General features: G+C 56.1%; 50 protein-coding genes and 1 pseudogene (1 of these 51 cut by a window edge). 40 read left to right on the top strand and 11 right to left on the bottom strand.

Annotated features, from left to right (window positions below):
- Positions 1-94 precede the first annotated feature (94 nt).
- Positions 95-907 (top strand): ABC transporter ATP-binding protein, encoded by an 813-nt coding sequence (locus tag JWF83_RS26265; protein ID WP_413653453.1) that lies wholly within the window; start codon positions 95-97, stop codon positions 905-907.
- Positions 904-1,959 (top strand): PLP-dependent cysteine synthase family protein, encoded by a 1,056-nt coding sequence (locus JWF83_RS26270; protein WP_413653454.1) that lies wholly within the window; start codon positions 904-906, stop codon positions 1,957-1,959. The genes JWF83_RS26265 and JWF83_RS26270 overlap by 4 nt, the downstream gene beginning before the upstream one ends.
- Before the next feature lie 47 nt (positions 1,960-2,006).
- Here the strand turns inward: JWF83_RS26270 and JWF83_RS26275 are convergent, their stop codons facing one another.
- Positions 2,007-3,980, bottom strand: coding sequence for a methyl-accepting chemotaxis protein (locus JWF83_RS26275; RefSeq protein ID WP_413653455.1), 1,974 nt, complete (start codon positions 3,978-3,980; stop codon positions 2,007-2,009).
- Positions 3,981-4,442: 462 nt separating this feature from the next.
- Here JWF83_RS26275 and JWF83_RS26280 point away from each other — a divergent pair, with 462 nt between their 5' ends.
- Genes JWF83_RS26280 through JWF83_RS26300 form a run of 5 tightly spaced genes read left to right on the top strand, consistent with a single transcriptional unit; the run spans position 4,443 to position 10,819 of the window.
- Positions 4,443-5,789 carry an LLM class flavin-dependent oxidoreductase gene (locus tag JWF83_RS26280; protein ID WP_413653456.1) on the top strand — a complete coding sequence of 449 codons (1,347 nt, stop codon included), beginning with the start codon at positions 4,443-4,445 and terminating at the stop codon, positions 5,787-5,789.
- 12 nt (positions 5,790-5,801) lie between these two features.
- Complete coding sequence (locus JWF83_RS26285; protein ID WP_413653457.1) at positions 5,802-7,409, top strand: ABC transporter substrate-binding protein; 1,608 nt, start codon at positions 5,802-5,804, stop codon at positions 7,407-7,409.
- Between the two features lie 4 nt (positions 7,410-7,413).
- Positions 7,414-8,382, top strand: coding sequence for an ABC transporter permease (locus JWF83_RS26290; RefSeq protein WP_413653458.1), 969 nt, complete (start codon positions 7,414-7,416; stop codon positions 8,380-8,382).
- Complete coding sequence (locus JWF83_RS26295; RefSeq protein ID WP_413653459.1) at positions 8,379-9,212, top strand: ABC transporter permease; 834 nt, start codon at positions 8,379-8,381, stop codon at positions 9,210-9,212. Before JWF83_RS26290 ends, JWF83_RS26295 begins: the two co-directional genes overlap by 4 nt.
- Positions 9,209-10,819 carry a dipeptide ABC transporter ATP-binding protein gene (locus tag JWF83_RS26300; RefSeq protein ID WP_413653460.1) on the top strand — a complete coding sequence of 537 codons (1,611 nt, stop codon included), beginning with the start codon at positions 9,209-9,211 and terminating at the stop codon, positions 10,817-10,819. Before JWF83_RS26295 ends, JWF83_RS26300 begins: the two co-directional genes overlap by 4 nt.
- 83 nt (positions 10,820-10,902) lie before the next feature.
- On the opposite strand, the gene JWF83_RS26305 is transcribed toward JWF83_RS26300, so the two are convergent.
- The gene (locus tag JWF83_RS26305) at positions 10,903-11,826 is read right to left on the bottom strand and encodes a sulfonate ABC transporter substrate-binding protein (protein ID WP_413653550.1); all 924 of its coding nucleotides are present in this window, start codon (positions 11,824-11,826) and stop codon (positions 10,903-10,905) included.
- 118 nt (positions 11,827-11,944) lie between these two features.
- Positions 11,945-13,834 carry an aliphatic sulfonate ABC transporter substrate-binding protein gene (locus tag JWF83_RS26310; RefSeq protein ID WP_413653461.1) on the bottom strand — a complete coding sequence of 630 codons (1,890 nt, stop codon included), beginning with the start codon at positions 13,832-13,834 and terminating at the stop codon, positions 11,945-11,947.
- Positions 13,835-14,110: 276 nt separating this feature from the next.
- Here JWF83_RS26310 and ssuD point away from each other — a divergent pair, with 276 nt between their 5' ends.
- From ssuD to JWF83_RS26405, 19 genes are all read left to right on the top strand, one after another.
- Entirely contained in the window at positions 14,111-15,283 is a 1,173-nt protein-coding gene (ssuD, locus tag JWF83_RS26315; protein ID WP_413653462.1) for an FMNH2-dependent alkanesulfonate monooxygenase, read from the top strand.
- 37 nt (positions 15,284-15,320) lie between these two features.
- Positions 15,321-16,724 carry an FAD/NAD(P)-binding protein gene (locus tag JWF83_RS26320; protein WP_413653463.1) on the top strand — a complete coding sequence of 468 codons (1,404 nt, stop codon included), beginning with the start codon at positions 15,321-15,323 and terminating at the stop codon, positions 16,722-16,724.
- Positions 16,725-16,808: 84 nt separating this feature from the next.
- The gene (locus JWF83_RS26325; RefSeq protein ID WP_413653464.1) at positions 16,809-18,218 is read left to right on the top strand and encodes an LLM class flavin-dependent oxidoreductase; all 1,410 of its coding nucleotides are present in this window, start codon (positions 16,809-16,811) and stop codon (positions 18,216-18,218) included.
- Positions 18,215-19,231 (top strand): methionine ABC transporter ATP-binding protein, encoded by a 1,017-nt coding sequence (locus JWF83_RS26330; protein ID WP_413653465.1) that lies wholly within the window; start codon positions 18,215-18,217, stop codon positions 19,229-19,231. Before JWF83_RS26325 ends, JWF83_RS26330 begins: the two co-directional genes overlap by 4 nt.
- Positions 19,228-19,932 carry a methionine ABC transporter permease gene (locus tag JWF83_RS26335; RefSeq protein ID WP_413653466.1) on the top strand — a complete coding sequence of 235 codons (705 nt, stop codon included), beginning with the start codon at positions 19,228-19,230 and terminating at the stop codon, positions 19,930-19,932. The genes JWF83_RS26330 and JWF83_RS26335 overlap by 4 nt, the downstream gene beginning before the upstream one ends.
- Positions 19,929-20,804, top strand: coding sequence for a MetQ/NlpA family ABC transporter substrate-binding protein (locus JWF83_RS26340; RefSeq protein WP_413653467.1), 876 nt, complete (start codon positions 19,929-19,931; stop codon positions 20,802-20,804). The genes JWF83_RS26335 and JWF83_RS26340 overlap by 4 nt, the downstream gene beginning before the upstream one ends.
- A gap of 183 nt (positions 20,805-20,987) precedes the next feature.
- Positions 20,988-22,451 carry an MFS transporter gene (locus JWF83_RS26345; protein WP_413653468.1) on the top strand — a complete coding sequence of 488 codons (1,464 nt, stop codon included), beginning with the start codon at positions 20,988-20,990 and terminating at the stop codon, positions 22,449-22,451.
- Positions 22,444-23,655 (top strand): acyl-CoA dehydrogenase family protein, encoded by a 1,212-nt coding sequence (locus JWF83_RS26350; RefSeq protein WP_413653469.1) that lies wholly within the window; start codon positions 22,444-22,446, stop codon positions 23,653-23,655. The genes JWF83_RS26345 and JWF83_RS26350 overlap by 8 nt, the downstream gene beginning before the upstream one ends.
- Before the next feature lie 276 nt (positions 23,656-23,931).
- Complete coding sequence (locus tag JWF83_RS26355; RefSeq protein WP_413653470.1) at positions 23,932-25,158, top strand: SfnB family sulfur acquisition oxidoreductase; 1,227 nt, start codon at positions 23,932-23,934, stop codon at positions 25,156-25,158.
- The gene (locus JWF83_RS26360) at positions 25,145-26,377 is read left to right on the top strand and encodes an SfnB family sulfur acquisition oxidoreductase (protein WP_413653471.1); all 1,233 of its coding nucleotides are present in this window, start codon (positions 25,145-25,147) and stop codon (positions 26,375-26,377) included. The genes JWF83_RS26355 and JWF83_RS26360 overlap by 14 nt, the downstream gene beginning before the upstream one ends.
- Positions 26,374-27,729 (top strand): LLM class flavin-dependent oxidoreductase, encoded by a 1,356-nt coding sequence (locus JWF83_RS26365; RefSeq protein WP_413653472.1) that lies wholly within the window; start codon positions 26,374-26,376, stop codon positions 27,727-27,729. Before JWF83_RS26360 ends, JWF83_RS26365 begins: the two co-directional genes overlap by 4 nt.
- 40 nt (positions 27,730-27,769) lie before the next feature.
- Positions 27,770-28,579, top strand: coding sequence for a MetQ/NlpA family ABC transporter substrate-binding protein (locus JWF83_RS26370; RefSeq protein WP_413653473.1), 810 nt, complete (start codon positions 27,770-27,772; stop codon positions 28,577-28,579).
- 2 nt (positions 28,580-28,581) lie between these two features.
- Positions 28,582-29,682 carry a methionine ABC transporter ATP-binding protein gene (locus JWF83_RS26375; RefSeq protein WP_413653474.1) on the top strand — a complete coding sequence of 367 codons (1,101 nt, stop codon included), beginning with the start codon at positions 28,582-28,584 and terminating at the stop codon, positions 29,680-29,682.
- Positions 29,666-30,316, top strand: coding sequence for a methionine ABC transporter permease (locus tag JWF83_RS26380; RefSeq protein WP_413653475.1), 651 nt, complete (start codon positions 29,666-29,668; stop codon positions 30,314-30,316). The genes JWF83_RS26375 and JWF83_RS26380 overlap by 17 nt, the downstream gene beginning before the upstream one ends.
- A 111-nt stretch (positions 30,317-30,427) precedes the next feature.
- Positions 30,428-31,444 (top strand): sugar ABC transporter substrate-binding protein, encoded by a 1,017-nt coding sequence (locus JWF83_RS26385; RefSeq protein ID WP_413653476.1) that lies wholly within the window; start codon positions 30,428-30,430, stop codon positions 31,442-31,444.
- On the top strand, positions 31,434-32,954 hold the full coding sequence (locus JWF83_RS26390) for a sugar ABC transporter ATP-binding protein (protein WP_413653477.1): 1,521 nt from the start codon (positions 31,434-31,436) through the stop codon (positions 32,952-32,954). Before JWF83_RS26385 ends, JWF83_RS26390 begins: the two co-directional genes overlap by 11 nt.
- The gene (locus JWF83_RS26395; protein WP_413653478.1) at positions 32,951-33,982 is read left to right on the top strand and encodes an ABC transporter permease; all 1,032 of its coding nucleotides are present in this window, start codon (positions 32,951-32,953) and stop codon (positions 33,980-33,982) included. The genes JWF83_RS26390 and JWF83_RS26395 overlap by 4 nt, the downstream gene beginning before the upstream one ends.
- Positions 33,975-34,967, top strand: a complete 993-nt coding sequence (locus tag JWF83_RS26400) for an ABC transporter permease (protein WP_413653479.1) — start codon at positions 33,975-33,977, stop codon at positions 34,965-34,967. The genes JWF83_RS26395 and JWF83_RS26400 overlap by 8 nt, the downstream gene beginning before the upstream one ends.
- Complete coding sequence (locus JWF83_RS26405; RefSeq protein WP_413653480.1) at positions 34,957-36,342, top strand: LLM class flavin-dependent oxidoreductase; 1,386 nt, start codon at positions 34,957-34,959, stop codon at positions 36,340-36,342. The genes JWF83_RS26400 and JWF83_RS26405 overlap by 11 nt, the downstream gene beginning before the upstream one ends.
- 38 nt (positions 36,343-36,380) lie before the next feature.
- Here JWF83_RS26405 and JWF83_RS26410 read toward each other — a convergent pair whose 3' ends face one another.
- The 3 genes from JWF83_RS26410 to JWF83_RS26420 all read right to left on the bottom strand — a co-directional run bounded on the left by JWF83_RS26410 (position 36,381) and on the right by JWF83_RS26420 (position 39,866).
- Positions 36,381-37,646 (bottom strand): SfnB family sulfur acquisition oxidoreductase, encoded by a 1,266-nt coding sequence (locus JWF83_RS26410; RefSeq protein ID WP_413653481.1) that lies wholly within the window; start codon positions 37,644-37,646, stop codon positions 36,381-36,383.
- Positions 37,647-37,841: 195 nt separating this feature from the next.
- Entirely contained in the window at positions 37,842-38,555 is a 714-nt protein-coding gene (locus JWF83_RS26415) for an SDR family oxidoreductase (protein WP_413653482.1), read from the bottom strand.
- Positions 38,556-38,684: 129 nt separating this feature from the next.
- The gene (locus tag JWF83_RS26420) at positions 38,685-39,866 is read right to left on the bottom strand and encodes an aminotransferase class I/II-fold pyridoxal phosphate-dependent enzyme (RefSeq protein WP_413653483.1); all 1,182 of its coding nucleotides are present in this window, start codon (positions 39,864-39,866) and stop codon (positions 38,685-38,687) included.
- A 266-nt stretch (positions 39,867-40,132) separates the two neighbouring features.
- Between JWF83_RS26420 and JWF83_RS26425 the strand changes: the two genes are divergently transcribed.
- From JWF83_RS26425 to JWF83_RS26465, 9 genes are all read left to right on the top strand, one after another.
- Positions 40,133-40,948 carry a MetQ/NlpA family ABC transporter substrate-binding protein gene (locus JWF83_RS26425; protein WP_413653484.1) on the top strand — a complete coding sequence of 272 codons (816 nt, stop codon included), beginning with the start codon at positions 40,133-40,135 and terminating at the stop codon, positions 40,946-40,948.
- An 8-nt stretch (positions 40,949-40,956) separates the two neighbouring features.
- Complete coding sequence (locus JWF83_RS26430; protein WP_413653485.1) at positions 40,957-41,970, top strand: methionine ABC transporter ATP-binding protein; 1,014 nt, start codon at positions 40,957-40,959, stop codon at positions 41,968-41,970.
- Positions 41,963-42,631 carry a methionine ABC transporter permease gene (locus JWF83_RS26435; protein ID WP_413653486.1) on the top strand — a complete coding sequence of 223 codons (669 nt, stop codon included), beginning with the start codon at positions 41,963-41,965 and terminating at the stop codon, positions 42,629-42,631. Before JWF83_RS26430 ends, JWF83_RS26435 begins: the two co-directional genes overlap by 8 nt.
- A 46-nt stretch (positions 42,632-42,677) precedes the next feature.
- On the top strand, positions 42,678-43,136 hold the full coding sequence (locus JWF83_RS26440) for an S-ribosylhomocysteine lyase (RefSeq protein WP_413653487.1): 459 nt from the start codon (positions 42,678-42,680) through the stop codon (positions 43,134-43,136).
- A gap of 3 nt (positions 43,137-43,139) precedes the next feature.
- A complete protein-coding gene (locus JWF83_RS26445) occupies positions 43,140-43,901 on the top strand; it encodes an SDR family oxidoreductase (protein ID WP_413653488.1) in 762 nt (253 codons plus the stop codon).
- A 241-nt stretch (positions 43,902-44,142) separates the two neighbouring features.
- The gene (locus JWF83_RS26450; RefSeq protein ID WP_413653489.1) at positions 44,143-45,162 is read left to right on the top strand and encodes an isopenicillin N synthase family dioxygenase; all 1,020 of its coding nucleotides are present in this window, start codon (positions 44,143-44,145) and stop codon (positions 45,160-45,162) included.
- A 32-nt stretch (positions 45,163-45,194) separates the two neighbouring features.
- Complete coding sequence (locus tag JWF83_RS26455; protein WP_413653551.1) at positions 45,195-45,995, top strand: MetQ/NlpA family ABC transporter substrate-binding protein; 801 nt, start codon at positions 45,195-45,197, stop codon at positions 45,993-45,995.
- Entirely contained in the window at positions 45,988-46,776 is a 789-nt protein-coding gene (locus JWF83_RS26460; protein ID WP_413653490.1) for a methionine ABC transporter ATP-binding protein, read from the top strand. The genes JWF83_RS26455 and JWF83_RS26460 overlap by 8 nt, the downstream gene beginning before the upstream one ends.
- Positions 46,764-47,432, top strand: coding sequence for a methionine ABC transporter permease (locus JWF83_RS26465; RefSeq protein ID WP_413653491.1), 669 nt, complete (start codon positions 46,764-46,766; stop codon positions 47,430-47,432). The genes JWF83_RS26460 and JWF83_RS26465 overlap by 13 nt, the downstream gene beginning before the upstream one ends.
- Before the next feature lie 52 nt (positions 47,433-47,484).
- On the opposite strand, the gene JWF83_RS26470 is transcribed toward JWF83_RS26465, so the two are convergent.
- Positions 47,485-48,501, bottom strand: a complete 1,017-nt coding sequence (locus JWF83_RS26470) for a lipoate--protein ligase A (protein ID WP_413653552.1) — start codon at positions 48,499-48,501, stop codon at positions 47,485-47,487.
- A gap of 237 nt (positions 48,502-48,738) precedes the next feature.
- Between JWF83_RS26470 and JWF83_RS26475 the strand changes: the two genes are divergently transcribed.
- Together JWF83_RS26475 and JWF83_RS26480 are read left to right on the top strand one after the other, a co-directional pair.
- Positions 48,739-49,425: a hypothetical protein gene (locus JWF83_RS26475; protein ID WP_413653492.1), complete on the top strand. Its 687-nt coding sequence runs from the start codon at positions 48,739-48,741 to the stop codon at positions 49,423-49,425.
- Positions 49,426-49,789: 364 nt separating this feature from the next.
- Positions 49,790-50,443, top strand: coding sequence for a transaldolase family protein (locus JWF83_RS26480; protein WP_413653493.1), 654 nt, complete (start codon positions 49,790-49,792; stop codon positions 50,441-50,443).
- On the opposite strand, the gene JWF83_RS26485 is transcribed toward JWF83_RS26480, so the two are convergent.
- Positions 50,440-50,604, bottom strand: a complete 165-nt coding sequence (locus tag JWF83_RS26485) for a hypothetical protein (RefSeq protein WP_413653494.1) — start codon at positions 50,602-50,604, stop codon at positions 50,440-50,442. The genes JWF83_RS26480 and JWF83_RS26485 overlap by 4 nt on opposite strands.
- 251 nt (positions 50,605-50,855) lie before the next feature.
- Between JWF83_RS26485 and JWF83_RS26490 the strand changes: the two genes are divergently transcribed.
- Positions 50,856-53,354 (top strand): EAL domain-containing protein, encoded by a 2,499-nt coding sequence (locus JWF83_RS26490; RefSeq protein WP_413653495.1) that lies wholly within the window; start codon positions 50,856-50,858, stop codon positions 53,352-53,354.
- 73 nt (positions 53,355-53,427) lie between these two features.
- On the opposite strand, the gene JWF83_RS26495 is transcribed toward JWF83_RS26490, so the two are convergent.
- The 3 genes and pseudogenes from JWF83_RS26495 to JWF83_RS26505 all read right to left on the bottom strand — a co-directional run.
- Entirely contained in the window at positions 53,428-54,900 is a 1,473-nt protein-coding gene (locus JWF83_RS26495; protein WP_413653496.1) for a pyridoxal phosphate-dependent decarboxylase family protein, read from the bottom strand.
- An 18-nt stretch (positions 54,901-54,918) separates the two neighbouring features.
- A complete protein-coding gene (locus JWF83_RS26500) occupies positions 54,919-56,301 on the bottom strand; it encodes a diaminobutyrate--2-oxoglutarate transaminase (protein ID WP_413653553.1) in 1,383 nt (460 codons plus the stop codon).
- Between the two features lie 481 nt (positions 56,302-56,782).
- Positions 56,783-57,199 (bottom strand): annotated as a pseudogene (locus tag JWF83_RS26505) (dicarboxylate transporter/tellurite-resistance protein TehA); the annotation flags it as partial.
- Positions 57,200-57,317: 118 nt separating this feature from the next.
- On the opposite strand from JWF83_RS26505, the gene JWF83_RS26510 reads away from it, so the two are divergent.
- Entirely contained in the window at positions 57,318-57,557 is a 240-nt protein-coding gene (locus JWF83_RS26510) for a helix-turn-helix domain-containing protein (RefSeq protein WP_413653554.1), read from the top strand.
- Positions 57,547-57,671: the start of a type II toxin-antitoxin system HipA family toxin gene (locus JWF83_RS26515; protein ID WP_413653497.1), read on the top strand. 1,111 nt of this gene lie beyond the right edge of the window; only the first 125 of its 1,236 coding nucleotides appear in the window; the start codon lies at positions 57,547-57,549; the stop codon falls past the right edge of the window. Before JWF83_RS26510 ends, JWF83_RS26515 begins: the two co-directional genes overlap by 11 nt.

The raw sequence follows: 57,671 nt of genomic DNA on the forward strand, positions 1-57,671 counted from the left end.
GTTTTCTGGATTAACTTTGCCGCAATTGTTTATTTACCTTTTGCGCTTAACGCGGAATATTTGAACAACAATGTCTGACAGATCAAGGTGAAATATGTCACTGGCCGAAACTCTGAATCCCGCTGCCGGACTGGCGCTAAACATTAATAACGTCAGCCATGCCTTTTATCTGCAGGGGAAAATCCTGCAGGTACTGGATAATGTCTCTCTGACGGTGCAGCCCGGTGAGTTTGTGGCGCTGCTTGGACCGTCGGGCTGTGGTAAATCGACACTTCTCCGGCTGGTTGCCGGTCTGGACCAGCCCAGCGCCGGGCAAATTAGCGAAGACGGACAGACGCTAAACGGGCCTGACCCCAGTCGGGTGGTGGTGTTTCAGGATCCGACCCTTTATCCGTGGCGCAGCGTCTGGCGCAACGTCGCTATCGGGCTGGAAACCCGCGGCAAACTGACGGCGGAAGGGTGCAAGCGCATTGACGCGATCCTGGACAAAGTGGGACTCAGCCAGTTTGCCAGTGCCTGGCCGCACCAGCTGTCGGGGGGCATGGCGCAGCGCGCTGCGCTGGCGCGGGCGCTGGTTAATCATCCACGACTGCTGATCCTTGATGAGCCGTTGGGCAAACTCGACTCACTGACGCGCATTCGCATGCAGCAGGAGCTGGTGGCGCTGTGGCGTGAACAGCAGTTCAGTACGCTGATGGTGACGCATGATGTGGAAGAGGCGCTATTGATGGCCAGCCGGGTGGTGATTTTCAGCCCGCGCCCGGCACGTATCATTGAGAATATTGCGGTGCCGCTGCCGTGGCCGCGACGCCGTGACGATCCCCGGCTGATTCAGTTGCGTACCAGAGCACTGCATCTGCTCGGGGCCGAAACCCCCACCACCGATGGACTGCGGAGCGACCTATGACCATCCACCATGGCATTACCGAGCTGGTTGGCCACACGCCGTTGCTGCGCCTGAGCCGCTTCAGCCAGCAGTTTCAGCTATCGGCCGAACTGGTTGCGAAGCTGGAATATTTTAATCCCAATCACAGTATTAAGGATCGCATTGCCCTGGCGATGATTGAAGAGGCCGAGCGCAGCGGGAAATTAACCCCCGGTATGACGCTGGTCGATACCACCAGCGGTAATACCGGCATCGGACTGGCGGCGATTGCCGCCGCCAAAGGCTATAAGTTTCGCGTCTATCTGCATGACAAACTGAGTGCGGAACGCTTCGCCATCCTGAATGCCTTTGGCGCGGAAATTATTCCCTTCAGCGCGGTGCCGGGGTTTGACGAGGTACTGGCAGCGAGTGATGGCGACTTTGTCGCCGCCGCCCGCTGGCTGGCAGAAAATGTGATCCTGAAAGAGCCGAATATCTGCTTTACCTGCCAGCTGGAAAACCCGGCGAATCCCGCCGCGCATTTTCACACCACCGGCCCGGAGATTTGGCAGCAAACTGACGGTCAGCTGGATCTGGTCATCGCCTCTGTCGGCACCGGCGGCACGCTGTCGGGCATCGGGCGCTATCTGAAACAGCGTAACCCGGCAATTCAGCTAATTGGCGTTGAGCCGGGCGAATATTCGATTGCCGACAGCGAAAATCCTGAAACCCGTGAAATTACCGGCGTCCATGCTTTTAGCCGCGTACTGCCCGAACGGGTGCCGCTGACGCTGGATCGTCAATTATGCGATGAGGCTTTTGCCGTTGAAAGCTGGCAGGCGGTTCAGACCGCAAGAGAAGTGGCGGCGTCCGAGGGAATTCTGGTGGGCGAATCTTCAGGGGCGGTGCTGTATGCCGCGCGCGAAATTGCCCGGCGCAGGGAGAATGCCGGCAAACGCATCGTGGCGATCCTGGCCGATAGCGGCCTGACCTATCTTTCCACCGGGTTGTTTGACCCGCAACAAACCATTGGCCAGCTGAAAGCCGCGGCGCTGCTACGTCAGTCGTCATCAGAGCGGGTTATTGCCGGCTGATGAGCCGATGGCCCCTTGCCGCGCCGGCGGCAAGGGGGCTCAGCGTTTTAGTGATGATGATGTCCGGTGGAGAGTTTCTGCAATACCGTCAGCTGTACCACCGCTTCCTGCATGGCATCCATACCGGAGGTCAGAGCGTGCAGGCTGCTAAGGTGTTTGGCAATATTCTCACGTTCACTGGTGGTTTTATTACTCATGGCGGCAATCGCATCGGCCGCAGAAATACTGTGCTGCGCCATATTGCTCGCGGTTTCCACCGTATTGTTGGCGACGGCGCGAATACGCGAAATGGTACTCACTGCCTGGTTAATATTGCCGGCAGTCGCATCCGCCTGCTCTTTGGAAGAGTGCGCCAGTCGCCGGACTTCACCCGCCACGACCGCAAAACCACGTCCGGCTTCACCGGCGCGCGCGGCTTCAACGGCTGCGTTAAGTGACAGCAGGTTGGTCTGAAACGCGATATTACTGATGCCGCTGGTAATTTCATTGATACCGGCGGAAATTTTCTCCAGGTCGTCCAGTCCTTCCACTAAGCGGTTCTGTGCCTGCTGGCTCTTCATGGCAATATCGCTGATGGAGCGGATACTGTTTTCCGCCATTCCCAGCGTTTCGTTCTGGTTTTGCGTTGCTGCTTCCAGCATCGGCAGCGCCGCCATCAGTGGCGCCAGTTTCTGCTGGTAGGCGACGACGCGGTTAATCACGCTGGTCTGGAAACCATTAAGCGCTTCCCAGCGGCGCAGCGCACGCTGCGCGTAATGTCCGGCATAGCTGGCATATTCCACCGGGAAATGCGCCATTGCCTTGACATCGTGATTAAAAAACACCAGAGCCGATAAGGTCTGATTAATCGGCACCCCGAGGATTTCACCAAAGCTGGAGAAACCTGCCGCCGGCAGACCTTTAAAGAAGTGCGCGTCATGCAGCTGATCTTCGCTACCCAGTCGGCGCAGGATACAGTCATTCATGATAATCGCGGCCGGTTTGCCACGGTTAACGATGAAGTCCTTCCAGTCATGCAGGGTGGCCTGTTTAAAATCGGTCTCTTCCAGCAGATGCAGGCGATCGCCAAACTCAAGGTCACAGAAGAAATGCACGCTGCGGCCATCAATTTTGGCAATCGATCGGATAAAGTACTCATCTCCGACTTTGACGCCAAAGGTTAATCCTTTCAGCCCGTCCGTCAGCTGCTGTTCACTGCAGCCGAGATGTTCCGCCAGTGCCACGGTGAAATGCTGTTGCTGACCCTGTTCATTAAACACTGAGGTAACGGTGCGGGTGACCGGATCGGCCTGGGCAATCAGCCAGCTTTTCTTCAGTGGCTTAAAGTTCTGGCTCTTAAATGGCGCAAAGGATTTCCCGGCGGCCATCTTACAGAACACAATCACCGCTTTCCCCTGCAACACTTTCCCGCCGACACTGATCCAGGTACCGTCAAACTCAAGTTTACCGCCGGCAGCCCCCCCGATCGCCAGGCACGGGAAACGGCCGCTGTTATACCAGGCCTGCATCAGAAAACCCTCTGAGGCAGAAAGGCCATCACAATAAATCATGGCGAAAGTATGGTCGGAAGAGAGCGGCATGCGCAGCTGCAGGGTTTCCAGTTCGCGCTGAATGGCTTTGATGCGATCCGCCGCGGTATGGGTGTCTTTAACATGCAGATCGACAACATGGACTTCATGCTGCGCAATCAGGCTGTCAGGCAGCATCAGCCAGCTGCCTTGCTGCCCGGCGCCGTCACAATAGGTGGTATCCCGGCCGCTGCTGCTTAATGCGCCGCTGGACGAGAGGGTGAGAACCGTTAACCTGGAGGAAGAGAAACGCTGCCAGGCCTGACTGACGTTCTGGTAGTCGGCATTAGGCGGCACAAATGTCATCAAAATTCCGGACGCTTTATTGCTTAAGCCCGCCGCCGATAATGAAGCTGGCATATTCTGACAATCATAAGTGCCATTAGCGGGGTGGCGTCGGCTGCGAAGAAGCGGGGCGGTTAAAAATTTCTTTATCGCCATTAATGAAGACATGATTTCACCTTTTTTTTATAGAGTTAATCAACAAATTGTAGGGTGGTGCATCCTGGTGAATTTATGGGGGTTATTACAACCCGATCCCTGCGCTAGCACTTATCACTGCGGATGGCAAAAGCCGGCATAAACTTTTGTCATTCGATATTCGATTGTTATCGCCCGGCTGACGGAAAACTTTAATAATTCCTCTGCGGGATAATGTCGCCGCTTTATTAACATTATCGATATTCCACCGCCCCGGCGGCGGCGGCGACAGCCAGAGTCAGGTAAAAGAATAAAAAAAACTAAACAAAGTGATAAATAACAAATAGTCGCGGAAATTACCCCCTGACTTATTTCCGACGGCGGTTGTTAATTTTATGACAATACTAAGTCAAATTTAATATTTAGCGACCGCCGGTTTATATGGAATTCTCGTGACTACACCCGCCATTCGCTGCCAGGCAGTAAGGAGACCCGATGAGCAAAGCTATTCACAATATTAAATTTGGATTAATGTTGCATGGTGCAGGTGGCCATATGAATTCATGGCGTCACCAGAAAGCCCCCGCCGATGCCAGCGTTAACTTCCGCTATTTCACAGAACTGGCACAGCGTGCCGAAGCGGCGCAATTTGATTTTCTGTTTGTCGCCGACGGCCTGCATATTAATGAAAAATCGCTACCCCATTTCCTCAATCGCTTTGAACCGATTGCACTGCTCTCCGCGCTGGCGGCAGTAACCGATAATATCGGCCTGGCCGGGACCATCTCCACCTCCTACAGCGATCCTTTTACCGTTGCCCGTCAGCTGGCGTCACTGGATAACATCAGCCAGGGGCGCGCCGGCTGGAATGTGGTCACCTCGCCGCTGGCTGGCTCATCGCGCAATTTTGGCCGGGAACATCCGGAGCACGCGTTGCGTTATCAAATCGCGGCGGAATATATCAGTGTGGTGCAGGGGCTGTGGGACTCGTGGGAAGACGACGCTTTTATCCGTGACCGTGACAGCGGGGTGTTTTTTGACGCCTCGAAACTGCATACGCTGAATCATCAGGGGGAATTTTTCTCGGTGGAAGGTCCGCTAAATATTCAGCGTTCGCCGCAGGGACAGCCGGTGATCTTCCAGGCCGGTGCGTCTGATACCGGGATTGCCCTGGCCGGAAAATCGGCTGATGCGGTGTTTACCAATGCGCGCACGCTGGCAGAAGCGCGCAGCTATGCCGAAAAATTGCAGGCGGAAGTGGCGAATAATGGCCGCGCCGCAGTGGGGATCTTTCCCGGCATCAGCCCAATCGTGGGTAAAACGCCGGAAGAGGCGGAAGCGAAGTACCAGCATCTGCTGTCGCTGCTGTCAGTGGACGACGCGCTGGCTTATCTGGGGCGTTTCTTTGACCATCATGATTTCAGCCAGTACCCGCTGGATGGCCCGTTCCCGGACCTGGGCGATTTAGGGCAAAACACCTTCCGTTCCACCACTGACAGCATCAAACGTCGGGCAAAAGAGCAGCAGCTGACGCTGCGTCAGGTGGCGTTTGAAACCACGCTGCCGCGCGGCGAATTTTTCGGCACCCCAGAGCAGGTAGCCGACACCCTGATCCGCTGGGTTGAACAGGGCGGCGCCAGCGGTTTTATCATCAGCGGACCGGTACTGGTGGAGGCACTGGCAGATATTACTGAACATGTGTTACCGATCCTCGCCGCCCGCGGCTGGTGGCAACCGTCAGCCGCAACCACCCTGCGCGCACGTCTGAACCTGCCGTTTAAAACGAATCGTTATGTGGCCGCGCGCCAGCAACGCCGCACTGAAGCGCTGGCCGGCAAATAAAAAGGAAGCAATGTGTCTCAGGAGAAAAATGTGCGCCGCACGCTGCTGGCATTTATGCTGGCTGCAATAGTGACGGGTTGTGATCAACCCGCGACCCGCGGAACCCCATCCACTCAGACAAAGGCCACCCCACAGCAGGGTGGCAACCTGTTAATCGCCATTGACACCGATCCAAACTGTCTCGATCCGCAGCAGGCCGGTAATAACAACTCGCTGAATATTGGCCGCCAGATGACCGACTCGCTAACCGATCAGGACCCGAAAACCGGCGAGATTGTGCCCTGGCTGGCCAGCAAATGGCAGGTTAGCGACGGTAATCGCCGCTTTAGTTTTACCCTGCGCGATGGCGTCAGTTTCAGTGACGGGACGCCTTTTAATGCCCAGGCGGTAAAAGACAATTTTGCGGCGATTGTGCAACTGGGCGCGCGTGCCTCGCTGGCCTCAACCTATCTGAAGGGGCTGCGGCAGATAGACACGCCGGATGAACATACGGTAGTGGTGAGCTTCAGTCAGCCTAACGCGCAATTTTTGCAGGCGACATCGACGATGAGTCTCGGCTTTTTTGCCGCAAAAACGGTAAATGCCAGCGCCGAAGCCCGCTGCCAGGGGCAGCTGATCGGCACCGGTCCGTTTGTGCTGAAAACCTTTGTACATAACCAGAAGGTTGAACTGGTCCGACGCCATGGTTACCAGTGGCCTTCATCGCTGGCTGCTCATCAGGGAGAAAGTTATCTGCAGAGCGTGGAGTATCGGGTGATCCCGGAAAGCGGCGTGCGTTTTGGCAGCCTGATTTCCGGCCAGCTGGATGTCAATGTCGGCGTCACCCCGCAGGATGAGTCCCTGCTGCTGGCGAAGAACCTACAGCTGATTGCCCGCACCAATCCGGGGCTGGTCTATAGCCTGTTCCCCAATCAGTCGGTGCCATTGCTGGCTTCATTACCGGTGCGTCAGGCGCTGAATCTGGCTATCGATCGTCCGGCGCTCAAGCCGGTGCTGTCGCGCTATCAGTCGCCCGCCACCTCGGTGCTGGCAACCACCACGCCGCTGTGGCAGGACCGCAGCAGCGAGCTGAAGTATGACCCGCAGGCGGCTGAAAAACTGCTGGAAGATAATGGCTGGCACAAGGGCGCCGATGGCATTCGCAGTAAACAGGGGCAGCGCCTGAGTCTGCAAATCAGCTACTGGCAGTCCGCACCCTTTATTGAAGTGGTGCAGCAACAGTTGAAAAAAGTCGGCATCGACCTGCAACTGGAGAAAGCGCCGATCAGCCAGGTGGCGGCGCGGCAGGCCAGCGGCAGTCTGCAACTGGAGTTTTATAACCTGACGCGTTCCGATCCGGATGTATTACGCACGGTGTTTGATGCCAGCGGGCGCAATGTTAACCACCGCCAGCCGGAAGAGGTCGACAGGCTGTTGTTGCAGTCCAGTGAAACGCTGAATAGCGGCGAGCGGCAGCAATATATCAACCAGGCGGCGGATCTGCTGATTAGTCGTGGCCATGCAATCCCGCTGGTTGAGCTGGCGACGGTGATTGCCGCCGGGCAGCAGGTGCACGGTTTCCGTTTCGATGCTTCGTCACGATTCCAGCTGTATGACACCTGGCTGGCGGCGAAGGAGTAATACGATGAGCGATATCAGCCTGCTGCGCCGGCGCTTATCCGTACTGCTGCGCCGCCTGCTGCAAGGCATCGGGGTGCTGTGGGCGGCCTGGAGCCTGACGTTTGTCATTCTCTATATTTTACCTGCGGATCCGGTCAGCATTATGCTGAATCAGGGCGAACAGAGCATGGTGGATGCGGCACAGGTGGCGGCGTTAAAGGCGCAGTATCATCTCGATCTGCCGGTTTATCAGCAATATGGGCTGGCGCTACGGGATCTGCTGCAGCTGAATCTCGGCCGGTCGATTATTAGTGGTGACAATGTCACTTCTTTGCTGTGGCAGGCGTTGCCGTCAACGCTGTTACTGGCGTTCTCCGCGCTGCTTAGCGCATTGCTGATCGGCGGTGGACTGGCCGCCGCGATCAGCGTGCTGGCGCCGGGCCGGGTTAAGTCGGCTTTGCTGGCGCTGCCTTCGCTCGGTGCGGCGTTACCGACCTTCTGGCTGGGATTGCTGCTGTTGCAGGCGTTCTCCTTCAACCTGCCGTGGTTTCCGGCCATGGGCAACCACGGCTGGCGATCGCTGGTGTTGCCGACGCTGGCACTGGCGGTACCGACGGCGGCGATGATTGCTCAGGTGATGAACCGTTCGTTATCTGAAGTATGGCGCCGCCCGTTTATTGATGCTTTGCGCCTGAAGGGCGCCGGCACCGCGCATCTGCTGTGGCGTCATGTATTGCCGAATGCGGCAATCCCGCTGCTGACCCTGTCCGGGATGATTTTCGGACATTTGCTGGCGGGGTCGGTGATTACCGAGACCATCTTTTCCCGCGAGGGCATTGGAAGACTGGCTGAAGGGGCGGTCTCTGCGCAGGATATCCCGGTGGTGCAGGGGGTGGTACTGACGGCGGCGGTGATCTTTGTGCTGGTCAATTTTATAACTGATGCCCTCTATCCATTACTTGATCCGAGGATTCGCGCGGGAAAAACATCATGAGTCTGCTGCTACTGGATAATTCTCCGCGTCGTCCGCTGGCCATCACCCTGTGGCTGAGTATTGCGCTGTTGCTGATGATTGCGCTCTGGGCGCTGGTTCCTGGCTGGTTCAGCCATCAGGATCCGCTGGCCGGCGATCCGTTGCAGGCCCTGCAATCCCCTTCGGCAGCGCACTGGTTTGGCACCGATCATCTCGGGCGTGATATCTGGAGCCGCTGCGTATTTGGCACCGCACTGACGCTACAGGCAACGATCTTTTCCGTGGCGATCGCCTTTTTGGTTGGCGCGCTGACCGGCGTCCTGGCCGGTTATCTCGGCGGTAAAGTGGACAGCCTGTTTATGCGTATCATTGATATTTTAATGGCGGTGCCCAACCTGTTGCTGGCAATGGCAATTATCACGGTACTGGGTTTTGGCACGCTGCATATTGCCGTAGCCGTCGGCCTCTCCTCGGTGGCGACCTTTGCGCGCCTCTCCCGTGGCGAGGTGTTGCGCAGCCGCAGCCATCTGTTTGTCGAGGCGGCACGCGCCAGCGGCGTCGGGGATCTGGCGATTATTCGCCAGCATATTTTACCGCATGCGCTGGCGCCGGTACTGTCGCTGGCGGCGCTGGAATTAGGCTTTGCCCTGTTATCGGTGTCGGCGCTCAGCTTTCTTGGTTTCGGCGCGCCACCGCCGCAGCCCGAATGGGGACTGTTGATTTCTGAAGGGCGTAATTATATTGCGGCGGCCTGGTGGTACACCACGCTGCCGGGAATGATGATCGTGCTGGCAGTGCTGGCGACCAACCGGCTGGCCGGATTTATTCAGGATTATACGGAGGATCTATGAGCAAAGCCTTGCTAAGCGTTGAGCAGCTGACTGTCGATTATCGCCATCCCAGGGGTGGGCTGCTGCAGGCGGTGAAATCCCTCAGTTTTAGTCTCAGCCCGGGAGAAGTGGTGGCGCTGGTCGGCGGATCCGGATCGGGTAAATCGACCAGCGCCGCCGCGCTGGTGGGGCTGCTCAGTCGCCAGGCAATACTGCGGGCGGGCACGATCCAGTTTAATGGTCAGGCGCTGGCAAACGCCAGCCAGCGGCAGTGGCGCCAGCTGCGCGGACTGGAGATAGGTTTTGTTCCCCAGGATCCTGCCCAGGCGCTTAACCCGATACAAACGATTGCCCGGCAGATGCTGGAAGCCTTTACGCTGCATGGCGTGAGCAAAGCCGATGCCGCCGCGCGTCTGCCGGCGCTGCTGGCGGAGGTGGGGTTAAACGACAACCAGCGGGTGCTGGCCAGCTATCCGCACCAGTTGTCCGGCGGTATGCGCCAGCGGGTATTGCTGGCGATGGCGATGTGCCATCAGCCGAAATTAATTATTGCCGATGAGCCGACCAGCGCTCTGGATGTCAGCGTGCAGAAACAGGTACTGGATGCGCTGGATGCGGTAGTCGCCAGCCACGGTATTGCGCTGTTGCTGATCACCCACGATCTGAACGTCGCCCTTGAGCGCGCCGACCGGGTGCTGGTGATGCATGAAGGCCAGCTGGTTGACAGTGGCACGCCTGCCAGCCTGCTACGCCAGACGCGACATCCTTATACCCGCCAATTGCTGGCCGCGTCGCCAGCCTTTTTGCGCGTGCCTTATCGTAAACCGCTGGCCGCCGCGCCGCCGCTGATGCAGGCAAAGGGGCTGACGAAACGATTTGCCGTAGCGGGCGGCGGTATGTTCAGCGCGGTGGATCAGATCTCTTTCCCGGTGCTGCGCGGCGGCACCACCTGTCTGGTGGGGGAGTCGGGATCGGGTAAATCCACCACCATACGGATGTTATCCGGGCTGGAATCGCCGGATAGCGGCCAGATCCTGTTTGATGGCGTGCCACTCGGCGGCGCGCGCAGCGCAGAGTTTCGGCGCCGGGTCCAGATGGTGTATCAAAATCCCTATGCCTCGCTAAACCCGAAAATGACTCTTGAAGCGATCATTACCGAGCCGCTGCGCGCATTTCGGCTGGGCAATAAACAGAGCCAGCGCGATCGCGCAGCGGAATTGCTGGCGGCCGTTGAGTTGCCGGTAAGCCTGCTGTCCGGCCGGCCTTCAGCACTCTCTGGCGGGCAGCGGCAGCGGGTAGCGATCGCCAGGGCGTTAGCCATCGCACCGGAACTGCTGATCCTTGATGAACCGGTTTCGGCGTTAGATATGACGGTGCAGGCGCAGATTCTGACATTGCTGGAACGCTTACAGCGCGAGAATGGTCTGACCTATCTGTTTATCTCCCATGATCTGGCAGTGGTGCGGCAGATAGCGGATTACGTGGTGATTATGCAGCAGGGTAAAGTGGTTGAGCAGGGGGCGGTAAAAACTATCTTTAGCGCGCCGGGTGCGGCTTATACCCGTCAGTTGCTGGCGCATATTCCGGGTTTAGCCGGACAGGAGACGGCGATCTGGCGCAGCGCCTGATTATTGCCTGCCGGCATTGCCATCAATAACATTTTCAACACCGCTACGGGCGCTATTAACGACGCCCGCAGCGGTGCGGTCGGTTACTTTTTATCCAGCGACCAGCTGGCGCTGCTGACATCGACTTTAACCGGCAGCAGCCCAATTTGCGTAAACTTATCCGCCAGCGCCTGCTGCTGCTTAAACACTTCCGGGGTCATACGCTGTGCGCCATAGGGCATGCGCGCCAGCGCCCGCTGCCAGATCGGCTGCGGCAGGCCGGTGGAAGTTGCCAGTATTTTGGCGGCCTCTTGCGGATGGTTATTCGCCCAGTCGCTCAGCGATCCCAGCTCATCCACCACCTGTTTTGCCGTTTGCGGATAGCTGTCGGCAAACTTACGGCTGGCAAGATAGAAGGTGTAATGGGGGACCAGTCCTTCGGCATTTTTTATCAGCCGGGCTTTGGCATTGGTTTCCACTTCGGCGTAATAGGGATCCCAGATAACCCAGGCATCCACCGCGCCACGCTGGAAGGCGGCCCGGGCATCCGCCGGCGGCAGATAGACCGGGGTGATATCCTGATAACTGAGTCCGGCCGCTTCCAGCGCGCTGACCAGCAGATAGTTAACGTCCGATCCCTTATTCAGCGCGACGCGTTTGCCTTTCAGATCGGCGACGGTTTTTATCGCTGAGTTTTCCGGCACCACTATCGCTTCGGTTTTCGGGTTAGCCGGGGAGTGGGCCAGATAGACCAGATCGGCCTGCGCAGCCTGGGCGAAAGTCGGCGGTGCGTCACCGGTAGCCGCCAGATCGATACTGCCGACGTTTAATCCTTCCAGCATCTGCGGACCCGCCGGGAATTCCACCCAGCGCACCGCGATCCCCTGTTGTTTAAATTGCTCATCGAGCGTGCCACGGTACTTCAGCAGGGCGAAGATATTGGCTTTCTGATAACCAATATTCACCGTTTTCGGCACGCTTTCCGCCTGAGCGTACGGCAGTGAGCCGAATATCACGGCGGCAACCATGCCGCTGAGCAGTAATTTTTTCATGCTAATTCCCTGAGTCAATGGTGGTATCAGCGCAACATAGCAAACCCGCTGACAACGGCTTAACGAATAAAAATCATATCGTTAGCTGAAAAAATCATTCCAGCCATAACGCATCGCGCACTTTAATCGCCCGCGGTAACAACCCAAGGGCGTAGAAACGGTCGGCAATCGCCTGCTGCTGGCGGATAATGGTCAGATCCATCCGCCGGGTCTGATGGCTGCGGCGCGCCAGCGCATGGGACAGTGACGCGGTGGCCAGCCCCAGTTCCGCTGACAGCAGGCTGGCGGCCTCGCTGCGGTTGGCATCGATATAGCGCCCGGTTTGCTCCAGCGCCGCCATCAGCGCATGCAGCAGGTCGCCGGAGTGGGCGGCAAATTCGCGGTGGGCAAGATAGAACTGATGATTGTTAACCCGTCCGACGCCATTGGCGATCACCCGGAGCTGACCGCCATGCTCGGCATCACTGAGCAACGGATCCCACATCATCCACGCATCCACCGCATGGTGATCGCTTGGGGTGAGTGGATATTTCGGTGGGGCATAGACCACGCGTACATCATCGAGCGTCATACCGACTTCATCGAGAATTTGCACCAGCAGATAGTGCACGTTGGAACCTTTATTTACCGCAATACGTTTACCGCGCAGGTCGGCAATGGTTTTTACCGGGCTGTGATTCGCTACCAGCAGCGCCACGCTTTGCGGCGCCGCCGGTTCCCAGGCGACATACAGCAACATGCTCTTATCCGCCTGCGAAAAGATCGGCGGCACCTCGCCGGTGGTGCCGAAATCAATCTCACGGTTGGCCAGCGCATGCAGCAACTGCGGGCCGGCGGGGAATTCACTCCACAACACGCTGATGCCGCGGTCGGCGAACTGTGCTTCAAGCGACTGCCGGGCTTTCAGAATGCCGAGATTGCCGAACTTCTGATAGCCGATGCGCAGTTCCCGTTCATGCGGCAGCGTATCGGCCACCGCGCGCTGCGCGCCGCCTGCCAGGCTACGCCGCGGCTTAATCAGCCCCTGATGACCAAGATGCGTGCGCAGGGTATTACGGCTGATACCGAGCAGCGTGGCGGCCTGTAGCTGATTGCCGTTACTCAGTTCAAACGCATTGCGGACCAGCGCGTCAGTCACCCGCTGCCAGCTCTGGCCCTCATTGCTCTGTAGTTGCTGGCGGATAAAGCTATCCAGCGCGCCATCACCTTCCGCCAGCAGCTCATTACTGACCGGCGTCAGGCGCAGCTGACGTGGGGTGATCAGCGGCTCTTTGCTGAGCAAAACCGCATTATGCAGGGTGTTTTCCAGTTCGCGGATATTCCCCGGCCAGGGATAGTCCATCAGCGTGGCAAGGGTATCGTCGCTCAGACGCAACTGCGGACGCCCGAGACGGCGCGCATACAGTGTCAGGAAGTGATCGGCCAGCAGTGGAATATCTTCCCGGCGCTGGCGTAATGGCGGCAGGGTAACCGCCGCCACATTCAGCCGGTAATAGAGGTCTTCACGGAAACGGCGTTCGCGAATGGCATACGCCAGATCGACATGGGTGGCGGCAATCACCCGGACATTCACTTTTACCGGACGGCGCGATCCGACGCGCGTCACCTCGCGTTCCTGTAATACCCGCAACAGTTTCACCTGCAATGGCAGGCTCAGCTCGCCAATCTCATCCAGCAGCAGCGTGCCGCCTTCGGCGGCTTCAAACCAGCCCTGATGACGTTCCGCCGCACCGGTGAACGCCCCTTTTTCATGACCAAACAGCTCCGACTCGGCAAGGCTTTCGGTCAGCGCGCCGCAGTTTACCGCCAGAAACGGCTGCTGGCGCCGCGGGCTGTGATGATGCAGGTAACGCGCCACCACTTCTTTACCGGTGCCGGTTTCACCGACGATCAGCACGGTGGCATCGGTCGGCGCCAGACGATCCAGTACGCTCTGAAAGGCGATCGACGCCGGGTCGATCAGGGTCGGGCCATGATTCTGCATTTCTGATTCCTGAAGGAAAAAAACCTGTCGCCACCATACCGCCAGATGAAGCCAGCGACGAGAGGGGTTCAGGCCGGGTTTGCTGCAAATGCAGCAGCTGACGCACAGTGGTTGCTGCATTTGCAGCAAATAATTGCGCGGTTAATTTTTATAGTTCACTGATATTTAACAATAAAATAGAAAATGCAACCTGGCACGCTTCCTGCTCATAGTTTTATAACCAAACTCTAACTTTCTATCCAATAAATTCAGATATCGTTATATAGGAAAATGATAATGAGTGAAGCTGCACAGGAAAACATTAACCTCTTCTGGTTCTTACCCACCCATGGCGACGGTCGCTATCTCGGTACCACCGAAGGTGGCCGCGCGGTCGATCTGCCGTATCTGCAGCAGGTGGCGCTGGCAGCCGATAATCTTGGCTACTACGGTGTCCTGATCCCCACCGGTAAAAGCTGTGAAGATTCCTGGCTGGTGGCTTCCGCGCTGGCGCCGATTACCAAAAAATTGCGCTACCTGGTGGCGGTTCGCCCCGGGCTGCAACCGCCAAGCCTTGCCGCGCGCATGGCGGCGACGCTGGATCGGCTTTCCGAAGGGCGGCTGTTAATCAATGTCGTGACCGGTGGCGATCCGGTAGAGAATAAAGGTGATGGCATCTTCCTGAGCCACGCCGGGCGTTATCAGGTGACGCGTGAATTTCTTGAGGTCTATTCCCGGCTGCTGAAGGGCGAGAAAGTCGATTTTCACGGTGAGCATATTCGCGTGGAAGGCGCGGAAGTGCTGTTCCCGCCGGTACAGGAGAATGGTCCGCCGCTCTACTTTGGCGGCTCATCTGATGAGGCGATCGACGTCGCCGCCAGTCAGATCGATACTTATCTGACCTGGGGAGAGCCGCTGGAACAGGTAGCGGAAAAACTTGCGCTGGTGCGCGAGCGTGCCAAAGCCCGTGGCCGCAGACTAAACTATGGTATCCGCCTGCATGTGATTGTACGTGAGACCGAAGAAGAAGCCTGGGCCGCCGCCGACCGCCTGATTGCCCATCTGGATGACGACACTATTGCGGCGGCGCAGAAAATCTTTTCGCGTATGGACTCTACCGGTCAGGCGCGGATGAGCGCGCTGCATGGCGGCTCGCGCGACGGGCTGCGTATCGCGCCTAATCTGTGGGCTGGCGTCGGGCTGGTACGCGGCGGTGCCGGAACCGCGCTGGTAGGTAACCCACAACAGGTGGCGCAACGCATCCGTGAATATCAGGCGCTGGGGATTGAGAACTTTATTTTTTCCGGTTATCCGCACCTGGAAGAGGCGCATCGCTTCGCCGAACTGGTGATGCCGCTGCTACCGCTGGCCGCCAACGCGGAGAAACGCCAGCGTACGGTGAATACCGGTCCGTTTGGCGAAACCATCGGCGGCGATCGTCGTCCGGTTAAACATGCCAGTGCCAGCTGAGGAGAGAAGATCATGCGCCATCAACCGGAGCACTGTCATGGCTGAAAGGCACATTGTGATTATCGGCGGTGGATTTACCGGCACCGCACTGGCGATCCATCTTGCCCGTCTGGGGCAGGCCGGATTAAGCGTGACGGTGATTGAGCCGCGCGCCCGGCTGGCTGAAGGCGTGGCCTACGGCACCCGCGATCCGGCGCACCGTATTAATGTGCCGGCCAGCCGTATGCAGCTTTCCGCTGCCGAAGAGGGGGATTTTGATCGCTGGTTCCGTGCTTCTGATGGCTTGCTGCGCGATCCGCAGGCGCGCTGGCATGACGGCAGGCTGTACCCGCAACGCGGACAGTTTGCCGCTTATGTCGCCGAACAGTTTGAGCGTGCCGCGGCGCATTCGCCGGTAAAACTCAGCCATCAGCGCGATCGGGCGCTGGCTTTGCAGCATGGCAGAGTGCTGACCGCCTCCGGCGCCAGTTATCAGGCGGATGAAGTGGTGCTGGCGATCAGCCATCCGCCTCCGGCATTACCGCCGCTGCTGGCGCGCTCACTCGCTGACCATCCGGGGCTGATTGCCAACCCCTGGCAGCATGATGCGCTGGCGACGGTGGCGGCGGACGATCGGATTGCGATTATCGGCAGCGGACTGACCATGTCCGACGTGGTGGCATCGTTACACCGTAACGGACACCGTGGGCCGGTGGTGGCCTTTTCCCGCCGCGGGCAGCTGCCGCGTGAAAACCTCAGCGGCGATTATCCGCTTCGTCCGCTCGATTACCAGCGACCACAGGCGATGACCGCCCGCGCCTGGCTGCGTCGTATCCGTCAGGAAGTGGCGCAGGCGGCGGAAGAGAACCTGCCGTGGCAGCTGGTACTGGATGATATTCGTCTGCATGGCCAGCAGCTGTGGCAGCAACTGGCGCTGCACGAGCAACGTCGTTTTCTGCGCCATTTGCGGCCATGGTGGGATGTGCATCGTTACCGCATCGCACCGCAGGTCAGTGCGGTACTGGCGCAGCAACAGGCCAGTGGACAGCTGCAGGTGCGTGCCGCCCGCCTGCACACTATCACCACCCGGGGCGAGGCGATCGTGTTAACCCTGCAACCGCGAGGCGCGGAAGCCGAAAGCCTGACGGTGGATAAAATCATTGTCACCACCGGTCCGGCGCACGGCGCGCTGCTGGAGAGTGATGCTCTGCTGCATCAGCTGGCCAGGGAAGGCATTCTCCAGCCCGACCCGCTGGCGCTGGGGATCCTGGTTAATTCACAGTCACAACCCCTGAATGCGCAAGGCGCGGCCAGCCGCCATCTGTACGTGGCCGGTCCGGCAGCCCGCGGGCGTTTTGGCGAGCTGATGGGGTTGCCGCAGGTGGCGGAACATGCCGAATCGCTGGCGCGGCAACTGCTGGGCGTGCCGCCGCCGCCATTAGCCGGGCGATGTCCGGATTAGCTGAATACCCACTGATTTAAACCCCCTTATAAACACAATTACCGACAGGTACGGGCTGCTTGCGTCCTGTCTATGGAGTGCGCTATGTCATCGCAACGTGAAATTCGTCTGAATGCTTTTGATATGAACTGTGTCGGACACCAGTCACCAGGGTTATGGGCGCATCCGCGCGACCGCTCCTGGCAGTATAAAGACCTCGAATACTGGACGGATCTGGCGCGGCTGCTGGAGCGCGGTAAATTTGACGGTCTGTTTATCGCCGATGTACTGGGAGTTTATGATGTCCTCAACGGCAATAACGATGCCGCGATCCGTAATGCCACTCAGGTGCCGGTTAACGATCCGCTGGCGCTGATTACGCCGATGGCGCTGGTCACCGAACACCTTGGTTTTGGCCTGACCGCCTCGCTGTCGTTTGAGCATCCGTATCCTTTTGCCCGCCGTATGTCGACGCTGGATCATCTGACCAAAGGGCGTATCGGCTGGAATATCGTCACCTCCTATCTGGAGAGCGGCGCGCGCAATATCGGTTATCAGGCGCAGACCGACCACGACGCGCGTTATGACTATGCCGATGAATATCTGCAGGTGATCTATAAGCTGCTGGAAGGCAGCTGGGAAGAGGGCGCCATCCTGCGCGATCGGCAGCGAGGTATTTTCAGTGACCCGAGTAAAATCCATCCGATTAATCATCAGGGCACTTTCTTCCAGGTACCGGGTATCCACCTGAGCGAACCTTCTCCGCAACGTACCCCGGTGCTGTATCAGGCTGGCGCCTCCAGCCGCGGCAAACAGTTTGCCGCTGAACATGCCGAATGCGTGTTTGTCGCCGTGCCATCAAAAGTGCTACTGAAGAAAACCGTCGCCGATATTCGTCGTCGCGCCGCTGAAGCCGGGCGCGATCCGCGCAGTATTCTGATCTTTAACCTGCAAACGGTGATCGTCGGTGAAACTGACCAGGCCGCGCAGGCTAAGTGGCAGGAATATAAGAGTTATGTCAGCTATGAAGGAGCGCTGGCGCTGATCTCCGGCTGGACCGGCATTGATTTTGGCCAGTATCAGCCGGATCAGGTACTGAAGCACCTGCATACCAACGCCATTCAGTCGGCGGTAGAAACCTTCTCCACCGCCGATCCGGACCGGCAGTGGACGGTACAGGGACTGGCGGACTGGGTCGGTATTGGCGGCTTTGGCCCGCTGCTGGTCGGCAGTGCCGAAACCGTGGCGGATGAGTTGCAGAGCTGGGTTGCGGAGACCGATGTCGATGGTTTCAATCTGGCGTATGCCGTCACCCATGAAACCTTCACCGATGTGGTCGATCTGCTGGTTCCCGAGCTGCAAAAGCGCGGCGCGTATAAGCAGGATTACCGGCCGGGAACGCTGCGCGAGAAGCTGTTTAACCAGGGGCCGCGGCTTGAAGCGCCGCATCCGGGCGCCGGCTACCGGCGGAGTGCCCACAGTGACATCCTCACCCGGCAAGAGACAATATCATGATTGAAATTGACCAGCTGCGTAAGCAGTATCGCGCGCCGGACGGCAAAGTGGTGGAGGTACTGAAGGGGATATCTCTGACGGTGCCGCCCGCCTCAATCACCGCGGTAGTTGGCCCCAGCGGCGCGGGAAAATCAACGCTGGCGAAATGCATCAGCCTGCTGGAGCAACCCTCTTCTGGCAGCATTCGCGTTAACGGCGAAGATCTGTCGCGCCTGTCCGGGGAAGCGCTACGCCGTGAGCGGCGGGCCATCGGTACCGTATTTCAGTCTTCGGCGTTACTGCAACGTAAGACCGCCTGGGAAAATGTGGCGCTGCCGCTGGAGTGGCTGGGGGTGGTGCCGGCAGAAATCAAACGTCATGTCGGGCAACTGCTGGAGAGCGTCGGACTGAATGACAAGGCGGACTATTATCCGGCGCAGCTGTCGGGTGGACAACGTCAGCGGGTGGGCATTGCCCGTGCGCTGGCGCTAAAACCGTCGGTATTGCTGGCGGATGAAGCGACGTCGGGACTGGATCCGCAGGCAACCAGTTCAATTCTGACCCTGCTGAAACAGCTGCGCGACCAGTTTGGTCTGTCCATTATCCTGATCACGCATGAAATGGATGTGGTACGCCGGGCCGCCGATGCGCTGGCGGAGATCCGCGACGGGCAACTGTTGCAGCAGGGATCGCTGAGTGAACTGCTGGCGCAACCGGATTCGCGCCTCGGCCAGCAGCTGTTTCCGCTGCAGCCGCTGGACGCCGCCGGGGACATTCTGCTGCAGCTGACCTATGGCGATCGCCCGCTTGCCACCGACTGGATCAGCCAGATCAGCCAGCACTATCAGCTGCAAATCGATCTGCTGGCCGCCCATGTGGAACAGGTGGGCGAGCGGCTGGCGGGCCGGATGCGCATCGCGGTGCGCTTTACCCGGCGACCGGTCAGCCAGCCGGCGCTGATCCAGCATCTGTATCAGCTGGGCATCAACGCGCAGGCGATTGAAGTCCGCGCGGCGCTACAGGAGGCAGGATGAAACCGGCAGAGGTGATCAGTCAGGATACCCCCTGGAGCCAGATCCATACGCTTATGCTGCCGGCTTACGGCGAAACCTGGCTAATGGTCGGTATTGTGATGCTGTTTGTGGTGACGCTCGGCGGCCTGCTCGGGGTGGTGCTGTTTAATACCTCGCGTCGCGGGCTGTTTCCGCAGCCGTCGATCAACCGCACGCTGAGCTGGCTGGTGAATATCGGGCGTTCGCTGCCGTTTCTGGTGCTGATGGCGGCAATTATCCCTTTCACCTTCTGGCTGACCGGTACCACCATCGGCATTCCGGCGGCGGTGATCCCGATGATTGTCGCCGGTACGCCATTTTTTGCCCGTCTGGTGGAAAACGCGCTGCGGGAACTTCCGGCCGGGGTGACGGCGGTGGGACTGGTTTGCGGTGGCTCCACCTGGCAGATCATCTCACGAGCCCAGATTAGCGAAGCGCTGCCGGCGATTGTGGCGGCCATCGTGCTGAATCTGATCTCGATGATCGAATACTCGGCGATTGCCGGCACCATCGGTGCTGGCGGCATCGGCTATCTGGCGGTGGTCTACGGTTATCAGCGTTTTGATAACCACATCATGATTGCCACCATCGTGGTGCTGATTGCCACTATTCAACTGATTCAGTTTCTTGGCGACCGGCTGGTTGCCGTACTTCAACATTCACAGGGTAGCCATAGATTATGACGCAGCAGGATTTTACCATCAGAAAGAAAAACAACTGGCCGTGGCTGGTGGCGTTGGTGGCGGTGATTATCATTGCCGGGCTGGGGTGGCATTTTATTGCGCAACAGCGCCAGACGGTGACGTTCAGCACGACGCTGAAAGTGCACTTTGAACCGGCGATGGCCGGTGAACAGCGCCTGATCGAGTATGTCGGCGAGCATATTGCGCCAGATTACGGCATCAAACTTGAAGCGGTGGGACTACAGGATCCGGTACAGGCGGATCGCGCGGTGGCCGCAGGGGAGTATGCCGCCACCGTCTATCAGCATCAGTGGTGGCTGAAGCAGGTGGTGGATGCCAATAAGTTTGAGCTGACGCCGGCCATTCCGTTATTCCAGTGGGCCTTCGGGATTTATTCCGATCGTTATGGCGCCATTGATCAGCTACCGCAGGGGGCGGAAATCGTGGTGCCCAACGACGGCGCCAATCAGGGACAGGCATTATGGCTGCTGCAACGTATTGGTCTGATTGGCCTTGATCCGGCGGTGGAGCCGCGTACCGCGAAATTAAAAGATATTAACAGCAATCCGCATAATTTTAATTTCAAAGAACTGGATTTATTAACCATGCCGCGGGCCTTAAATTCAGTTGATGCGGCGATTGGTTATGTCTCTCAGTTTGATGCCGGAAAAGTGCCGCGTGAAAAAGGCATATTATTCCCGCCGGCGCCAAAAACCTTTGCTTCGCAATTAGTGATTGGGACGCCTTATTTAGCGGACGAGAATATTGAGAAATTACGCCAAGCCTTTGCCGACCCGCGCCTGCAACAATGGTTAAAGGAAACCAGCGATCCGTTAGTGAAGGGGGTTCTGGTGCCGGTTTCCGCCGACTAACTCCCTGTAGCACTCGCTGATAACCGGATTAGCCCGCGGCTAATCCGGTTTTGGCGCTGGTAAAAAATAATCAATTTAACTTATTGAATTTATTGTATTTTATAGCATATTTTGTTGTTTGTTTTTTTCGGCGATTCTTATTATAACCTCACCGTCACCTGCTAATAAAAATATGAGGATACTATGAGTACAATAAATATTGAGGGCGGCATTGTATCGCCTCCGTCGCATTCAACACCGGTTCGTTCCGTCAGTGATGTGGCGAAATTAATTAACAGCAGTACCAGCAAAAATAGCTATGCGCGCTGGATTGTGTTTCTCGCGCTCGGCGGGGTATTTCTTGATGCCTATGACCTGACGACCCTCTCTTACGGCATCGATGATGTGGTGAAAGAGTTTAATTTAACCCCGACGCTGACCGGACTGGTGACCTCATCGATTATGATCGGCACCATTATCGGCAACCTGGTCGGCGGCTGGCTGACCGATAAATATGGTCGCTATTCGGTGTTTATGGCCGATATGCTGTTTTTTGTGGTCTCGGCGATTGCCGCCGGGCTGGCGCCGAATGTCTGGGTGCTGATTGGCGCGCGCTTTTTGATGGGCGTCGGGGTCGGCATCGATCTGCCAGTCGCGATGGCTTATCTCGCCGAGTTCTCGAAATTTACCGGGAAAGGCAATAAAGCGGCGCGGCTGGCGGCCTGGTGCCCGATGTGGTACGCGGCGTCGTCGGCCTGTTTCTTTATTATTTTCGCGCTCTATTTCCTGCTGCCGGCCGAACACATCGACTGGCTGTGGCGCGCATCGCTGCTGTTTGGGGCGGTACCGGCGCTACTGATTATTGCCGTGCGCAGTAAGTTTATGAATGAATCTCCGCTGTGGGCCGCTAATCAGGGCGATCTCAGCGGCGCGGTGCGTATTCTGCGCGACTCCTACGGCATTATTGCTCATGAAGAGAAACCGCAGCATCCGGTCGCAGTGAAACAAGCGCCGCCGAAAGTCAGCTTCCGCGTACTGTTCCAGAAACCATACCGCGAGCGCACCATCGTCACCGCCGTAATGAATATCTGTATCTCATTTGAATACACCGCCATCGCCTTTTTCCTGCCGTCGATTCTCGCCCAGTTCCTCGGCGCCGGCGTGTTCGAAACCATCTCGGCCTCGCTGGGGCTTAATGCGCTGTTCGCCTTTACCGGCGGGCTGCTGGGTATGCGTCTGGCGTGGAAATTCCCGTCGCGCCATGTGGCTATCGCCGGCTTTGCCCTGCAGTTTATCGCCCTGATCTCACTGGCGCTGATTGGTCACCCGCAAGCCGCCGCCGGCGTGGTGTTCGCCATTCTGATGCTCGGTTTGTGGCTGTTTGCCGAAGGTTTTGGTCCTGGCGCACAGATGATGATCTATCCGGCACTCTCTTACCCGACACATATCCGCGCCACCGGCGTCGGCTTTGGCCGCTCGCTGTCTGGCATTGGTAGCGCGCTGGCACTGTTTATCCTGCCGATCCTGCAGGCTTCCTTCGGCACCAATATGTTCTGGATCGTCTCACTGGCGGCGATTATTCCCATCTTCTTCCTGCTGATTATTCGCTTTGAACCGACGCAACAGGATATTGATGACCAACACGATAACGGAGAACAGCATGTCTGAGTTACTCACCCCGGATTACCCTGAACTGGCGGCACGTTTCCGCCCGGTTTTTGCCCGCATCGCCGCAGGGGCTGTCGATCGTGAACGCAACCGAACGCTGGCGCAGGAGCCGATCCGCTGGCTGAAAGAAGCGGGGTTCGGCACCCTGCGTATCCCGGTCAGGCAGGGCGGCTTTGGCGCCACGCTGCCCCAGCTGTTTCAGCTGTTAACCGAACTGGCTGAAGCGGACTCCAACCTGCCGCAGGCGCTGCGTGCGCACTTTGCTTTTGTCGAAGACCGCCTGAATCAGCCGGACAGTGAACAGCGGCAGCGCTGGTTCCGGCGTTTTATCGACGGAGAGCTGGTCGGCAGCGGCTGGAGCGAGATTGGTAATCTGCAGCTGGGAGAGGTGCTAACCAAAGTATCGCCCGGCGACCATGGCTGGACGCTGGATGGCGAGAAGTTTTACAGCACCGGTACCCTGTATGCCGACTGGATTGATGTCTATGCGCAGCGCAGCGATAACGGCCGTGATGTGATTGCGCTGGTTAACACCGCCCAGCCCGGGGTGGAACGTGATGATGACTGGGATGGTTTTGGTCAGCGCTTAACCGGCAGCGGCACCACCCGCTTTAAGCAGGCACAGGTGGAGCAGGCGCATGTCTATGACTTCAGCGAGCGCTTCCGTTATCAGACCGCCTTCTATCAGCATGTGTTGCTGGCGACGCTGGCCGGTATTGGCCGCGCGGTGAGCCGTGATGCGTCGCAGGGAGTGGCCCAACGGAAACGAATCTACAGCCACGGTAACGCCGGGCTGGTGAAACAGGATGTGCAGGTGTTACAGGTAGTCGGACAAATTGCCAGCTGGGCGTGGGCGGTCGAGGCGACGGTACAGCGGGCGACGCATTCGCTGCAGCAGGCGTTTGAGGTACAACAACAGGGCGCTTCTGAAGCGCAGATCAAACAGGCCAATATTCTGGCGGAGCTGGAATCGGCAAAGGCCCAGGTGATTGCCAGCGATCTGGTTACCCGCGCCGCCAGCGAACTGTTTAATGCGCTGGGCGCTTCCGATACCCGTGTCAGCAAAGCACTGGATCGTCACTGGCGTAATGCCCGTACGGTGGCATCGCATAATCCGGTGATTTATAAAACGCGCAATGTCGGCGACTGGGAAGTTAATGGCAATGAACCTACCTTTATCTGGCAGATAGGAAACGGCGCCTGAGGTAAATATGCCCCGCCAGGGTGCGGGTGTTAATTAATTGCACCCGTACCCGGCAGTGGTTAGTTCGCGCTATTGTGCAGACACCATTTATCCTGATGATAATGTGGGGTTTTTCTCTGTGCGCATCATTCTGTTCTTTAGCAAAATATGGCTTATACAATGCCATATATGTCATAAGCCAGGCGCTTTACTTATTATTCTTGCTCTGATTATCATCAGCTGAATATTAATTAAATAAATGCGGGCGCTATTAATATCGCCTCATGGATCATATCGATGAATAATCATGCCAGTATTAATGCCGACCTCTGGCGGCCGCCGGAAGCTGCACAGGTTATTTTTAGCGATGAGCAGGCCATCAGCGCCGCCAGTGCGGTGGCCGCACTGGCGCTAACCGATGCGGCCACCCGCGATCGCGATCGTATCTATCCGCTGGAAGCGCTGTCGTTATTTAGCCGTTCCGGGCTGGGCAGTATTTCGGTGCCGCGCGCTTTTGGCGGCGGTGGCCTGAGTTATCGCACCGTGGCGGAAGTGTTCCGCATTATCTCTGCTGCTGACCCGTCACTGGGACAGATCCCGCAGAATCATTTCGGTCTTATTCAGTTTATCCGCGATGAAGGTTCGCCTGAGCAGCAAAAAACGCTGTTTAAGGCGGTAGTCGAAGGTCAGCGACTGGGTAACGGTGGACCGGAGAAGAACACCCGCCATACCCGCGAAGTGCATGCACGCCTGCGCCAGCACGCCGACGGTTTGCGCCTGACCGGGGAGAAGTTCTACTCCACCGGCGCGCTATTTGCCCACATTGTGGTTACCACCGCCATCAATGACGAGGGCGTCGCGGTGATGGCATTTGTGCCGCGACTGGCTGCCGGGCTGGAAATCATTGATGACTGGTCCGCTATCGGCCAGCGCACCACCGCCAGCGGCACCGTGCGCTTGCAGGAGGTGGCCGTCGATGCCGCACGGGTTATCCCGCTACCGGCAACCGATCGGCCGTCACTGCGCGGGCCGGTTTCGCAATTAATTCAGGCTGCGATTGACGCGGGTATCGCCCGCGGCGCCTTTGACGAAGCCGGCGAATTTATCCGTCATCATTCGCGTCCGTGGGTGGATGCCGGTGTGGAGCGCAATGCCGACGATCCCCATCTGCAGGCCGATGTCGGCCGTGTTTACGTGGAGCTGACTGCGGCCGAGGCGCTGCTGCGACGCGCGGCAAAAACGCTCGATGATATCGACCCCGCCAGCCTGAATGCGGAAACCGCTGCCCGCGCTTCCATCGCGGTCGCGGAAGCCAAGGTGCTGACCACCGAGGTAGCGCTGAAAGCCAGTGAAAAGCTTCTGGAGTGGGGCGGTAGCCGGGCGACGCTCAGTGAGCACGGCCTGGACCGCCACTGGCGTAATGCCCGTACCCACACGTTACACGACCCGGTGCGCTGGAAATATCACGCGATCGGTAACTACTACCTCAACGGAATCTTCCCGGTGCGCCATGCCTGGATTTAAGGATGCCGATATGCCCTACAGCCAGGTTAAACCTGCTATCCGCGCCAGTATTATCACCACCCCGGAGCAGGCGCTGAACGTTGCCCGCGAGCTGGCGCAGGCTTTCCGCGTCGAGTCCGCGCAGCGCGACCGCCAGCGGCAACTGCCGCTAAAACAGCTGGAAGCGCTGTTCTCCTCCGGGCTGGGCGCGATTACCGTTCCGGCCGCGTTTGGCGGCGCGGCGGTATCAACCGCGCTACTGGCCCAGATCATCGCGATCTTAAGTGAGGCGGATGCGGCGATCGGACAGATCCCGCAAAACCATTTTTATGCGCTGGAAGTGCTGCGCGTCAACGGCAGCGATGCCCAGCAGCGGCGCTTTTATCAGGAAGTGATTGAGGGAGTGCATCTGGGTAATGCGCTGGCGGAGTTCGGCTCAGCAGCGGCTCATTATCGCAGCACCTCGGTATTACCTGATGGCGACAGCTATCTGCTGAGTGGCCGCAAGTTTTATGCCACCGGCGCGCTGTTTGCCGACCGTATTCCCACCGCCGCCCGGGATGCTGAAGGTCGCGAACAGCTGGTATTTGTGCCGCGCCATCAGGCAAACCTCAGCGTGATTGATGACTGGTCCGGCTTTGGTCAGCGTACCACCGGCAGCGGAACGGTAATTTTTAACGCTGTGCGCGTCGATGGCGCAGATATCGTGCCGTTCCAGAGTGCATTTGAGCGTCCCAGCACCGTTGGTCCGTTTGCGCAGATTATGCATGCCGCCATTGACCAGGGGATTGCCCGCGCCGCTTTCAGCGACATGCTTAACTTTATCAATACCCGCGCGCGGCCATGGCCCGATTCAGGGGTTGAGCGCGCCAGCGAGGATCCGCTGACCATCGATCGGGTTGGGCAACTGGCCGCCCGTCTGCAGGCCGGTGATGCGCTGCTGGAAGAGGCGGGTCACGCGGTGGACCGCGCCCAGCGCCATCCCGATGCCGCCCATGTGGCGACAGCATCGGTGCAGGTTGCCAGCGCGCGCGCATGGACCACCGAACTTTCACTGGCAGCGGCTAATCTGCTGTTTGAACTCTCCGGCAGCCGTTCCGCGTTGCAGGAGCATAATCTTGACCGCCACTGGCGCAACGCCCGCACCCATACCCTGCACGATCCGGTGCGCTGGAAGTATCCGGTGATTGGCAACTATGTGCTGAACGCGGTGCTGCCGCCGCGCAGGGGGACAATATGAGCCAGCCAGCGCGACAGATGCTGCTTAATGCCTTCAATATGAACTGCGTCGGGCATATTCACCATGGTATGTGGACCCATCCGCTCGATCGCTCAACCGAGTTTAACGATTTGAGTTACTGGCTGGATCTGGCGCGGACGCTGGAACGCGGCTTATTTGATGGGCTGTTTATCGCCGATATTCTTGGGGTGTACGACGTTTATCAGCAGGGAATTGGCTTAACCGCCAGCGAGGCGATTCAACTGCCGGTTAACGATCCGCTAATGCTGGTTTCCGCGATGGCCAGCGTTACCGAACATCTCGGTTTTGCTCTGACAGCCAACCTCAGCTATGAAGCGCCTTATGCTTTTGCCCGCCGCTTTTCCACTCTCGACCATCTGACAAAAGGGCGGGTGGGCTGGAATATCGTTACCGGCTATCTGGATAGCGCCGCGCGCGCCATGGGGCAGACGCAGCTGTCGGGTCACGATCGGCGCTATGACCAGGCCGATGAGTTTCTCGATGTCAGCTATCAGCTATGGGAAGGGAGCTGGCAGGATGACGCGGTGCCAGCCGACCGCCAGCAGCGACGCTATGCCGATGCCAGCAAAATCCATCAGATACGCCACCATGGCGAATTTTATCAGGTTGAGGGCTATCACCTCTCGGCACCCTCTCCGCAGCGCACACCGTTATTGTTCCAGGCGGGCAGTTCGGAACGCGGCACCCGTTTTGCCGCCCGGCATGCGGAATGTACTTTTGTTAATGGCGCCACCCCGCAGGCGATGCGCAGCCAGGTGGATAAACTGCGTCAGGCGGCGCGGGATGCCGGACGACAGCCCGAAGATCTGAAGATTTTTATGGGGATCTCGGTGATCGTTGCGCCAGGCGAAACAGAAGCGCGGGAGAAGCAGCGTGAATATCTGCGCTATGCCAGTCCGGAAGCCGGTATCGCCCATTTTTCCAGTTCCACCGGTATCGATCTGTCGCAGTTCGCACTGGATGAGCCCATCCGCAGCGGCGCCACCCGCGCCATTGAGTCGGTAAGCAAAACCTATAGCGGCTGGACCCGCCGTCAGCTGCTGGAACAACACGCCTTAGGGGGACGCTATGCGCTAATTGTCGGCGACCCGGGGCAGGTGGCGGAGTCACTAATCAACTGGCTGGATGAAACCGGCATTGATGGTTTCAATCTGACGCGCATTGTGAATCCACAGAGCTATATCGACTTTATCGATTTGGTGGTGCCGGAATTACAACAGCGCGGACGCTACAAAACCGCTTATCAGCCGGGCAGCTTACGTCACAAATTATTTAACCACGACCGGCTACCGTCGCGTCATCCGGCGGCACGCTGGCGCCGGCCAGCCTGACTTCTGCGGACTTTAAGCGCTAATAATCTGAGGAACTACGATGTTTTTTAAGCACAAAATCAAACATGCATTGCTGGTCGGGCTGCTGAGCGCTGCGGCGCTGGCCAGCGCGGCGGACTATTCCGGCCCGTTAAAAGTTGGCACGACTGCGGCTTTCGCTCCGCCACTGGAAACCGCCGTGGCGGAGGCGAAAAAGCAGGGGCTGAACGTGGAGCTGATTGAGTTCACCGACTGGACGGCGCCGAATGTCAGCCTCGAAAATGGCGATATTGACGTTAATCTGTTTCAGCATCAGCCGTTTCTCGATAATGCCAATCAGCAGGGGGGATTCCACCTGGTGAAATATGCCCCGGCGATCATCAATAACGTCGGGCTTTACTCGAAGAAGCACACCAGTCTCGATCAGATCCCAGCGGGCGGGACGGTGGCGATTGCCAATGACCCGATTAATGGCGGGCGTGGCCTGCTGTTACTGCAAAAGGCCGGGCTGATTACACTGAAACCGGGCGCCGGGCTGAAATCCACGGTCGATGACATTACGCAGAATCCGAAACAGCTGAAGATTATTGAGGTGGAAGCGGTGCAGCTTTCGCGCTCGCTGCAGGAGGTCGATCTGGCGCAGGGTTACCCGCACTATCTGCGCGCCTCAGGGATTATCGATCCCAATAACGCTTTGCTGTTCGATGGTCTGGAACACCCGGAATATGTGATTCAGTTTGTGATCCGTGACGGGCATCAGGATGATCCGCGGCTGAAAAAATTTGTTGATATCTATCAGCACTCGCCGGTAGTGCGCGCCAGCCTCGATAAATTCTACGGCAAGCTGTATCAGCCGGGCTGGAGTCAGTAATTATGGTGAGCCTGCCTTATCCCGGCCTGCAGGAACAGACCCGTGAACGTACCCGGATCAATCCCGGGTCGGTGCATGTGGCGATCGAAGGGTTGTGCAAACGCTATCCCGGTCAGCAGACCGATGCGCTGCATAATGTCGATCTGAAGATTTCCCGGGGCGAAATCTTCGGTATTATCGGCCGCAGCGGCGCGGGTAAGTCTTCGTTGATCCGCTGTCTTAACCGGCTGGAAAGCCCGACCGGCGGCAGCGTGGTGGTCGATGGGGTGGATATTGGCCGCCTGTCAGCCGCTGAGCTGGTGGCGTGGCGGCGCAGTACCGGCATGATCTTCCAGCACTTTAATTTACTGTCGGCGAAAACCGTGCGGGAGAATATCGATTTGCCGCTGCGGGTGGCGGGTATTGCGCCGGCGCAACGGCAGCGCAAGGTGGATGAGCTGCTGGCGCTGGTGGGGCTGGAAGATCGTCAGCATGCCTGGCCTGCCCAGCTTTCCGGCGGACAGCAGCAGCGGGTGGGCATCGCCCGTGCGCTGGTACATGATCCGCAACTGTTACTTTGTGATGAAGCCACCTCGGCGCTGGACCCGGAAACGACGCGCTCAATTCTCAGCCTGTTGCGCGATATCAATCGCCAGCAAGGGATCACCATGGTTCTGATCACCCATGAAATGAATGTGATTCACGATTTGTGTCATCAGGTGGCGGTACTGGAACAGGGAAGGGTGATAGAGCGCGGACCGGTATGGCAGGTGTATGGCGATCCGCAACAGCAAACCACGCAACTGCTGCTCAATCCTCAGCATGGCAGGCTGCCCGAACCACTGCAACAGCGGCTCACTCCGCAGCCGGTTTCCGCCAGCGCCAGAGCGTTGCTGTGCCTGAGCTATAACGGACAGGGGGCGGCGCCACAGCTTGCGCAACTGACGGCGCTGCTGGGGGACGAGATCACCCTGATACAGAGTGCGCTGGAATGGGTGCAGGAGCGGCAAATTGGCCAGCTGTTACTGCTGGCGGCACGTAGTCCGCAGCCGTTCAGCCCGATGAGCGTTCCGGCAAATTTAGCCGATCGGGTGGAGGTAGTAGGCTATGTCACTGCAGATTGACCGTTTATGGCAGGGATTACTGGATACGCTGATGATGGTCGGCGTGTCGTCGCTGGCAGCATTATTACTCGGACTGCCGCTGGCGGTGATTCTGGTCATTACCGACCGTGAAAACCTGTTTGCTAATCCACTGCTCAACCGCCTGCTCGGCTGGCTGGTAAACCTGTTTCGTTCGATCCCGTTTCTGATCCTGATGGTGGCGCTGATCCCTTTTACGCGCATGGTTGTCGGCACCACCTATGGCGTCCAGGCCGCGATTGTGCCGCTGACGCTGGCGGCCACGCCGTTTTTTGCCCGCATTGCCGAGGTAAGCCTGCGTGAAGTGGATAAAGGATTGGTGGAAGCGGCCCAGGCGATGGGTTTTCACCGGCGGCATATTATCTGGCATGTGCTGCTGCCGGAAGCGCGCCCCGGGATTGTCAGTGGTTATACCATCACCCTGGTGACGATGATTAATGCTTCCGCCATGGCCGGTGCGATTGGCGCCGGGGGGCTTGGCGATCTCGCCTATCGTTACGGTTACCAGCGGTTTGATACCCAGGTGATGATTACCGTCATCGTGGTGCTGGTGGCGCTGGTTACCCTGTTACAGTTAGCTGGCGATCGTCTGTCACGGCGGCTTAATCATCGCTAATTATTAATCGCGCTTATTAAACAAACTTGCTTAACGCTTAGCTGAAATCGGCATGAACGGCGGAATGGCTTTGTGCTATTTTGGCGTTAAATAACCCATCGCAGGAATAAAATGATGACAGTAAAAAACACAATAAAAAATGTTTCATTAATAAAAACATCGCTGGCTCTGTTGCTCAGTATCACTATTTTATCGGCGCTCCCTGCCCAGGCGGAAAATAGTGATACTGATGTACCTTCATTAAAAGGGAAACGTATTGGCATTACGGTGGCCGGCACTGACCATTACTGGGATCTGAAAGCCTGGCAGGGGCAGATTGATGAGGTGAAACGGCTCGGAGGCACGCCGATAGCGCTGGATGGCGGCCGTAAAGAAGCTCAGCAAATACCGCAAATTCAGACGCTTATTGCACAAAAACCCGATGCGATTATTGAAACCCTTGGCACCGCCTCGGTGCTGGAACCCTGGTTGAAGAAAATTCGCGCGGCGGATATCCCGCTATTTACTGTGGATACCGCCAGTCCCTCCAGTATTAACGTGACTACCTCGGATAACTTTTATATTGGCGAACAGCTGGCTTTAAAACTGGTTAATGATTTGCGCGGTGAAGGGAATATTCTGGTATTTAACGGATTTTATGGCGTGCCGGTAGTGGCAATGCGTTACGACCAGTTAAAAGCGGTATTAAAATGGTATCCGAAAATTAAAATTATTGAACCTGAACTGCGCGATGTTATTCCAAATACCGTGCAGGATGCGTATGCGCAAATAAGCCAGCTGCTGAATAAATATCCGAAAGGCAGTGTGCAGGCGATCTGGGCCGCATGGGATGTGCCGCAAATCGGCGCGACACAGGCGGTGGATGCGGCCGGACGCAGTGAAATCAAAACCTACGCCGTTGATGGCAGCCCGGATGTGGTTTCGCTGGTAAAAGATCCCAAATCCAGCGCCGCCGCAGTAGTGGCGCAGCAGCCGTATCTGATCGGTAAAACGGCAGTCCAAAACGTGGCCCGCTATCTGGCAGGCGATCGTAATCTGCCGCCGGCCACTTATGTCCCGGCGCTGGTGGTGACCAAGGAAAATGCGGCGGAAGTACAGAAAACCCTGGGCCAGAGCGATGCAAAATAATGCGCCGCTGCTGACGCTGGATCGGATCAGTAAAGCCTTTGATGGCATCCCGGCTCTGCGTCAGGTCTCCCTGACGCTGGCGCGCGGTGAAATTCATGGCCTGATTGGCCATAACGGCGCGGGCAAATCGACGCTAATTAAGATCCTTGGCGGTTTGCAGCAGGCGGATGGCGGGCAGATTTTGCTCGACGGTCAGCCGACGCCGATTGATTCGCCGGCGCGGGCCCAGGCGCTGGGGATTGAGATTGTCCATCAGGAGCGACTACTGGCTCCCAGCCTGACGGTGGCGGAAACGCTGCTGCTGGGGGAGGAGCCGGTTTATTCCGGCTTACGGCTACTGAACCGGCGCCGCCTGCGGCGTATTGCGCAGCAGGCGATTTATGACCATTTCGGTCTGCAGATTAATCCGGACAGTCTGATTGCCGACCTCAGCGTCGCCGAGCAACAAGTGGTGCAGATCACCCGGGCGCTGCGGCATGCGCCGCGTATCCTGGTATTTGATGAGCCGACGGCCGCGCTGGCGCGTCATGAAGTGGCTTCGCTGTTTCGCGCTATCCGCGCGTTGCGTCAGCGCGGACTGGCGATCCTGTATGTTTCGCATTATCTCGATGAGATTACCGACCTCTGCCAGCAGGTTAGCGTACTGCGCGATGGCGAAGATGTGGCGCGACATCAGACCGGTAACGTCAGTAGCCAACAGTTGATTGCCGATATGCTCGGCGCCGCCGGGAAATCACTGGTGCAACGTCAAAGTTATCGCCGGGAAGAGGTCGTGCTACGGGTGGAAAACCTGTCGGCGCCAGGCCGTTTTGCGGAGGTGAACTTTAACGCGCACCGTGGCGAGATCCTTGGCGTCACCGGATTGCTCGGCTCGGGCGGTAAGGCGCTGGTGCGCGCGCTTTTCGGCCTCGAAAGTGATATCGCCGGCGGCATTACGCTGGATAACAGCGTTTTTTTGCCGCGCTCGCCTTATGACGCGGTCCGGCATGGGCTGGCCTTTGTGCCGGAAGACCGCCGGGCAAATGGCATCGCACCGGCACTGAGCGTGCGCGAAAATATCGCCTTAACCAGCCTGCCCGCGCTGGTGAAACGGCTGTTTATCGATCGGCGCCGTGAACACCAGCTGGTTGCCGGCAATCTTCACCAACTGGGGATCCGGGCGCCCGGCGTCGATGCGCCACTGCGCGCGCTGTCTGGCGGCAATCAGCAGAAAGTGGTACTGGCGAAGTGGCTGAACACCGCGGCTAAAGTCTATCTGCTGGATGAACCTACGGTGGGCGTGGATATCGGCGCTAAGGCGGAGATCTACCAGGCGCTACAGCGTCTGGTGGCCGACGGGGCGCTGGTGATTATCTTCTCCACCGATTTGCCGGAGCTGCAATCTCTGAGCGACCGCATTCTGGTGATGGCGCGCGGCAGAGTGGTGAAAACATTGCAGGGCGCTGAAACCGATCATCATGAAATTCTTGCCTGGGCGGCGGGCGCTGCTGCCGGAGGATCTGCGATATGACCGATTTTTCTTCTGCCGGCAGCGGCGCGGGCCGGCCGGATAGCGCCGGAACGCGCCGCGAACGCAGCGGGCACTGGTTACAGGGAAGTGCGCTGCTGATCATTATCGCCGTGCTGGCGATATTTGCCGTACTGTCGCCGATTTTTCTCACCGTCGGGAATCTGGGCAACGTATTACAACAAACCGCCGTTACCGGCACGCTGGCCTTTGGCCTGACGCTGGTGATGATCGCCGGTGGCAACAACTCCCTTACCGGTGGTATCGATCTGTCGCTGGCCGCCAATCTCGGACTGAGCGCCGCAGTCTTCGCCACGCAACTCAGCCAGGGCGCCAGTGTTGCCATGGCGATAGTTTACGCACTGCTCAGCGGCGCGGCGCTCGGGCTGTTTAACGCCTTTGCCGTGGTCTGGCTGCGCATTCTGCCGCTGCTGGCGACGCTGACCAGCATGAATATCGCCATTGGCCTTGAGATGGTGGTGACACAAAACTCCACGGTGCCGGTTAGCGGTCCGCTATTTGACCTGTTGCTGGGTGCCGGTCCGCTGACGCTTCCCTGGCTGGCATGGGGTTTTATGCTGCTGGCGCTGGTATTTATCGTGCTGGCGCATTTTACGCCGTTTGGCCTGCGCCTGCAGGCGGTGGGCAGCCACCGGCTTGCCGCCCGGGCTAACGGACTGGCGGTGTCGCGCTATATTGCCGCCAGTTACCTGCTGTGCGGTCTGGCGTCCGGTATTGCCGCACTCGGATCGGTGACGGTGCTTAGCGGTAGCTCACCCGGCGCCAACGATAACCTGCTGATGGTTATCGCTTCGGTACTGCTGGGAGTGGTGTTTTCGCGTCGGCTGGTGCCGACCATCGGCGGCACCCTGATTAGCGCCCTGTTTCTTAGCCTGATAGCCAATGGCTTTCAGTTAATTAACGTCTCAAGCTACTGGATCAATGGGGTAGAAGGGGTACTGATCCTGTTGGTGGTGTCGCTGGCTTCGCTGCTACGCCAGCGTCAACAGAGGAGAAAAGTCCGTGTCTGAGCTCATTACAACCGCACTGCGCCGCAACAGTCAGGGGAGCGTGCTGCGCCTGGCGATGGTGCTGATTTTTGCCGTATTGCTGATATTTTTTAGCCTGTCGGCGCCCGGCTTTTTAACCCTGCGCAATATCGAAAGTGTACTGCTGAATAATGTCGCTCCGCTGGCGATTGCCGCCCTTGCCATGACGGTAGTGGCTGCGATGGGCGCCATTGATCTGTCGATTGGCACCGCCATCGACTTCGCCTGTCTGGTTCTGGTCACGCTGGTGCTGCATCAGGCAGGCCTGCCGCTGGCGATCGGCGCGGCACTGCTGGCCGCGCTCGCTGTCGGCCTGTTTAATGCTTTTCTGGTGGCGGTGCTGGGTGTCGAACCCTTTCTCGCTACTCTCGGCAGCTTATTTATCGGCCAGAGCGTACAACAGCTCTCGTCCAATGGCGGTCAGCCTATCTACCTGCTTAGCCAGGTGCTACCGGCGAACTTTTCCGCCATTAGCCACGGCGCGCTGCTCGGTATGCCGTTGCCACTGTGGTACGTACTGATACTGGCGCTGGCGCTGCATTTATTACTGCAAAGTACCCGTTACGGGCGGGTATTAACCTTTCTCGGCAGCCAGCTGAGCGTGGCGCGTTACTCCGGTATCGCCGTCGGTCGCGCCGTCGCCATCGGCTTTGTCCTCAGCGCGCTGGTTGCCGGGGTGGTGGGACTGATACTGGCTTCCAATGTCAAAGCCTGGGTGCCGCTGTCGGGTAATGCTTATCTGCTGAATGCCATCGGCGCCGCGTTTATCGGCAGCACTTTCTCCCGCTCGCGCCGGCCCAATGTGCCCGGCACTCTGCTGGGCGTGGTGCTGCTTAGTTTTGTCGCCAATGGCTTGTTGCTGATTGGCTGGAATTTTTACTGGCAGCAGGTGGCAACCGGCGTGTTGATTTTTGTGGTGCTGGCCGCCGGCGCGTTGCAGGTTAACCGGAGCAGCCATGAGCATTGAGAACAGTAAGCCACAGCCGTTTATCCTGTTTGGTTTTATGATGAATGTGGTCGGGCATATTTCCGCCGGACTGTGGCGTCATCCGGAAGATAAGGGGCAGCGCTATACCGATATCCGCTACTGGGTCGGCATCGCTCAGTTGCTGGATGAGGCCGGTTTTGATGCCTTGTTTCTCGCTGATGCGCTGGGCCAGCTGGATGTTTATCAGCATCAGCCCAACGCCGCGCTGCGTAATGCCGCGCAGATGCCGGTAAATGACCCGCTGCTGCTGGTGTCGGCGCTGGCGGCGGCCACGCGCCATCTCAGTTTTGGCGTCACCGTTTCCACCACCTACGAGCACCCTTATCTGCTGGCACGCAAATTCACCACCCTGGATCACCTGACTAACGGCCGCGTGGCATGGAATATTGTCACATCAATGCTGGATTCCGCGGCGAGAAACCTCGGCTTAACGCAACAGCTGCCTCATGATGAGCGCTACGATCGCGCGCAGGAGTTTCTGGATGTCACCTGCAAATTATGGGAAGGCTCATGGCAGGAGGATGCGGTACAGCGTAATAAGCAGACCGGCGTCTACAGCGATCCGGCGAAAGTGCATCCGATTGCCCATCACGGGCGTTACTACCAGGTGCCAGACGCACATTTAAGTGAGCCCAGTCCGCAGCGCACGCCGGTGTTGTTTCAGGCCGGGACCTCCGCACGCGGCAGCCAGTTTGCCGCCGCCAATGCCGAAGTGATTTTTATGGCCGGACTGACGCCGGAAGCAATCCGTAATGATATCGCCGTTATCCGTCGGCAGGCGGCTGAGTATGGCCGCGATCCGGCATCGTTGCGCTTTATTACCGCGATTACCGTGGTGACCGGCGCAAACGAGGCTGAGGCACAATCGCGCTATCAGGAGTTTCAACGCTATATCAGTGAAGAGGGGGCGCTGGCGCTGTTTTCTGCCTGGACCGGCGTGGACTGGGCGGAGTATGAGCTGGACCGCCCGTTGCAGTATATCGAAACCGATGCCTGCCGTTCCGCGCTGGCCAGCCTGACGCGCATTGACGCCGGGCGTCAGTGGACGTTGCGCGAGGCGGCGCACTATATTGGCATTGGCGGGCTGCATCCGACGCTGGTTGGTGGCCCGGCATCGATTGCCGATCGGCTTGAGCGTTTTGCGCAGGCGTCGGGAGTGGATGGCTTCAATATCGGTTACGCGATTACGCCGGGCAGTTTTGAAGATTTTGTGCACTATGTGGTACCGGAACTGACCGCCAGAGGCCGGCTGGCGCCACGACCGGCCAGTCCGCTGACCCTGCGTGAAAGATTACTCGGCGCAGGGCAACGTCATCTGCCCGAGGATCATCCGGCGCGTCGTTTTCGCCGCTAAGCGGCAACACCGCCGAAACGGACGGTGTTGCCTGAAGCTTAATTCCACGCGTGGCGGGGTGGATTCACGCCATTCAGATAGTAATTACCCACGTGGTAATATTTCCAGCGTACCGGATCGTGCAGCGTGTGGGTGCGCGCGTTACGCCAGTGACGGTCAAGATTGTATTCCGCCAGCGTCGAGCGGGTTCCTGCCAGTTCAAACAGTTTATTGCCCGCAAGGATCGCGATCTCTGTCGAAAGCACTTTTGCTTCCGCCGTGGCGACCGTCGCGGCGGCTACCGTCTCCTCACTGGCGTTCTGCAGGGCGATATCGATTAGCTGACCGGCACGCCATAGCAGTGCCTCCGCCGCATGCAGGCGGATTTGCAAATCACCCACCGCTGCAATGGTAAACACATCCTCTGCCGCTTTCTGCTGGCCGCTGTCTATCCACGGACGCGATCTTTCGCGCACAAATGCCAGCGTATCGGCGATAGTGCCACGGGCGATACCGGTATCCACCGCCGCCTGGATAATTTGCGAAATCGGTCCGGCGGCTGTCGGGCGTTCAAATGCCTGCCAGACCGGAATAACCCGATCGGCGTTAGCCCTGACGTTTTCGAGGATCACCGTACCTGAGGCGGTGGTGCGCTGGCCGAAACTCGACCAGTTATTGATTACCGTCAGCCCTGGCGCATTACGATCCAGAATCACCAGGTTGGCCCGTCCCTGATCATCGACCGCTACGGTATGCACCAGATGAGCGAGCAGTGCGCCGGTGGCATAGAACTTCTCACCGTTAATCACTACCTCGTCATGGTCACGCCGCAGAGTCGTTTTAAAGTCGGCTACCGTCGCGGTGCCTTTCTCAGAAAAGGCGTTACCCCAGCGTAATCCACGCAGTACGCCAGCTAACAGCGTTTGTTTCTGGCTTTCACTGCCATCGGCCAGCAGATGGGCGACGCCCGCCAGATGGTTTTGCGGAATCTGCCCGAGGGCGGAATCAGCGGCAGAAATAATCGCGATCACCTTTGCCACGGTGGCATAGGAGACGCCCGCGCCGCCATATTCCTCAGGAACGTTAATTCCCCACAGCCCACTTTGGGAAAATGCTTCCAGTTCGGCAATCGGCAGGATCCCTTCGCGGTCGCGGCGGGCGGCACCCGGAGCAAACTGCCGCGCCAGACGTTCTGCTACCGCCACCGCCTCTTCGTCGCTGGTGATGATATGTGCAGCGGAAACCGGATGCGGCAGCGGGGTAAAAGGTTCTGGTGAATTGACATGCAATTCAGCCGCCAACGGGGGGATTTCAAGGGTAGACATAGGCATTCCTCACAGACGATGACCAAAGCGCATACGCGCGGATAACTCATCCTGTCACAGTGGCGAAGCGTCAGTTATATGAATTACATGTATCTATTTTAACTACGATCATAAGCCGCTAATCAGGCCCTTTTTAGCCGTATCCCTCTGCTGGCGAGGTAGCGTCAGAGGGATACGCGGCAGGGGGCAAAGCCGTTAGCGGTTGGCCTTATCATGCCGCGGTCTGACATTAATATCGGTTATTTGCGATTCTTCGCTGGCGCTAACCACCAGGCGCACCGCGGCGGCAACCGAAGCCGGATGACTGTATTGCAGCGGGTCAATCGCCGCGAAATCACCGCTCTGTGCGCGGCTTTTTCGGTTCATCGGGGTATCCGTGGGGCCAGGCGATACCGTCGCTACCCGTACCCCATTAGCGCTTTCCTCGCCGCGTAAGCCATGGGCCAGGGCATTAAGGGCAAACTTGCTGGCGGAATAGACCGTGTGTCCGGCTAAGGCCAGGGTTCCCGAACCGGAATTAATAAATACCACCTGACCCTGTTTTTTGCGCAGTGCCGGTAATGCCAGACGGGTCAGTTCGGCGGGGGCGAACAGGTTAATCGAAAATTGTTTTTGCCAGAGTTCGGGGCTGGCGTTATCAACCCGTGAACGTTCGGAGATGGCGGCGGAATGGACCAGCACATCAATAGCCGGCAGAGCATCAATAAAGCGCTGCTGTGCGGTAAAATCGAGCAGATCGATTTCGACCGCTTCGACGTTTTGCAGCAAGCGCAGCTGGATGAGTGCCTCTTTATTACGGCCTAACGCATAAACATAGTGGTCGCGCGCCAGATCGTTGACGATTGCCAGACCAATACCGCTGGTTCCGCCCGTTACGATGGCGACAGGTAATGCAGATGAGAATCCCATGTTTTACTCCGATAGATTATGCCGGGCGGCATAAATGCCGCCCCTACAGAAAAATATCTGCTCCCTGATGTAGGGGAGCCATTTATGGCTCCCGCGATATACCGGGCGGAATAAATTCTCGTCCCTACGTCAGGGGCGGAACAATTGCAACGCGGCAACCCGCTCAAGGGCGGCATGCAGCGCGTCATCATCCGCGGTTAAACTGATACGGATATAACCCTCGCCGCCGGCGCCAAATCCGGCGCCCGGCGCCACCAGAACATGCGCCTCAGTTAACAATTTTTGCGCCAGTTGCTGCCCGTTGTAGCCTGTGGGTGCGGCCAGCCAGAGGAAAAATGTGCCCTGATCCGCGCGCACCGGCCAGTGCATTGCCGCCAGCATTTTCATTACCCACTGGCGCCGCTGATGGTAAAGCGCAGCCTGCTGTTCGATCACTGCCGCCGGAAGATTAAGCGCGACAACGGCGGCATCCTGAATAGCGCCGAATACCGTGCTGTAGCTATGGGTGTGCAATTTTTTAAACGCCTGAATAATCGAGGCATTCCCGACCACAAAGCCAAAACGCCAGCCGGCCATATTAAAGGTTTTCGACAGCGTATAGGTTTCCACTCCCCAAGCTTTCCCGCCAGGCATCGCTAACAGACTGACCGGCGGCTGTTGCAATGAACTGCCAATGGCCGCATAGGCAAAGTCATGCAGTAGCGGGAATTTATAACGTTGGGCAAAAGCCAGCGCCGAGTTAAACAACGCTGGCGTGGCGAGCGCACCGGTGGGATTGTGCGGATAGTTAAGTATCAGTATGCCGCCGCGGCGAGCCACATCCGCCGGTACGCGCGTAAAATCCGGCAGGAAACCGTTTGCCTGTTCCAGTGGAATACCAAAAAAGTGTGCCTGTGCCTGGACGGCGGCAGAGCGGTAGATGGGATAGCAGGGATCGGTAGAGATAATATATTGCCCGGGGTTGACCACCGCACGTGGAATACCGCTGACGCCGATATGGGAACCCTGAAATACCGCTACTTCGCTATCCGGATCCAGTTCGACGTCATAATGGCGGCGATAAAAATCGGCAATCGCCAGCCGTACCTCCGGCTTGCCCCAGAAAGAGGGATAGCCATGATTTTCAGTTTGTTCGGCTGCCTGCTGCAGGCTGGCAACTACCTCGGGAGGCGTCGGCTGACGCGGACTGCCGCTGGAAAGATCAATTAGCGGTTTATCGGGCGTATGCACTGCCAGCGCCAGTTTTTCCAATACGCTGAATAAATTTTCTTCCAGCTGATTAACCAATGACGACGCAGCAAAATCAGGCATGCTTTTCTCTTATTTATTGGGGGAGCGAAACGACTTCCTTCAGTCAGTAAAGCTGAATATCGCATAACTGCCTGGTGCAATAAACGTGAAAATAGTCTCTGGTTAAGCAGAAAATAAACTATTAATATCTGTATGTCGCATAAGTATATTCCTGCATATCATTATCAGAAAACGGTAAATAGAAACTTCTGATTGTCCTTTTAACCGCAATTGGCTCTGTGATTTAATAAATCATCTTAACCCATTCATTGAGAGAGAGTTTTTGCATGAGTAAGTCTATTGGTAAGAGTCTGCTATTGGCATTATTATCGGTAACGTCGTTGCTGGCTCAGGCACAAAGCCAGGATGATAAACTGATACGGCTGGGATTTAACCCGGGGCCTTATAAAGAGCAGTTTGAAAAGGGTGTGGCGCCTTACCTGATTAAACAAGGCTACAAAATAGAGTATAAAGATTTTAGCGATGGCATTCAGGTGAATGACGCGGTAAATCGGGGTGATATTGAAGCTAACATTATGCAGCACCCGATATATTTAAAATCGGTTAACGATCGTCTCGGGATTAATAATGTCGGTATTGTCCAGGTACCCACGCCGCCAATGGGGCTCTATTCACAGAAATTTAGCCGTCTGGAGAAACCTGCCGCCGGTACCACCATCTCCGTACCTAATCAGGCTTCCAACGAATATCGCGCCGTGCTGGTTTTGCAGGATCTCGGTTGGGTTAAAATCCGCCCCAATAGCGATCCGGCCACCTTTTCGCAAAAAAACATCACCGACAATCCGTATAATATTGTGCTGAAAGAGATGGATAATGCGCAACAGGTACGCGCTTTGCCTGATGTGGATTTTGGTCTGATTCAGGGCAACTTTGCGGTTTCCAGCGGGATGAAACTCTCTTCGGCGCTGAAACTGGAAAGCCCGGTTTCCGGCTTTATCAATGTGGTCACCGTCGCAGGGAACAAGCAAAACGCCGCTTTCGCCAAAGATATTGTGGCCGGCTATCATTCCGCGGAATTCAAAAATTATATCCACAATGATAAGAAGTATGACGGCTACCTGTTACCCGATTATCTGAAATGAGTATTCCGATGATCGAGTTGCGTAATGTTAGCAAAACTTTTTCCCGCAACGGTAACCCATTTCTGGCGCTTGACCAAATCGATCTAAAAATTGAGCAGGGCGATATTTTCGGGGTTATCGGCGCCAGCGGGGCGGGCAAAAGCACACTGTTACGACTGATCAATCATCTTGAATCCCCGACGCAGGGGGAAGTGATTATTAATGGTGCGTCATTGCAGAGTTTTAATGCCGCACAACTGAATGCCGCCAGGAAAAATATCGGCATGATCTTCCAGAATTTTAATTTACTGAATGCCAAAACGGTGTATCACAATGTCGCGATCCCGTTAATTTTACAGGGTCGCGATAAAGCATTTATCCAGGCTCGCGTCAGGGAACTGCTGGAATTTGTCAATCTCAGCGACAAAACCGATAGTTATCCGGATGAATTATCCGGTGGTCAAAAACAGCGGGTGGGTATCGCCCGCGCGCTGGCCACCAATCCGTCGATTCTGCTGTGTGATGAGGCGACCTCGGCGCTGGATCCACACACGACCGTGCAAATTCTGTTGCTGCTGAAAGAGATTAATCAGCGTTATGGCATCACCATCGTGCTGATCACCCATGAAATGACGGTGATCCAGAAGATCTGCAATAAGGTGGCGGTTATTGCAGGGGGCCGGGTAGTTGAGCATGGCGAAGTGTTAAGTCTGTTTGCCGATCCGCAGCATCCGGTGACCGCCAGCTTTGTGCACACCGTCATTCATGATCGACTGCCGGATAGAGTGGTGCAGTTATTACGGGAACATGACGGCGGCGCATTATTGCGGCTGGAGTTTGTCGGCAGCACCGCCCGTCAACCGCTGATCAACCAGGTTATCAGGCAGTACGCCATTGAGGTGAATATTTTGTTCGCCAATATGTCCGAAGTGCAGGAGACGATTCTGGGTTTTATGATCGTGCAGCTGCGCGGCGAGCTGCCGCAAACTGAGGCGGCAATCCGCTATTTAAGCGAAGCGGGAGTGAAAATTATCCATGTTTGATCTATTCGATACTGCCGTCACTGGCGATCAATTTTTACTGGCCCTGCATGACACCTTTGTGATGGTCAGCGTGTCGCTGTCCCTCGGGTCGCTATTAGGCATCCCGCTGGGGATTGTATTAGTGGTGTGCCGCAGTGGCGGTATTCTGCCCAACCGTTTTGTTCACCGCGTGCTCAATCCGCTGATCAATATCATCCGCTCGCTGCCGTTTATTATCTTGCTGATCACCATCCTGCCGCTGACCCGGCTGATCGTAAATACCACTATTGGTACCCCCGGGGCCATCGTTCCGTTGATTCTCTTTATCGCCCCCTATATTTCGCGTCTGGTGGAAAACTCGCTCCTGGAAGTGGACGCCGGGATCCTGGAAGCGGCTAACGCCATGGGCGCCACCACGTTGCAGACCATCTGGCATTTTATGCTACCGGAAGCCGCTTCTTCGCTGGTGCTGGCGTTAACCACCGCCACTATCGGCCTGTTGGGGGCGACTGCCATGGCCGGTACGGTCGGCGGCGGCGGCATCGGTGACCTGGCGATTACCTACGGCTACCAGCGTTTCGACGTATTCGCTACCACTACCACCGCGCTGGTGCTGATCGTGATTGTTCAGGTACTGCAAACCGTCGGCACCTGGCTGGCCCGTCGTATTCGGCGCGAGTAGCGACCAGACGCATCAATTATTTCTCAATATATTAAGGAGTATTACTGTGCCAAATGTAGAGAGTTTTCAGCTCGACCATACCAAAGTTAAAGCGCCCTATGTACGACTGGCTGGCAGTGAACGCCATCGGCTGGGTAGTGTGTTGCAAAAGTACGATCTGCGTTTTCTGCAACCGAACCAGAACGCTATCCCGACGGCAGCATTGCACACACTGGAACACCTGCTGGCCTTCGGTTTGCGAGAAGAGCTGGAAGGGGTGATCGACATTTCCCCGATGGGTTGCCGCACCGGTTTTTACCTGGTTATCTGGGATGAGCACCAACCCGCAGAGGTTGCCGCGGCGCTGACGCGGGTATTGCAGCGGGTGATCAATGCCACTGAGGTACCGGCGGTGACGCCGCTGGCCTGTGGCAACTACCGCGACCACTCGCTGTTCTCGGCGCAAGAGTACGCCAGACTGGTACTGGAAGCGGGTATTAGCGACGATCCGTTCCGGAGAACTTAAGCGATGATCGCGCTTAACTTTCATGGTCAGACCGCCGTGATCAGCGGCGGTCTTGAGGGGATCGGCAAGGCCATCGCCGACCTGCTGCACCTTGGCGGCGCCAATGTGGTCGTGGGGGATATCGGCGTCAGAGCACGTCAGCAGGGCGACCGTTCCCTGCTGGTTCATACCGATGTTGCCTGTCGCGCGGATGCCGAGGCTTTAATTGCTGATGCGGTCAGCACGTTTGGCGCGGTAGATATTCTGGTCAACAATTGCGGCGTTTCGGCGATGAGTCCGCTGGAGGCGATGAGCGATAGCGACTGGCAGCGGATCCTTGACGTCAATCTGAAAGGTACCGCGTACCTGTCGCAAGCCGCGATTCGCGTGATGCGCCCGCGGCAGGCGGGTCGCATTATTAATATCGCCTCGCAGGCCGGTAAGAATGGTTATCGGCTGATGGGGCAATATGTGGCCTCTAAACACGCCGTACTGGGATTAACTAAAGTTATGGCGATTGAACTGGCGGGTGACAATATTCTGGTTAATGCGGTTTGTCCCGGCATCGTCGAAACCGCGATGAAATGGCGCGAGCGGGTTGAGGGGGCGCTCCTGCGTGGGTTAACTGCCGGGGAGATTTACACCGAGGATTGTTCGCAAGTCCCACTGGGGCGCACCGCTCAGCCTGGTGATGTCGCTAACGTGGTGGCGTTTCTGGCCAGCCCGCTGTCGTCCTATATGACTGGCCAGGCGATCAATGTCACCGGGGGAATGACGATGCATTAATAGCCAGGGCTATTAATGCGGGCGGAGAACTTATCTTTTTTTTAAATACGATGTAAAGGATAAATTTAATCCCATTTTTCATCTATCCAAAGCATTATATTTTCGTAGCTGACATTAAAACGAACTGGCAAGGTATACCGATATAATAATTCAGGCTGCGGCAAAGCGTATATTGTGCGAATTTCCTGTAGCCTGAAATATTACCGGGTGATTTTGATCAGAAATAGGGGAGTGAATATTAATGAGTAACGCAAAACCTCTCGAGCTGCCAGTTATTGATTATTCATTGCTGAGCGGTGATGAAATTCAGCGTCAGCATTTTCATCAGAATCTCGCTCAGGCCGCGCGTGAGGTTGGTTTTTTTTATCTGATCAATCATGGCATTGATCAGCAGTTACTGCACGATGTTCAGCGTCTCTCCCGCGCCTTTTTCGCACTGCCGGATGATGAAAAACGTAAAGTAAAAATGGCGAATTCTCCGCATTTTCGCGGCTATAACCTTGCGGGTTCAGAAATTACCCGCAGTCAGCCTGATTACCGTGAACAGTTTGATATTGGCGCGGAGCGTGAACCACTGCGATTAGAGGCCAACTCGCCAGCCTGGCAGCGCCTGCAGGGGCCAAACCAGTGGCCAGACGCGTTGCCCGAATTGCAATCGGTATTAACCGCATGGCAGCAGCAGATGACCAACATGGCGCTGGAGATATTGCGCTCTTTTGCCGAGGCGCTGCACCTGCCGCGTAATGCCTTCGATAATCTTTATGGCTCGCAGCCTAATGAGCACGTGAAGTTAATCCGTTATCCGGGGCGTCCGCTAAGCGGCTCGCGCCAGGGGGTTGGCGCGCATAAGGATTCTGGTTTTCTGACATTTCTGCTGCAGGATGACCAGCGCGGGCTACAGGTCGAAGTGACGCCAGATAACTGGGTGGATGCGTCGCCGCTTCCCGGCGCGTTTGTGGTCAATATTGGCGAATTGCTTGAGCTGGCCACTAACGGATATCTGCGCGCTACCGTTCACCGGGTGGTTTCGCCGCAGCCGGATAAAGAACGTTTGTCAGTGGCCTTTTTCCTTGGCGCTGAGCTGGGTGCGGTGGTTCCGGTTTATCAGTTGCCGGAATCACTGGCGCGCCTGGCGCAGGGCCCAGCCAGCGATCCACTTAATCCCCTGTTGCGCGAAGTCGGCTGGAATTACCTGAAGGGCCGGCTTCGTTCTCATCCTGAAGTGGCACAGCGTTTCTATGCCGAACATATTAATAAATAATCACATTGCACGTTATACGAGAAAATAAAATGATGAAATCCGCTGTGTTAACCTTAGCTGGTCTTTCCCTGTTAATTGCGCAAAGCCTGCATGCCGCTCCTTTGCGCGTCGCCGCCGATCCACTGCCGCATGCAGAGATTCTGGAATACGTAAAAAAAATCGATCCCTCGCTTGATATAAAAATCATTGAGCTTACCAGCGGCGTTAATGCCAATGAGTTGCTTGCCGCCGGTGACGTTGATGCCAATTACTTCCAGCATTTACCCTATCTGCATGATCAGGAGAAGGCATTAGGCAAAACCTTTACTGTCGCCGCCAGTGTGCATATTGAACCATTGGGCATTTACTCGAGGAAAGTAAAAAGTCTTGATGCGTTACCTGAGGGGGCGAGTATTGCCGTCCCGAATAATGTTACCAATCTGAGTCGTGCGCTCTGGCTACTGCAGGATAAAGGCGTTATTCAGCTGAAAGCGACGGGCGCGGCAGGTTCAACGCTGGTCACGCCGGCAGATATTAGTGACAACCCGAAAAAAATTAAGATAGTTGAAATTGAATCGCCGCAGATCCCGCGCGCACTGGATGATGTTGATGCCGCGGTTATTAATGGCAACTATGCGCTGGAAGCGGGGCTGGTACCGGCAAAAGATGCACTTGGCCTCGAATCAGCGAAAAATAATCCCTACGCCAATCTGCTGGTGACCACACCTCAGCTGGCGAAAGACCCACGCATTGTTAAACTGGCCAAAGATCTGACCTCGCCGCAGGTTGCCGGATTTATTCGCAAAAACTATAACGGCTCAGTTATTCCGGTTGCGGATCAAAAGAATGATTAAATTAGAACGACTTTCGAAGCATTATACCGGCGCAACAGCGCCGGCTCTTACGGAGGTTTCGCTACAGATCGAGCAGGGTAGCATTTTTGGCATTATTGGCCGCAGCGGCGCGGGGAAAAGTACGCTACTGCGCTGTATTAATTTGCTGGAACGGCCGACGTCGGGAAGTATCTGTGTCGATGGACAGGATATTACCCGCCTGAAGCAGGCCGATTTGCGCCGTCAGCGTCAGCAAATGGGCATGATTTTTCAGCATTTCAACTTACTGCATGCCCGCAATGTCAGTGCCAATATCGCATTGCCATTACAGATTGCCGGCGTGCCTGCGGCGCAATGCCAGCAACGGGTTAAGCGACTGCTGCAGTTAGTTGGTTTACAGGAGTTTGGCGATGCCTGGCCGGCACAATTATCCGGCGGGCAAAAACAGCGGGTGGGTATTGCCCGCGCGCTGGCCGCCGAACCCCGTTATTTACTGTGTGATGAAGCGACCAGCGCGTTAGATCCGGAAACCACCCGGTCAATACTTGATTTACTGGCGGATATTCAGCGTCAGCTAAATATTACCGTGGTTTTGATCACCCATGAAATGGCAGTGGTGAAACGTATCTGTGATAGTGCCGCCTTACTGGAAAAGGGCAGACTGGTAGAAAGCGGCCGCCTTAGTGAGATTATGGGCAGTAAAGAGAGTCGTCTGCGCCAGATGCTTTTGCAGGATGGCGCCGCAGAGCGGGCATTCCTGGCAAAATATACGACGGAGGATCTGGCCCGATGCGTAGCATGAGTTGGGAACGCTTTCAGGCGTTAATGTTTAACGCCACGCTGGAAACATTGTATATGGTGATGCTGGCGGCGGTATTTACCGTGGCGATTGGCCTGCCGATCGGGGTACTGCTGTTTCTGACCCGCGCAGATGGGGTGCTGCCTAACCGCTGGATCGCCAGACCGTTAAATTTGCTGGTGAATATCGGTCGGGCGTTGCCTTTTGTGGTGTTGCTGATTGCGCTGATTCCTTTTACCCGCTTGTTAATCGGCACCACCCTCGGCAGTACCGCCGCCGTGGTTCCCATTACGTTAGGGGCGTTTCCGTTTTTTGCGCGCATCGTTGAGAATGCCCTTGAAGAGGTTGATCGCGGCCGGGTGGAAGCCGTCGTTTCGATGGGCGGAACCAGCTGGCATATTGTCAGCCGGGTGCTGTTACCGGAAGCACTGCCAGCTCTGGTGGCAGGTATTACCTTAACGGTGGTGATGCTAATCGGCTTTTCGGCGATGGCAGGGGTGATTGGCGGCGGTGGCCTCGGCGACCTTGCGATTCGCTATGGCTACCAGCGGTTTAATAATCAGATAATGATCGCAACCGTTGTGGAACTGTTGCTATTGGTGTGCCTGGTGCAAAAGTCAGGTGACCGACTGGTGCGTGGGCTGGCATACCGGCGTTAAGTTGATGTGATAAAATACCCTAATCGCGCCGGCAGTACGGCGCTTTGCGCTATCAGCGGACGCTTTCGCTAAGCCAGTGGGCTAACTCATTTAGCTCGTGCTGTAATTGAGGAAATTCTGCCTTCAGTTGCTGCACCTGCTGCGCAAGGATTTCCGGACGGTATTCAACCCCCTGCAGCTTCAGCGCCAGCATTTCCAGCGGCGCCGGGTTAAGGCTGTCGGTAAAAATCTGACAGCGGCTGATAATGCCGCGTTCGACGTCAAAGTGAATCTCCACGCCACCCCAGCTGAAACGGTTATCCAGCAGATGGGAGAAATCCGGCGCGCGGCCGAAATTCCATTCCCAACTGCTCTGAGTGGCAAACTGCTGCTCAAATCCCGGTAAGTCGGGCAGTGCCGTTGGCGAAATATGCTCCGGCTCACAGCTGGTAGCGAAATGCGCAAAGAAAGCCGCGCTCACTGCGCTGCAGATACTCGCGTAACTGACCCCGGCGACCAGTTCTTCCAGGTTGGCGACACGAGAGCGCACTGAGGTAATACCTTTTGCCTGCAGTTTTTTGACATCCGGGTTGAGATAATCGGCAAGACGCGAAAGATCGGCATTTAGCAGGATAGTACCGTGGTGAAAACCGCGATCTGGCGTTTCGCGATAGGCGGAGCCGGAAATTTTGCGCATACCGTCAGCGGTATTGACCACCAGATCATTGCGACCGGAGGCTTCGGCACTGATGCCAAGGGTCGCCAGCGCACGCAGGATGATCGCGGTAGAGACACTTTTATCGTATCCCGGTTTCCCGGCCATAAAGGTAAAACAACAGTTTCCCAAATCGTGGAACACCGCACCACCGCCGCTACTGCGGCGTGCCAGCCTGACATTATCTTCCGCCATCCGCCGCGTATTACACTCTTTCCACGGATTCTGCGCCCGGCCGATAACCACGGTATCAGCGTTACGCCACAGAAACAGTACCCGCTGGGTGGCTGGCATCTGGCGGAAAATACACTCTTCAACCGCCAGATTAAACCACGGATCGTACGATTCAGATAATAGCAAACGCAGTGAGGACATCATTAACTCCATTTCCGTGAGAAAGTCTCTTTACCGCATTTCCAGTCGATAACTTACAGCGGCGAATCGATAATAGCACTGGGTGGCGCAATTTAACCATTGTGCTCGCGCAGCAGTACGGCAGGCCTGGGGTTCGGGATTCTTCTGAGATCATCTGCGATGCATTCATCTGCCTCGCGATATCCGTTATATTAGTGTGCAAGATCACAAAAATGCATTTGAGGAAGATACTACGCAATGATTAACCGTTACACCCTGACCGCCATGGCGGCTGTTTTTGCGCTAACCGGCTGCGCAAAACATTCAGTTGACGAACCTGCCACAAACTTTGCTTCTGGCGCGACGCTTGTCACCGTGAAGAATGTCCCGGCACGTACTGCAGATGGTGCAACCGTATTTGTCACCGTTGATGGAAATGAAGCTGGCGCGCTGCCTACGGGCGAAAGCGTAGAGTTACATATGCCCGCTGGCAAGCACAAGATTGGCGGCTATGCCCGATCGCTGATCGGTCGCGTCACTATTCCATCGGTAGAGGTCACTACCACCAGTGACAGTATTAAACACGTTGCCTATACCGTGAAAAAGAGTAAACCAACATTTGAAGAACTGAGTTCAGAACCGATCCCGCAGAAGCCAGCCCCGGTAGAAGCGCAGGCTCAGACTCAGACACCTGTAGCAGCCACGGCGCAGACATCGACAGCCGCAGCGACGCAAACATCAGAGACGACATCGACAGCCGCCGCCACAACGCAGGCAGCACCGGCATCGACAGCAACAGCTACAACGCAGACCACTGAACAGACAGCGACAGCGACTACCGCGCAATCCACTGAACAGACGTCGGCGACCACTACGACTGCGGCACAGACCACAGAACAGACACCGACAACTACCACCACCACAGAACAGACACCGCAGGGATAAGCACATTTCGCGCCTGGTTTTACGCACCGGCGGTTGATTTCCTCACCGGGACCACCCTTTTATTACCGGCCAAAGCCACTAAGTGGCTTTGGCATTGGCTTTTGCCGCCAGCCCCGTCTATCCAGACACTCTCCGCGCACGCTATTGTCACCGCCTGATTCTTTCTTTTAAAGATAATAAACACTCATAATAAAAGTTATTTCCTTTCATTTGGGCTTTCATTTGAAATATTTGCCGGTGTTTTGTGATTGATACCGCTTTTTAGCCGTGGTTTTCGAGCTATCTTATCCGTGAAGTGAAACGTCGAATAAAGGGATCTGTGAGGATTTCCTCCGCTAAGCCAACCGTCCGTAAGGGGAGAACAATGGAGTTTTGCATCGATACTACCGATATCATTGCCGTCAGGGAGTTATCTAAATTTTTGCCAGTGAAGGGGATGACCACTAACCCGAGTATTGTTGCCCGAGGGGGGATACCGCTGACGGAAATTATTCCTCAACTGCGAGATTTTCTTGGCAAAGAGAAGTTATTATTTGCGCAAGTTGTGGCGGACAGCGCAGGAGAGATGGTGGAACATGCGCAGCAATTACATCAATTAGATGAAAATCTGATTGTAAAAATCCCGGCTTCTGTCGAGGGGGTTACCGCTTTAGGTCTTTTACAGGGAAAAGGGATTGTCACCCTCGCCACAGCGATATACACGCCGATGCAGGGAATTTTGGCCGCGCTGGCGGGAGCAAGTTACCTCGCTCCTTATATTAGCCGGATTGACGCGCAGGGCGGGTCGGGAATCGCTTGCGTACAAGAGTTACACCGTTTACTGGCATCCTATGCCCCGGATTGCAAAATATTAGCGGCAAGTTTTAAATCGCCGCGTCAGGTGCTGGAGTGCATGCTGGAAGGATGCGCAGGTGTCACGGTTTCCGTTGAGATTGCACAACAACTGCTGAGAAACCCGGCGGTAGATGCGGCCGTACTGCAATTTAAACATGAATGGCACAGCGCTTTTAACCATTAATCGCCAGCGCTGATCAACATAGCGGCGCAGTGATATGCGCTTTCCTGGCAATCCAGGGCAGGGAAGTCACCACGCTCAAACGCCGCTACGCAAACCTGCCGTTTTTTCGCCGCATTCATCTGGCGCAAGTCGCGGCAGTATTCAGTATTGTTATCCGCCACTCACCCTTACCCCCTGCGCACCGCGTCAGGCAGAACCCTGCCAGCCGCGCCGCCAGCCTTGCTCCTTCCATGCTTCAGTGTAAAGGATATTCATCAATCGGCCCGCTCTGCCGATAAAGATAGGTGAGATTTTAAATCTTTCGTATCAGAAGAATAGCCGACCAGAGGCGCAGTAGTGAATGAACCTGAACTCAATTAAAACAGATGCCGTCTTTAATCATCATACGCGCGGGATTGTAAAGCGTCCCCTGATGCTAATGATACTGCTTCTCGCCTTTTTCTTTCTTGTGGCGCTTGCTGCTTTGCTGAGTTTTGCCAATGATCTCAATACCCACGCAGACCGGCAGAGCCAGCTGTTGCTGATGAAAGCACTGGAAAATCAGCAGGAAAATATGCGCGAAAACCTGACGGACAATGCCGAGTGGGGAGAGGCCTATAACAACCTTCATCGTCAGCTTAATCTGCACTGGGCATGGGAGGGGCAAAACCTCGGTGACTCAATGTACAAGACATTCAGCTATGAAGGGGTGTTTGTTATTTCTCCGGCCGGTAAAACCGTCTACAGCGTGTTGAATGGCCAGCTGTTATTGCAACCGCTGGAAAAATGGATGGGCATGGACCCATTAACGGAACTTCGCCCCGCGCTGGAGCACACAACGGGTAAAGCGGTATCACGGCTGGTCGTCTCCGGAGGACAGCTGACGCTGCTGGCTGCCGCATGGATCACGCCAGGTGGCGACAGTAGCGTTACCCTGGTCCCCGGGCCACCCTCGGTCATGGTGTTTGCACAACGACTTACCACGCAAAAACTGAATGAGATGGGGCGTGAATACGGTGTGCATGGCTTCCGGATGGGAGATATATCCTCGCGCCATATCGCCACCGGACAAGTCGGTTTTTTGCTGCCGGTCAGTGGAGGTAATGTGCGGCTCGACTGGCTGAGTGCTAATCCCGGAAGAGCGCTTCTGGTGTGGTTATTTCCTTTACTGATTTTGTTAATGCTGGCAACGCTTGCTCTGGCCTTTATGCTGATGCAAAACACCTTGCGTAAAGCCCGTCTTAATGATGAGAGCACCTTCCTGCTGGAACAGAGCAAGCAGGCGCTTTCCGCCAGCGAACGTCGTTTCCGCGATGTGGTGGAAACCACAACCGACTGGATTTGGGAAATGGATGACCGGCTGTGCTTTACCTGGATTTCTGAGCGGTTTTCGATCATTACCGGCTGCCGCATTTCCGAGTGGCTGGGACGTCCGCTGACGGATTTTTTACAGATTGGCACTCTTTCGGCATCGCAGATAACCGATTTACCACTAAGCGGTGGCCACCTGACGCTGAAACACTGCTGCTACTACTCCGCTCAGCAATATCAGCGCTATTGCACGATGGTGGTGAAGCGGGTTCAGGTTTCTGAGAATAAGACAGGTTTTCGCGGCACGGCAACCGATGTCACTCTGGAAGTGGAAGCACAGGAACGTGTGCGCTATTTGTCCAGCCATGACGAATTAACCGGCCTTCCTAACCGTTTAAGAATGAAAGAATTTCTTGAAGGGAAGCTGCGCGTACAGCCAACAACAGAGCATCCTCTGGTGATGATTATGGTTGATCTGGACAAATTCAAGCCGATCAACGACCTGTACGGGCATACCGCAGGCGATAAGGTGCTTAACGAGGTCTCTTCGCGCTTGCGCAACTGCCTGCGGGAGTCCGATCTGGTGGCACGGCATGGCGGTGATGAGTTTATTATTGTCCTGCCGGATGTGAGAAACCTTGAGGAGATTGAAACCCTCTGTCGCCGCATTATCCAGGAGATCAATCGTCCTTTCGACGTCTATAGCAACGAGATATTTATCGGCGCCAGCCTTGGCATTGCGCTGGCTCCCCAGGATGCACATAACGCTGCGGATCTGCTGCGGTTTTCCGATATTGCGCTTTATAAAGCCAAAAGTGCCGGACGCAATGGCTGGGTATTCTATCAGCGCGATATGGGCGAAAAAATCATCCAGCGCCGGGAAATGGAGAATGAACTCCGGGAGGCGATTCGCGATAATCAGCTACGCCTGGTCTATCAGCCCCGTTATGATATTAAGACTGCGCGTATTAATGCGGTTGAGGCATTGGTGCGCTGGGATCACCCGCGACACGGTCTGTTAATGCCTGACCAGTTTATCTCACTGGCGGAAGAAACCGGCCTGATTATCGCTCTCAGCGACTGGGTGCTGGCTGCTGCCTGCCGGGATACCCATCGCGACCTGCCGGGTCTGTCGGTGTCGGTGAACATTTCGGCGGCGGAGTTTCAGGATGGCGCGCTGCCCGGCAGGATCCGTACGGCGCTGGAAACATCAGGGCTGGAAAGTTCACGGCTGGAGATTGAAGTTACCGAGAATGCGATGTTACAGGATCCGGAAAAAACGCTGGAGGTGATGCGTCATGTCCGCAAAATGGGAGTGAAATTCCTTATCGATGACTTTGGCACCGGCTACGCTTCGCTGAATTATTTACGTACTTTCCCTTTTGACGGCATCAAGCTCGACAGATCCTTTATTATGCCGATGACTGATTCACCCAAAGCCCGGCAGATCGTTGAAAATATGATTGGGCTGGGGAAAGCCTACTCGATGGACGTTACGGCGGAAGGGGTGGAAACCCAGTTACAGCTGGAGCAATTAAAGCAGTTAGAATGTGATGGTCTGCAGGGATACTACATCGGCAGACCGATGACCACCGCGCAGATTATTAATCTGTTGTCCTGAGGTTAATCAACATTAAAAAAGCCGATAACTATACATGCTATCGGCTTTTTAATGCAGGGCAGCGCTGGGTGAATTAAGCGTTCAGCAGCTGTTGTGCGGTACTCTCAACCAGCGTCAGCAACACTTTAATATCATCGAGGCTAACCGTTGGGTTTAACAACGTCAGTTTCAGACAGGTGAGGCCATTAAACTCGGTAACCCCCACATTGGCACGTCCGGATGCCAGCAAAGCATCACCGATCTGTTGGTTAAGCAACGCAACCGCCGCATCATCACCCGCCGCCAGCGGCTGTGGACGATAACGGAACAGTACGCTGGCCAGCTGTGGCGGCATAACCAGTTCCAGCGACGCCTGCTCAGTAACATAGTGCGCAACCTGTTGTGCCAGGGTAACGCCATGGTCGATGATCTCTGCGTATTGCTTTTGCCCTAACGCTTCGAGGCCCATCCACAGTTTTAATGCATCAAAACGGCGGGTGGTCTGCAAAGATTTCGATACCAGGTTAGGAACCCCATGAGCTTCGTCAAACTCGGAATTCAGATAAGCCGCCTGGTAGCGCATCAGTTCATAGTGGCGGGCTTCTTTTAACAGGAAAGCACCGCAACTAATGGTCTGGAAGAATTGTTTATGGAAATCCAGGGTGATGGAATCCACCAGTTCAATACCATCCAGATAATCACGGTACTTGTCAGACAACAACAAGGCGCCGCCCCAGGCTGCATCCACATGCAGCCAGATCTGATGTTCTGCCGCCAGGGCGGCAATGGCGCGCAGCGGATCGATCGCGCCGGCATCAGTGGTACCGGCGGTGGCGACAATCGCCAGGATCTGTTCGTCATTGGCCTGCGCCTGCGCCACTTTTTCGGCTAAATCGTTCAGATCCATCCGCGCAAAACGATCGGTCTTGACCAGCGTAACGGACTGGTAGCCGAGGCCGAGTAAAGCCATGTTCTTTTGCACCGAGAAATGGGCATTTTCTGAACATAAGACTTTGATTTTTCTCAGGTTACCCACCAGACCATCTTGCTGGATAGAGTGCCCCTGGCGGGCGAAGAAAGCATCGCGCGCCAGCATCAGTCCCATCAGGTTACTCTGGGTACCGCCACTGGTGAACACCCCGGCATCGCCGGACTGATAGCCGACCTGGTTACGCAACCATTCAATCAGCTTCATCTCGATAATGGTAGCCGACGGACTTTGGTCCCAGGAGTCCATACTCTGGTTGGTCGCGTTAATTAACACCTCGGCAGCCTGGCTCACCACCAGACTTGGGCAATGCAAATGCGCGACGCACTGTGGATGATGCACCGACAGGCTGTCTTTTAAAAAGTACTCAATCGCACGTTCAATCGCCGCCTGGTTGCCCAGACCCTGCGGATTAAAATCCAGCGTAATACGTTCACGCAGTTCAGCAACGGTTTTGCCCTGATACATTTCAGGTTGTTGCAGCCACTGCACAACGGCCTGACTACTCTGTGCAATCGCTTGCTGGTATGCCTCGGTACTTTGTGCTGAGGCCGCCAGAATCGGGTTTAACCTGGACATCGCAGTAATTCACTCCACTCAGACAGGTTTGATGCCAGCTGCTAACAGGGCGTTTTCAAATTTATCCAGGAAGATCTCCAATTCATTATTGGTGATCAGCAAGGAAGGCAGCAAGCGCAAGACGCAACCATTACGTCCGCCACGCTCGAGGATCAGCCCGGCTTCGAAGCATTTTTTCTGCAGCAATGCGGACAGCTGACCATCAGCAGGGTAGCAACCCATATGATCCTGCGGCTGATAAGGTTTAACAATCTCAATACCAATCATTAAGCCCAGGCCACGAACGTTGCCGATCACCGGGTAACGTTTCTGCAGTTCAGCCAGTTTAGCTTTCAGCCATTCACCCTGAGCGGCGACTTTTTCAGCAACCTGATGATCGTTAAGATACTGCAGGGTGGTCAGGCCGGTAGCCATCGCCAGCTGGTTGCCACGGAAAGTACCGGTATGGTGACCTGGTTCCCATGCGTCAAACTGTTTTTTGATACCCAATACGGCTAATGGCAAACCGCCGCCAACCGCTTTGGACATTACGATAATATCGGGCTCGATACCGGCATGTTCAAAGGCAAACAATTTACCGGTACGGGCAAAGCCAGCCTGAACTTCGTCGATAATCAGCAGAATGCCGTGTTCCTGCGTCACTTTACGAATACGTTGCAGCCACTCGACAGGAGCCGGGTTAACGCCACCTTCACCCTGAACCGCTTCCAGAATGACCGCCGCTGGTTTGCGTACGCCACTCTCGACATCATTGATCAGGTTTTCAAAATAATAAGTTAATGCTTTCACCCCGGCTTCGCCACCAATGCCCAGCGGGCAACGGTACAGGTGCGGATAAGGCATAAACTGGACTTCAGGCATCATGCCGTTGACGGCTTCTTTCGGTGACAGGTTGCCGGTTACCGCCAGCGCGCCATGGGTCATGCCGTGATAGCCGCCGGAGAAGCTAATCACGCCAGAACGGCCGGTGTATTTTTTTGCCAGCTTCAGGGCGGCTTCAACTGCATCGGCGCCAGAAGGGCCACAGAACTGCAGGCAATACTCTTTGCCCTGTCCTGGCAGCATAGAGAGCAAATAAGCTGAGAACTGATCTTTTAACGGCGTGGTCAGATCAAGGGTATGTAACGGCAAGCCGCTGGTAATGACATTTTGGATGCTTTGCAGTACATCAGGATGGTTATGTCCAAGCGCCAGCGTTCCCGCACCGGCAAGGCAATCAAGATATTGATTATTCTCAACGTCGGTGATCCAAACGCCCTGGGCTTTCGCAATGGCTAATGGCAATTTACGTGGATAACTCCTGACATTCGATTCAAATTCAGCCTGTCTGGCTAAATAGGTTTCATTGTTTCCATTTAATGAATTCGCATCTAAAGTATCAATACGGACTTTATCCGTCATCATATCTCTCCTACAACCGGGGTCTCGGAACACCGATTGAATAATTGAATTTAAGCACAGTGAGTTTAAGCGCGGCCAATATAGGGGTTTTTAGTCCGCTACTCAATAATTTATTTTGTTTAGATTTGTTATCTCTTTTCCCGGTGAATCAATGCATTGCTGATTTAGTAACCGATCATGCTGCGATAACCGTGTCGGATGGTGATTAATAAGGAAGGTTGAGTTAAGTCAGCCAGTAGCCACGGTTCAGGCGCAGCGAAATCCCCGGCGTTGGTTGCCGAATCTGGGCGAATTCTGCGGCCCTCAACTACTGCCAGAATCGCAGAATTCACGTAGCGCGATCACTTGGTGAATTAATTTTATTATTCAAATAGTTAGATAAGGGAAGGTGGGTAGTATTGATAATGGCCAGCGTCATCAGCCAGAGTTGATGACGCCGTTTCGTTGCTCAAAGCAGGTTATCGCCAGGCGGGAAGGGAGGTTAACGCTGTTCCTCGCGAATAATTAAACGTCCTGTTATCCACAGCTGAACGGTTTTGATCATAAGCAGAGCGATAACAAGATTAGATGCAATAAACAGCGGGAATGACATCCAGTATAGTGCCCCGCCAGGTGTGGCATGCCCCAGCCGGATCGAGGTTGTGGCCAGTGACGCAACACCGAATGAGAAACTCCAGAAGGCCGGGTTAAAGGGCTGGGAACAGTACCAGGGAATTAGTCTTATCATAAACAGCATCTGTAAAAGGCCATAGCCGAACAGTAATTTGGCAAAAATATCGGCCTGGCCACCATTGACGCTTAGCCAGGCGCTGCAGGCCACAAAAGCCGGAGCCATCTGAATTCCGAGCGAGGTACGCACAGCCGGAGACATCTCATCAAGATTACGAAGCCGGCTGAGGCAACAGGACGATTGCCTCTGATTCCGCGGCAATTAATTGTTGCTATATAGTGACAATAGAGTTTAAATAAGAAAATTGTAGCTATATAGCAACGCTGAGGGCGCTATGTTACCTGGTATGAAAGCCATCGGAGTGAAATGCCTTGAAAGACGTAAAGCCTGCAAGTGGACGCAACTGGATGCCGCGTCGCGGGCTGGTGTACACAGAACCGTGATTTCTGAAATTGAGAACGGTGTTTATACCGGTTCACTGAAAGCACTGACGCTCTATCTGACGGCGATGGGTCTGACATTAACTGTCCAGTCGTCAGGTTTACCGCAGCTGGATGAACTTGAGGCATTGTTTGATGATGACTGATCTGAGAGAACTCTCCCGTCCGGTCCGCCAGATTGAGGTATACAGCCGGGATGAGTATTGCGGCAGACTGCTTCACGAGCATGGCAGCTATAACTTTAGCTATGCTGCAGCGGA

This window comes from Pantoea sp. B65, assembly GCF_047308185.1.
In the GTDB taxonomy this organism is placed as follows: domain Bacteria; phylum Pseudomonadota; class Gammaproteobacteria; order Enterobacterales; family Enterobacteriaceae; genus Erwinia.

Excerpts from the sequence above, each read along its gene's own strand:
- JWF83_RS26305 (WP_413653550.1), bottom strand. The coding sequence starts at position 11,826 with ATGGTTGCCGCCGTGATATTCGGCTCACTGCCGTACGCTCAGGCGGAA.
- JWF83_RS26300 (WP_413653460.1), top strand. The coding sequence starts at position 9,209 with ATGAGCAAAGCCTTGCTAAGCGTTGAGCAGCTGACTGTCGATTATCGC.
- JWF83_RS26455 (WP_413653551.1), top strand. The coding sequence starts at position 45,195 with ATGAAATCCGCTGTGTTAACCTTAGCTGGTCTTTCCCTGTTAATTGCG.
- JWF83_RS26365 (WP_413653472.1), top strand. The coding sequence starts at position 26,374 with ATGAGCCAGCCAGCGCGACAGATGCTGCTTAATGCCTTCAATATGAAC.
- JWF83_RS26320 (WP_413653463.1), top strand. The coding sequence starts at position 15,321 with ATGGCTGAAAGGCACATTGTGATTATCGGCGGTGGATTTACCGGCACC.
- JWF83_RS26480 (WP_413653493.1), top strand. The coding sequence starts at position 49,790 with ATGGAGTTTTGCATCGATACTACCGATATCATTGCCGTCAGGGAGTTA.
- JWF83_RS26385 (WP_413653476.1), top strand. The coding sequence starts at position 30,428 with ATGATGACAGTAAAAAACACAATAAAAAATGTTTCATTAATAAAAACA.
- JWF83_RS26415 (WP_413653482.1), bottom strand. The coding sequence starts at position 38,555 with ATGGGATTCTCATCTGCATTACCTGTCGCCATCGTAACGGGCGGAACC.
- JWF83_RS26390 (WP_413653477.1), top strand. The coding sequence starts at position 31,434 with ATGCAAAATAATGCGCCGCTGCTGACGCTGGATCGGATCAGTAAAGCC.
- JWF83_RS26465 (WP_413653491.1), top strand. The coding sequence starts at position 46,764 with ATGCGTAGCATGAGTTGGGAACGCTTTCAGGCGTTAATGTTTAACGCC.
- JWF83_RS26425 (WP_413653484.1), top strand. The coding sequence starts at position 40,133 with ATGAGTAAGTCTATTGGTAAGAGTCTGCTATTGGCATTATTATCGGTA.
- JWF83_RS26470 (WP_413653552.1), bottom strand. The coding sequence starts at position 48,501 with ATGTCCTCACTGCGTTTGCTATTATCTGAATCGTACGATCCGTGGTTT.
- JWF83_RS26430 (WP_413653485.1), top strand. The coding sequence starts at position 40,957 with ATGATCGAGTTGCGTAATGTTAGCAAAACTTTTTCCCGCAACGGTAAC.
- JWF83_RS26510 (WP_413653554.1), top strand. The coding sequence starts at position 57,318 with ATGAAAGCCATCGGAGTGAAATGCCTTGAAAGACGTAAAGCCTGCAAG.
- JWF83_RS26275 (WP_413653455.1), bottom strand. The coding sequence starts at position 3,980 with ATGTCTTCATTAATGGCGATAAAGAAATTTTTAACCGCCCCGCTTCTT.
- JWF83_RS26360 (WP_413653471.1), top strand. The coding sequence starts at position 25,145 with ATGCCTGGATTTAAGGATGCCGATATGCCCTACAGCCAGGTTAAACCT.
- JWF83_RS26475 (WP_413653492.1), top strand. The coding sequence starts at position 48,739 with ATGATTAACCGTTACACCCTGACCGCCATGGCGGCTGTTTTTGCGCTA.
- JWF83_RS26290 (WP_413653458.1), top strand. The coding sequence starts at position 7,414 with ATGAGCGATATCAGCCTGCTGCGCCGGCGCTTATCCGTACTGCTGCGC.
- JWF83_RS26280 (WP_413653456.1), top strand. The coding sequence starts at position 4,443 with ATGAGCAAAGCTATTCACAATATTAAATTTGGATTAATGTTGCATGGT.
- JWF83_RS26490 (WP_413653495.1), top strand. The coding sequence starts at position 50,856 with ATGCTAATGATACTGCTTCTCGCCTTTTTCTTTCTTGTGGCGCTTGCT.
- JWF83_RS26335 (WP_413653466.1), top strand. The coding sequence starts at position 19,228 with ATGAAACCGGCAGAGGTGATCAGTCAGGATACCCCCTGGAGCCAGATC.
- JWF83_RS26350 (WP_413653469.1), top strand. The coding sequence starts at position 22,444 with ATGTCTGAGTTACTCACCCCGGATTACCCTGAACTGGCGGCACGTTTC.
- JWF83_RS26325 (WP_413653464.1), top strand. The coding sequence starts at position 16,809 with ATGTCATCGCAACGTGAAATTCGTCTGAATGCTTTTGATATGAACTGT.
- JWF83_RS26270 (WP_413653454.1), top strand. The coding sequence starts at position 904 with ATGACCATCCACCATGGCATTACCGAGCTGGTTGGCCACACGCCGTTG.
- JWF83_RS26295 (WP_413653459.1), top strand. The coding sequence starts at position 8,379 with ATGAGTCTGCTGCTACTGGATAATTCTCCGCGTCGTCCGCTGGCCATC.
- JWF83_RS26420 (WP_413653483.1), bottom strand. The coding sequence starts at position 39,866 with ATGCCTGATTTTGCTGCGTCGTCATTGGTTAATCAGCTGGAAGAAAAT.
- JWF83_RS26330 (WP_413653465.1), top strand. The coding sequence starts at position 18,215 with ATGATTGAAATTGACCAGCTGCGTAAGCAGTATCGCGCGCCGGACGGC.
- JWF83_RS26450 (WP_413653489.1), top strand. The coding sequence starts at position 44,143 with ATGAGTAACGCAAAACCTCTCGAGCTGCCAGTTATTGATTATTCATTG.
- JWF83_RS26435 (WP_413653486.1), top strand. The coding sequence starts at position 41,963 with ATGTTTGATCTATTCGATACTGCCGTCACTGGCGATCAATTTTTACTG.
- JWF83_RS26375 (WP_413653474.1), top strand. The coding sequence starts at position 28,582 with ATGGTGAGCCTGCCTTATCCCGGCCTGCAGGAACAGACCCGTGAACGT.
- JWF83_RS26310 (WP_413653461.1), bottom strand. The coding sequence starts at position 13,834 with ATGCAGAATCATGGCCCGACCCTGATCGACCCGGCGTCGATCGCCTTT.
- JWF83_RS26460 (WP_413653490.1), top strand. The coding sequence starts at position 45,988 with ATGATTAAATTAGAACGACTTTCGAAGCATTATACCGGCGCAACAGCG.
- JWF83_RS26500 (WP_413653553.1), bottom strand. The coding sequence starts at position 56,301 with ATGACGGATAAAGTCCGTATTGATACTTTAGATGCGAATTCATTAAAT.
- JWF83_RS26340 (WP_413653467.1), top strand. The coding sequence starts at position 19,929 with ATGACGCAGCAGGATTTTACCATCAGAAAGAAAAACAACTGGCCGTGG.
- JWF83_RS26495 (WP_413653496.1), bottom strand. The coding sequence starts at position 54,900 with ATGTCCAGGTTAAACCCGATTCTGGCGGCCTCAGCACAAAGTACCGAG.
- JWF83_RS26405 (WP_413653480.1), top strand. The coding sequence starts at position 34,957 with ATGAGCATTGAGAACAGTAAGCCACAGCCGTTTATCCTGTTTGGTTTT.
- JWF83_RS26410 (WP_413653481.1), bottom strand. The coding sequence starts at position 37,646 with ATGTCTACCCTTGAAATCCCCCCGTTGGCGGCTGAATTGCATGTCAAT.
- JWF83_RS26265 (WP_413653453.1), top strand. The coding sequence starts at position 95 with ATGTCACTGGCCGAAACTCTGAATCCCGCTGCCGGACTGGCGCTAAAC.
- JWF83_RS26355 (WP_413653470.1), top strand. The coding sequence starts at position 23,932 with ATGAATAATCATGCCAGTATTAATGCCGACCTCTGGCGGCCGCCGGAA.
- JWF83_RS26345 (WP_413653468.1), top strand. The coding sequence starts at position 20,988 with ATGAGTACAATAAATATTGAGGGCGGCATTGTATCGCCTCCGTCGCAT.
- JWF83_RS26395 (WP_413653478.1), top strand. The coding sequence starts at position 32,951 with ATGACCGATTTTTCTTCTGCCGGCAGCGGCGCGGGCCGGCCGGATAGC.
- ssuD (WP_413653462.1), top strand. The coding sequence starts at position 14,111 with ATGAGTGAAGCTGCACAGGAAAACATTAACCTCTTCTGGTTCTTACCC.
- JWF83_RS26370 (WP_413653473.1), top strand. The coding sequence starts at position 27,770 with ATGTTTTTTAAGCACAAAATCAAACATGCATTGCTGGTCGGGCTGCTG.
- JWF83_RS26380 (WP_413653475.1), top strand. The coding sequence starts at position 29,666 with ATGTCACTGCAGATTGACCGTTTATGGCAGGGATTACTGGATACGCTG.
- JWF83_RS26445 (WP_413653488.1), top strand. The coding sequence starts at position 43,140 with ATGATCGCGCTTAACTTTCATGGTCAGACCGCCGTGATCAGCGGCGGT.